Annotated in this window: 56 protein-coding genes and 1 tRNA gene (2 of these 57 only partly in view); 32 read left to right on the forward strand and 25 right to left on the reverse strand. The window is 65.0% G+C overall.

Annotation, left to right across the window (positions count from 1 at the left end; all coding sequences use genetic code 11):
• From XH85_RS47235 to XH85_RS05920, 4 genes are all read left to right on the forward strand, one after another.
• Positions 1 to 1498, forward strand: partial view of a bifunctional diguanylate cyclase/phosphodiesterase gene (locus XH85_RS47235; protein ID WP_128931134.1) — the 3' portion only. 1073 nt of this gene lie to the left of the window's left edge; 1498 of the gene's 2571 nt are visible here — the last part of the coding sequence; its start codon lies beyond the left edge, outside the window; its stop codon occupies positions 1496 to 1498.
• 212 nt (positions 1499 to 1710) lie between these two features.
• The gene (locus XH85_RS05910; RefSeq protein ID WP_128931135.1) at positions 1711 to 2373 is read left to right on the forward strand and encodes an FABP family protein; all 663 of its coding nucleotides are present in this window, start codon (positions 1711 to 1713) and stop codon (positions 2371 to 2373) included.
• A 14-nt stretch (positions 2374 to 2387) separates the two neighbouring features.
• Positions 2388 to 3098: a RibD family protein gene (locus tag XH85_RS05915; RefSeq protein ID WP_128931136.1), complete on the forward strand. Its 711-nt coding sequence runs from the start codon at positions 2388 to 2390 to the stop codon at positions 3096 to 3098.
• Between the two features lie 9 nt (positions 3099 to 3107).
• The gene (locus tag XH85_RS05920; RefSeq protein WP_128931137.1) at positions 3108 to 4379 is read left to right on the forward strand and encodes a flavin monoamine oxidase family protein; all 1272 of its coding nucleotides are present in this window, start codon (positions 3108 to 3110) and stop codon (positions 4377 to 4379) included.
• Positions 4380 to 4412: 33 nt separating this feature from the next.
• Here XH85_RS05920 and XH85_RS05925 read toward each other — a convergent pair whose 3' ends face one another.
• From XH85_RS05925 to XH85_RS05945, 5 genes are all read right to left on the reverse strand, one after another.
• On the reverse strand, positions 4413 to 4718 hold the full coding sequence (locus tag XH85_RS05925) for a hypothetical protein (RefSeq protein ID WP_164935144.1): 306 nt from the start codon (positions 4716 to 4718) through the stop codon (positions 4413 to 4415).
• A gap of 229 nt (positions 4719 to 4947) precedes the next feature.
• Positions 4948 to 5526: a hypothetical protein gene (locus XH85_RS05930; RefSeq protein WP_128931138.1), complete on the reverse strand. Its 579-nt coding sequence runs from the start codon at positions 5524 to 5526 to the stop codon at positions 4948 to 4950.
• A gap of 194 nt (positions 5527 to 5720) precedes the next feature.
• Positions 5721 to 7034: a tetratricopeptide repeat protein gene (locus tag XH85_RS05935; RefSeq protein WP_128931139.1), complete on the reverse strand. Its 1314-nt coding sequence runs from the start codon at positions 7032 to 7034 to the stop codon at positions 5721 to 5723.
• 15 nt (positions 7035 to 7049) lie between these two features.
• On the reverse strand, positions 7050 to 8072 hold the full coding sequence (locus XH85_RS05940) for an aldo/keto reductase (RefSeq protein ID WP_128931140.1): 1023 nt from the start codon (positions 8070 to 8072) through the stop codon (positions 7050 to 7052).
• Positions 8073 to 8376: 304 nt separating this feature from the next.
• Complete coding sequence (locus XH85_RS05945) at positions 8377 to 8802, reverse strand: PaaI family thioesterase (RefSeq protein ID WP_164935146.1); 426 nt, start codon at positions 8800 to 8802, stop codon at positions 8377 to 8379.
• 67 nt (positions 8803 to 8869) lie between these two features.
• On the opposite strand from XH85_RS05945, the gene XH85_RS05950 reads away from it, so the two are divergent.
• On the forward strand, positions 8870 to 9499 hold the full coding sequence (locus XH85_RS05950; RefSeq protein WP_128931141.1) for an NUDIX hydrolase: 630 nt from the start codon (positions 8870 to 8872) through the stop codon (positions 9497 to 9499).
• A 56-nt stretch (positions 9500 to 9555) separates the two neighbouring features.
• On the forward strand, positions 9556 to 10803 hold the full coding sequence (locus tag XH85_RS05955) for a hypothetical protein (RefSeq protein ID WP_128931142.1): 1248 nt from the start codon (positions 9556 to 9558) through the stop codon (positions 10801 to 10803).
• A gap of 6 nt (positions 10804 to 10809) precedes the next feature.
• Here the strand turns inward: XH85_RS05955 and XH85_RS05960 are convergent, their stop codons facing one another.
• Together XH85_RS05960 and XH85_RS05965 are read right to left on the reverse strand one after the other, a co-directional pair.
• Positions 10810 to 11763: an IS110 family RNA-guided transposase gene (locus tag XH85_RS05960; RefSeq protein WP_128930305.1), complete on the reverse strand. Its 954-nt coding sequence runs from the start codon at positions 11761 to 11763 to the stop codon at positions 10810 to 10812.
• A 349-nt stretch (positions 11764 to 12112) separates the two neighbouring features.
• A complete protein-coding gene (locus XH85_RS05965; protein WP_128937121.1) occupies positions 12113 to 12430 on the reverse strand; it encodes a hypothetical protein in 318 nt (105 codons plus the stop codon).
• Positions 12431 to 12623: 193 nt separating this feature from the next.
• Between XH85_RS05965 and XH85_RS05970 the strand changes: the two genes are divergently transcribed.
• The 5 genes from XH85_RS05970 (at position 12624) to XH85_RS05990 (ending at position 17867) form a co-directional block, all read left to right on the forward strand.
• Complete coding sequence (locus XH85_RS05970) at positions 12624 to 13103, forward strand: hypothetical protein (protein WP_164935142.1); 480 nt, start codon at positions 12624 to 12626, stop codon at positions 13101 to 13103.
• A gap of 290 nt (positions 13104 to 13393) precedes the next feature.
• Positions 13394 to 14341 carry a TAXI family TRAP transporter solute-binding subunit gene (locus tag XH85_RS05975; protein ID WP_128931143.1) on the forward strand — a complete coding sequence of 316 codons (948 nt, stop codon included), beginning with the start codon at positions 13394 to 13396 and terminating at the stop codon, positions 14339 to 14341.
• A 213-nt stretch (positions 14342 to 14554) separates the two neighbouring features.
• Complete coding sequence (locus XH85_RS05980) at positions 14555 to 16669, forward strand: TRAP transporter permease (RefSeq protein ID WP_164940112.1); 2115 nt, start codon at positions 14555 to 14557, stop codon at positions 16667 to 16669.
• The gene (locus tag XH85_RS05985) at positions 16630 to 17049 is read left to right on the forward strand and encodes a DUF1850 domain-containing protein (protein ID WP_128931144.1); all 420 of its coding nucleotides are present in this window, start codon (positions 16630 to 16632) and stop codon (positions 17047 to 17049) included. The genes XH85_RS05980 and XH85_RS05985 overlap by 40 nt, the downstream gene beginning before the upstream one ends.
• 11 nt (positions 17050 to 17060) lie before the next feature.
• Entirely contained in the window at positions 17061 to 17867 is an 807-nt protein-coding gene (locus XH85_RS05990) for an SDR family NAD(P)-dependent oxidoreductase (RefSeq protein ID WP_128931145.1), read from the forward strand.
• A gap of 78 nt (positions 17868 to 17945) precedes the next feature.
• Here XH85_RS05990 and XH85_RS05995 read toward each other — a convergent pair whose 3' ends face one another.
• Positions 17946 to 18716: a hypothetical protein gene (locus XH85_RS05995; RefSeq protein WP_128931146.1), complete on the reverse strand. Its 771-nt coding sequence runs from the start codon at positions 18714 to 18716 to the stop codon at positions 17946 to 17948.
• A gap of 258 nt (positions 18717 to 18974) precedes the next feature.
• Positions 18975 to 20552 carry a cation:proton antiporter gene (locus tag XH85_RS06000; RefSeq protein ID WP_128931147.1) on the reverse strand — a complete coding sequence of 526 codons (1578 nt, stop codon included), beginning with the start codon at positions 20550 to 20552 and terminating at the stop codon, positions 18975 to 18977.
• Positions 20553 to 20670: 118 nt separating this feature from the next.
• Here XH85_RS06000 and XH85_RS06005 point away from each other — a divergent pair, with 118 nt between their 5' ends.
• From XH85_RS06005 to XH85_RS06025, 5 genes are all read left to right on the forward strand, one after another.
• Positions 20671 to 21432 (forward strand): tetratricopeptide repeat protein, encoded by a 762-nt coding sequence (locus XH85_RS06005; RefSeq protein ID WP_128931148.1) that lies wholly within the window; start codon positions 20671 to 20673, stop codon positions 21430 to 21432.
• A 128-nt stretch (positions 21433 to 21560) separates the two neighbouring features.
• Positions 21561 to 22943 carry a tetratricopeptide repeat protein gene (locus XH85_RS06010; protein ID WP_128931149.1) on the forward strand — a complete coding sequence of 461 codons (1383 nt, stop codon included), beginning with the start codon at positions 21561 to 21563 and terminating at the stop codon, positions 22941 to 22943.
• Between the two features lie 290 nt (positions 22944 to 23233).
• Positions 23234 to 25144, forward strand: coding sequence for a propionyl-CoA synthetase (locus XH85_RS06015; protein WP_128931150.1), 1911 nt, complete (start codon positions 23234 to 23236; stop codon positions 25142 to 25144).
• A 294-nt stretch (positions 25145 to 25438) separates the two neighbouring features.
• Positions 25439 to 25708 carry a hypothetical protein gene (locus XH85_RS06020; RefSeq protein WP_128931151.1) on the forward strand — a complete coding sequence of 90 codons (270 nt, stop codon included), beginning with the start codon at positions 25439 to 25441 and terminating at the stop codon, positions 25706 to 25708.
• Positions 25709 to 25899: 191 nt separating this feature from the next.
• Complete coding sequence (locus tag XH85_RS06025; RefSeq protein ID WP_128931152.1) at positions 25900 to 26646, forward strand: OmpW/AlkL family protein; 747 nt, start codon at positions 25900 to 25902, stop codon at positions 26644 to 26646.
• A gap of 147 nt (positions 26647 to 26793) precedes the next feature.
• Here the strand turns inward: XH85_RS06025 and XH85_RS06030 are convergent, their stop codons facing one another.
• Positions 26794 to 26976 carry a hypothetical protein gene (locus XH85_RS06030; protein WP_091895111.1) on the reverse strand — a complete coding sequence of 61 codons (183 nt, stop codon included), beginning with the start codon at positions 26974 to 26976 and terminating at the stop codon, positions 26794 to 26796.
• 140 nt (positions 26977 to 27116) lie between these two features.
• Positions 27117 to 27812 (reverse strand): DUF1013 domain-containing protein, encoded by a 696-nt coding sequence (locus XH85_RS06035; RefSeq protein WP_164935139.1) that lies wholly within the window; start codon positions 27810 to 27812, stop codon positions 27117 to 27119.
• Positions 27813 to 28076: 264 nt separating this feature from the next.
• Here XH85_RS06035 and ispH point away from each other — a divergent pair, with 264 nt between their 5' ends.
• The 3 genes from ispH to rnhA are packed head-to-tail and all read left to right on the forward strand — an operon-like array spanning position 28077 to position 30496.
• The gene (gene ispH, locus XH85_RS06040; RefSeq protein ID WP_091895109.1) at positions 28077 to 29045 is read left to right on the forward strand and encodes a 4-hydroxy-3-methylbut-2-enyl diphosphate reductase; all 969 of its coding nucleotides are present in this window, start codon (positions 28077 to 28079) and stop codon (positions 29043 to 29045) included.
• A gap of 6 nt (positions 29046 to 29051) precedes the next feature.
• A complete protein-coding gene (locus XH85_RS06045; RefSeq protein WP_128931153.1) occupies positions 29052 to 30035 on the forward strand; it encodes a homoserine kinase in 984 nt (327 codons plus the stop codon).
• The gene (gene rnhA / locus XH85_RS06050; RefSeq protein WP_128931154.1) at positions 30032 to 30496 is read left to right on the forward strand and encodes a ribonuclease HI; all 465 of its coding nucleotides are present in this window, start codon (positions 30032 to 30034) and stop codon (positions 30494 to 30496) included. Before XH85_RS06045 ends, rnhA begins: the two co-directional genes overlap by 4 nt.
• 164 nt (positions 30497 to 30660) lie before the next feature.
• Here rnhA and XH85_RS06055 read toward each other — a convergent pair whose 3' ends face one another.
• The 6 genes from XH85_RS06055 to XH85_RS06080 form a co-directional block, all read right to left on the reverse strand.
• Complete coding sequence (locus tag XH85_RS06055; protein ID WP_091895200.1) at positions 30661 to 31146, reverse strand: peroxiredoxin; 486 nt, start codon at positions 31144 to 31146, stop codon at positions 30661 to 30663.
• A gap of 108 nt (positions 31147 to 31254) precedes the next feature.
• On the reverse strand, positions 31255 to 31809 hold the full coding sequence (locus tag XH85_RS06060; RefSeq protein ID WP_128931155.1) for a DUF924 family protein: 555 nt from the start codon (positions 31807 to 31809) through the stop codon (positions 31255 to 31257).
• Positions 31810 to 31824: 15 nt separating this feature from the next.
• Complete coding sequence (locus XH85_RS06065) at positions 31825 to 33510, reverse strand: long-chain fatty acid--CoA ligase (RefSeq protein WP_128931156.1); 1686 nt, start codon at positions 33508 to 33510, stop codon at positions 31825 to 31827.
• A gap of 189 nt (positions 33511 to 33699) precedes the next feature.
• Positions 33700 to 35193 (reverse strand): D-alanyl-D-alanine carboxypeptidase family protein, encoded by a 1494-nt coding sequence (locus tag XH85_RS06070; protein WP_128931157.1) that lies wholly within the window; start codon positions 35191 to 35193, stop codon positions 33700 to 33702.
• A 189-nt stretch (positions 35194 to 35382) separates the two neighbouring features.
• A complete protein-coding gene (locus tag XH85_RS06075; protein WP_128931158.1) occupies positions 35383 to 37179 on the reverse strand; it encodes a glucan ABC transporter ATP-binding protein/ permease in 1797 nt (598 codons plus the stop codon).
• Positions 37180 to 37262: 83 nt separating this feature from the next.
• On the reverse strand, positions 37263 to 38312 hold the full coding sequence (locus XH85_RS06080; protein ID WP_164940110.1) for an ABC transporter substrate-binding protein: 1050 nt from the start codon (positions 38310 to 38312) through the stop codon (positions 37263 to 37265).
• A gap of 224 nt (positions 38313 to 38536) precedes the next feature.
• Between XH85_RS06080 and XH85_RS06085 the strand changes: the two genes are divergently transcribed.
• The 7 genes from XH85_RS06085 (at position 38537) to XH85_RS06115 (ending at position 44301) form a co-directional block, all read left to right on the forward strand.
• Positions 38537 to 38905 (forward strand): hypothetical protein, encoded by a 369-nt coding sequence (locus XH85_RS06085; protein ID WP_128931160.1) that lies wholly within the window; start codon positions 38537 to 38539, stop codon positions 38903 to 38905.
• A gap of 118 nt (positions 38906 to 39023) precedes the next feature.
• Positions 39024 to 39428, forward strand: coding sequence for a phosphoribosyl-ATP diphosphatase (hisE, locus tag XH85_RS06090; protein WP_091895100.1), 405 nt, complete (start codon positions 39024 to 39026; stop codon positions 39426 to 39428).
• 45 nt (positions 39429 to 39473) lie between these two features.
• Complete coding sequence (locus XH85_RS06095; RefSeq protein WP_176945964.1) at positions 39474 to 40076, forward strand: YqaA family protein; 603 nt, start codon at positions 39474 to 39476, stop codon at positions 40074 to 40076.
• Between the two features lie 78 nt (positions 40077 to 40154).
• The gene (locus XH85_RS06100) at positions 40155 to 40679 is read left to right on the forward strand and encodes a hypothetical protein (protein ID WP_128931161.1); all 525 of its coding nucleotides are present in this window, start codon (positions 40155 to 40157) and stop codon (positions 40677 to 40679) included.
• A gap of 35 nt (positions 40680 to 40714) precedes the next feature.
• Positions 40715 to 42115 (forward strand): aspartate ammonia-lyase, encoded by a 1401-nt coding sequence (locus XH85_RS06105; protein ID WP_128931162.1) that lies wholly within the window; start codon positions 40715 to 40717, stop codon positions 42113 to 42115.
• A gap of 296 nt (positions 42116 to 42411) precedes the next feature.
• A complete protein-coding gene (locus XH85_RS06110; RefSeq protein ID WP_128931163.1) occupies positions 42412 to 43380 on the forward strand; it encodes an NAD(P)H-dependent flavin oxidoreductase in 969 nt (322 codons plus the stop codon).
• A gap of 147 nt (positions 43381 to 43527) precedes the next feature.
• Positions 43528 to 44301, forward strand: a complete 774-nt coding sequence (locus XH85_RS06115; protein WP_128931164.1) for a thioesterase family protein — start codon at positions 43528 to 43530, stop codon at positions 44299 to 44301.
• 150 nt (positions 44302 to 44451) lie between these two features.
• Here XH85_RS06115 and XH85_RS06120 read toward each other — a convergent pair whose 3' ends face one another.
• Positions 44452 to 46014: an AMP-binding protein gene (locus XH85_RS06120; protein ID WP_128931165.1), complete on the reverse strand. Its 1563-nt coding sequence runs from the start codon at positions 46012 to 46014 to the stop codon at positions 44452 to 44454.
• Positions 46015 to 46138: 124 nt separating this feature from the next.
• Between XH85_RS06120 and XH85_RS06125 the strand changes: the two genes are divergently transcribed.
• The 4 genes from XH85_RS06125 (at position 46139) to XH85_RS06140 (ending at position 49097) form a co-directional block, all read left to right on the forward strand.
• On the forward strand, positions 46139 to 47104 hold the full coding sequence (locus tag XH85_RS06125) for an NAD(P)H-dependent flavin oxidoreductase (protein ID WP_128931166.1): 966 nt from the start codon (positions 46139 to 46141) through the stop codon (positions 47102 to 47104).
• Positions 47105 to 47242: 138 nt separating this feature from the next.
• Positions 47243 to 47491, forward strand: a complete 249-nt coding sequence (locus XH85_RS06130; protein ID WP_128931167.1) for a hypothetical protein — start codon at positions 47243 to 47245, stop codon at positions 47489 to 47491.
• 133 nt (positions 47492 to 47624) lie between these two features.
• The gene (locus tag XH85_RS06135; protein WP_164935137.1) at positions 47625 to 48335 is read left to right on the forward strand and encodes a hypothetical protein; all 711 of its coding nucleotides are present in this window, start codon (positions 47625 to 47627) and stop codon (positions 48333 to 48335) included.
• 81 nt (positions 48336 to 48416) lie between these two features.
• Positions 48417 to 49097, forward strand: coding sequence for a hypothetical protein (locus XH85_RS06140; RefSeq protein WP_128931168.1), 681 nt, complete (start codon positions 48417 to 48419; stop codon positions 49095 to 49097).
• A gap of 65 nt (positions 49098 to 49162) precedes the next feature.
• Here the strand turns inward: XH85_RS06140 and XH85_RS06145 are convergent, their stop codons facing one another.
• Positions 49163 to 49387, reverse strand: a complete 225-nt coding sequence (locus XH85_RS06145) for a hypothetical protein (RefSeq protein ID WP_128931169.1) — start codon at positions 49385 to 49387, stop codon at positions 49163 to 49165.
• 236 nt (positions 49388 to 49623) lie between these two features.
• On the opposite strand from XH85_RS06145, the gene XH85_RS06150 reads away from it, so the two are divergent.
• Positions 49624 to 49914 (forward strand): hypothetical protein, encoded by a 291-nt coding sequence (locus XH85_RS06150; protein WP_060737488.1) that lies wholly within the window; start codon positions 49624 to 49626, stop codon positions 49912 to 49914.
• A gap of 134 nt (positions 49915 to 50048) precedes the next feature.
• Here the strand turns inward: XH85_RS06150 and XH85_RS06155 are convergent, their stop codons facing one another.
• Both XH85_RS06155 and XH85_RS06160 read right to left on the reverse strand, forming a co-directional pair.
• Positions 50049 to 51965: a sensor histidine kinase gene (locus XH85_RS06155; protein WP_128931170.1), complete on the reverse strand. Its 1917-nt coding sequence runs from the start codon at positions 51963 to 51965 to the stop codon at positions 50049 to 50051.
• On the reverse strand, positions 51962 to 52633 hold the full coding sequence (locus XH85_RS06160) for a response regulator (protein WP_164935136.1): 672 nt from the start codon (positions 52631 to 52633) through the stop codon (positions 51962 to 51964). The genes XH85_RS06155 and XH85_RS06160 overlap by 4 nt, the downstream gene beginning before the upstream one ends.
• A 504-nt stretch (positions 52634 to 53137) precedes the next feature.
• Between XH85_RS06160 and XH85_RS06165 the strand changes: the two genes are divergently transcribed.
• A complete protein-coding gene (locus XH85_RS06165; protein WP_128931172.1) occupies positions 53138 to 53545 on the forward strand; it encodes a hypothetical protein in 408 nt (135 codons plus the stop codon).
• 57 nt (positions 53546 to 53602) lie between these two features.
• On the opposite strand, the gene XH85_RS06170 is transcribed toward XH85_RS06165, so the two are convergent.
• From XH85_RS06170 to XH85_RS06185, 4 genes are all read right to left on the reverse strand, one after another.
• Positions 53603 to 54007, reverse strand: coding sequence for an EF-hand domain-containing protein (locus tag XH85_RS06170; RefSeq protein ID WP_128931173.1), 405 nt, complete (start codon positions 54005 to 54007; stop codon positions 53603 to 53605).
• 205 nt (positions 54008 to 54212) lie between these two features.
• Positions 54213 to 54446, reverse strand: a complete 234-nt coding sequence (locus XH85_RS06175) for a hypothetical protein (protein WP_128931174.1) — start codon at positions 54444 to 54446, stop codon at positions 54213 to 54215.
• An 877-nt stretch (positions 54447 to 55323) separates the two neighbouring features.
• A complete protein-coding gene (locus XH85_RS06180) occupies positions 55324 to 55626 on the reverse strand; it encodes a hypothetical protein (protein WP_128931175.1) in 303 nt (100 codons plus the stop codon).
• A 192-nt stretch (positions 55627 to 55818) separates the two neighbouring features.
• Positions 55819 to 55869: transfer RNA gene (locus XH85_RS06185), tRNA-Leu, on the reverse strand (it continues 34 nt past the right edge of the window).

Below are 55869 nucleotides of genomic sequence, written 5' to 3' on the forward strand. Positions count from 1 at the left end.
GACCGCCGTTCTCGACGTCGAGGCTTACCTGGTCGATCTGAAGAATCGGCTCGCCAAGTCGGAGCACACCTCGAACACCGTGCAGTTTCCGGATGGGCGGGTTGTCTATGTCTCCTACGGACGGCGCGAGGGCGGTGGCTGGGTCGCCACCCATGAGGACATCACCGAACGCAAGGCATCCGAGGACCGGATCGAAAGGCTCGCGCATTACGACAGTCTGACCGGATTGGCCAATCGCAATCTGTTCAAGGAGCGCATCGACGAGGCACTCGCGACGTCCGGTGCCTCGGGAGCTCCCTTCGCCGTACTCCTGCTGGATCTCGACAAGTTCAAGTCCGTCAACGACGTGCTTGGTCACCAATGTGGCGATGCCTTGCTGAAGCAGGTCGCGGGCCGGATCAAGGCGCAGATCCGTGACGCCGACACGGCGGCGCGGATCGGCGGCGACGAGTTTGCCGTGATCGTTGCGCCGGGCCGGGGCGCGATGCACGACGGCGCCGCCAGCCTCGCCGCGCGGCTGGTTCAGGCCATTGCCGAGCCCTATCAGATCGACGATCATCCCATCGTGATCGGCTGCAGCATCGGCATCGCCGTGGCTCCCGAGCATGGCAGCCGCGTCGATGAGATCCTTCGTAACGCCGACCTTGCACTCTACAAGTCGAAGAACGCCGGCCGGAACTGCTTCCATACCTACTCGGTGGAGCTCAAGGCCGAAGCGGATCAGCGCAACGTGCTCGAGATCGAGCTTCGTGAGGCGATCTGGCGCGAGGAAATCGAAGTGTTCTATCAGCCTGTGACCGAGCTCGGCACCGGCCGTGTGAAATCGGTCGAGGCTCTCGCGCGTTGGCATCACGGCACCAGGGGCTTCATTTCCCCCGCCGAGTTCATTGCGGTTGCAGAGGCGGGTGGATTGATCGTTGAACTCGGCAATCAGGTGCTGACCAAGGCGTGCCGGGATGCGATGACCATGCCGGACGACGTCAAGGTCGCGATCAACCTGTCCGCCCTGCAGTTCGCCAGCACCAACCTCGTCGACACCGTGACGTTCGCACTGGCGCAGAGTGGACTTCCGCAAACCCGGCTCGAGCTCGAGATCACCGAGAGCGTTTTCCTCGCCGATACCCAGGAAAATCTCAAGACGCTCCAGCGCCTCAAGGCGCTCGGCGTCTCCATTGCGCTTGACGACTTCGGTGTCGGTTACTCGTCATTGTCCTATCTGACGGCTTTTCCGTTCGACAAGGTCAAGATCGACAAATCCTTCATCGACAGGATTGACCGGCGCGAGACCGTCGCCGTGCTGAAATCCATCGTACAGCTTGCCGAGACCCTGAAGCTCTCGATCGTCGCCGAGGGTGTCGAGACCTCCGAACAGCTCAGACAGCTCCATTCGCTCGGAATTCCGCTAGGACAAGGCTACTACTTCAGCAAGCCCGTGCCGCTCGCCGGCTTGTCGTGGCAAGCTCCCGCCACGCGGCGGAGGCGGCGGGCGGCGGCGTGAGGAGAAGGGCAGGGCGCGGATCTTAAATTCGCGCGTGCTATCCTCCTCGTCGGGGATGGAATTGACCGTCCCGGCTTCGCTCCCTTGGCAAGCTCCTTCCCACAACCGTCTGCGCGTGGCGCCTATGTCCATTCGCAATTGTGAGACTTGAGCACGAGCCGCGTTCTCGCCTCCGTGCTATTGCTGCCCTCGCAATCTGCGCGAGGACAACCATGCTTCCCCTTCCTGCCGACATCTTCACCGAGCCCGAGGACGTCTCGCCCGACGGTCTTGCCAATCTCGGTCCGCTCCGCCGTCTCGCCGGCAGCTGGCAGGCGGACAAGGGCATCGACGTCAATCCGAAGGCGGAGGGGCCGGAGCGGCGCACCTTCATCGAGCGCATCCGCATGGATCCCATCGATCCGCAGGCCAACGGGCCGCAGCTGTTCTACGGGCTGCGCTATCACATCCACATCAACACGCCCGAGGAGGACATCACCTTCCACGACCAGGTCGGCTACTGGCTGTGGGAGCCCGCGACCGGGTTGATCATGCAGACGCTGGCGATCCCGCGCGGGCAGGTGCTGCTCGCCTCAGGCAAGGCCGGGCCGGACGACAGCAAGATCTCCGTCACGGCAAAGCGCGGCGATACCGCTTACGGGATCTGCTCGACCGACTTCCTGGAGCAGGCCTTCCGCACCGATTCCTATCGCTGCGACATCAGCTTCAACGACGACGGCAGCTGGACCTATCTGATCCAGACCGAGTTGTTCGTGCGCGGCGCGCCGTTCAATCACCACGACACCAACACGCTCAAGCTCGTCGCGCCGCCAAAGCTCAATCCGCTTGCGGTGATCGTGAACGATCGCGCCAAGGGCGGTGGATCGGCGGCCTGAGACCGGAGAATCACATGAAGCCTTATGTCATCTGCCTGATGCACGCCAGCCTGGATGGCCGCACGCATCCCAGCCGCTGGCGCCCGAAGGGCGCGGGCACGGACTGGTTCGAGAAAATCCATGACGAGCTCGGCGGCGATGCCTGGGTGATCGGCCGCGTCACCGGCTCGGAATTCGCCAAGGGCAAGTCGTACCCGACCGGGACGAGCGAGAAATTTCCGCGCGAGAACTGGTTCGCACGACGCGATGCAAAAACCTACGGTGTCGTGCTCGACGCGCAGGGCAAGATCGGCTGGGGCCGCTCCGATATCGGCGGCGATCCAATTGTCGTCGTGCTGACCGAGAGCGTGCCGGATTCGCATCTCGCAGGGCTGCGCGGCGAAGGCGTGTCCTACATCTTCGCCGGCAAGTCCGAGATCGATCTGGCGCTGACGCTGGACATTCTCAGCCGTGAGCTCGGCGTGAAGCGTCTGCTGGTTGAGGGCGGCGGCGTTGCCAATGGCGCGTTCCTGCGCGCCGGCCTCATCGACGAATTCAACCTGATCCTTAGCCCCGCGGTGGATGGCGCGAGCGGCGCACCGTTCGTATTCGATTCGACGGCAGCGGACAGCGACAAGCGCGCGCCGATCACGGCGATGACGCTGGAGAGCACGCGGGAACTCGGCGGCGGCGTCCTGCTGCTGCGCTATCTGATCAAGAACGATCCGCAGGCCGCGGTAAAGTAGCGCGCCGGCATGTCGGGACCATCGGAGCACATCGTCATCGTCGGTGCCGGCGCCGCCGGCCTGATGGCGGCGCGGGAGCTGGCGCGTGCGGGTAGACGCGTGACCATCCTGGAGGCGCGCGAGCGCTGCGGCGGGCGCATCCATCCGCTGCCGGCGGCGCAGTTCGGCTACCCCGCCGATGGCGGCGCCGAGTTCGTCCATGGTGAGGCGCCGGTCACGCGGGCTTTGCTGCGCGAGGCCGGTCTGTCGCTTCAGGCGATCGGAGGCACGCAATGGAGCTTTGACGGCGCAATCCTCTCGCGCGAGGACCGCCACGATGCGCACGAGGCGAAGCTGCAAGCCGCGCTGCGGGACTTGAAGGACGATCTCGCTGTCGCCGACTTCCTGCGCCGTCATTTTGCCGGAGAGGACTATGCGCGGCTGCGCCATTCCATCGAGCGAATGGTCGAGGGCTATGATGCGGCGGACCCCGCGCGCGCCTCGACGCTGGCGTTGCGTGAGGAGTGGATGGACGGCGGTCACTTTCCGCAGACGCGGATCAACGGTGGCTATGGCGCGCTGATCGATTGTCTAGCGGCCGAGTGCCGCGCCCGCGGCGTTGCGATCCGGCTCGGTTGCGCTGTATCGGCGATCGAGGAGGAGGGCGGCGCCGTGGTGGTTCGCTGCGCCAGCGGCGATGGACTTGCCTGCGACCGGGCGATCCTCACCGTGCCGCTGCCGCTGCTGCGCAAGATCGCGCTGCCAGCACACGTCGGCGCGAGGCTTGCTGCCGCCGACGACATCGGCTTCGGCAACGTCATCAAGATCCTGCTCCGCTTCGCGCGGCCCTGGTGGCGCGACCGACAGGACGACCTCGCCGACATGATCTTCCTGCTGTCGAACGAAGTGATTCCGGTGTGGTGGACGCGATATCCGGACCAGCATCCGCTGCTCACCGGCTGGTTCGGCGGCCCGCGGACAGCGGAGCTGTCGCATCTCGAGCCGCAAGGACTGATCGAGGCCGGGCTCGATTCGCTCGCCGCCATCTTCAAGCGGTCGCGCGATGATATCGCGCGCGATCTTGTGGCGGCGGCTGCAACCAATTGGGCGCAGGATCCCTTCGCCCGCGGCGCCTATTCCTGGGCGACGCCGCGGACGCGAGAGGCGCAAGCGATTCTCGCCCGCGCCGATGGCTTGGTGCTGTTGTCCGGCGAAGCGCTCTATCGTGGCCGCGACATGGGCACGGTCGAGGCGGCACTGGCTAGCGGCCTGGAGACGGCAGAGATGATCTTGCGGAGCTAAGAAGAAGGCCCGCATCTCTGCGGGCCTTTTGTCTCACCAGCGGCCGCCGCCGAAGCTGAATGTCACGCCGGGACCGCCGCCGTAATATCCGTAGGGGCTACCACCATAATAGCTGTGCCGGGGGTAATAGCCGTAGCTTCTATAGTAGGGCCGATAGTAGCCGTGATGCCGCCAATGATGGTGACCATGCCAGCGGTGGTACCTGCGGTGCGCGCTAATGTCGGTGGACTGGCTTTCGTGCGCGGTCTGCCCCGCGCTTGAACCACCGGCCGCGTTCGCCGCCGATCCGCCGGCAAGTGCCGCAGCACTAACGGCCATCGCGACAATGAGATACTTCATGTCATCACTCCAGTTGAACGTCGTGTGACAACAGATGAGCATCCGGCGCGTTCCGGCCAGCGCAGGCGTCGAAACGACGCAGCATGCGACGTCCGGTTCGCGCGAAGGATTGCGTGTCGTGGGATCTATCGCCGCAGCACCGACGTCGATCGCGATGCTGCCATCACCTCGCCTCGATTGACGCATTGGCGACATCTTTGATGACGATGCGCGGGCGGCAAGGCTGCCGCTACTTGAACGGATCCTGGATCGACGGCGCTGACTGCCGGATGCGGCGCACGCTGACCGGCGTGCCGTCGGAGACGAACAGGAGCTCGTATTTGCGGCCTTCGCTGTCGGTGGCGGAGCAGGTGACGTCGTTCACCTTCCTGGCGGCGAAATTGCCGGTCTGGCGGCAGACCCCGGTGGAGGTCTGCTCGGCCGGCACCGGCAGGCCATCGACCTTCGGACGGTCCTTGGAGTTGAGCAGCATGCGATCGATCGGCAATTCGTAGGAATTGTCGTCGGCGCGCTTGCCGTTCTCGCCGGAGAACGACACCACGTGATTTGCGTCGGCGGGATCGTCGACCGCGACCGCGAAATTGACCCGGCCCTTGTCGCCATGGGCGTAGGCCACCGTCTTGCAGGCATAGGTGCGCCCGGCGACCTTGAGCGTCTTGCACTTGCCCGACATCAGCGCCAGCAGGTCGATAAAGGAATTCTGCTGCTCCAGCGGATTGTTGACCGGGACGGGGGCGGAAGTCTCAGCAAAACAAGGGCTTGCCAGGGCAATGAGAGCGGCACCGAGGGCAGGTCGGCGGAGGCGCATCGGAAGGCTCACATGCCAGGGAACCACGGAGAAGTTCCGTCCGATAACCATCGAACCGCAAATTGGTTGCGATCCCGTTTGTCTTGCCGAACCCGACCGGAATACCACCGCGCCACCCTAACGGCGATTCGCGAGATCGCCCCAAATCCATCCTGCGCACTTGCCGTCAGGCCGGTGTTTTTTTCGTGGCAGCGCTAGCCCATCGCCGCCTGCCAGGCCCTGTCGCGCAGGGACGGGCGGCGGTGCAGGCGAGCCTCGAGCAGGGCGCGGGCACGCGGCAGCTCTCCGCTGCGCATGAGCGCGACAATATAGGTGTCCTCGATCAATTCGCGCTGGGCGTGACTGCCGCCGATGCGCACGACGTCGGCGAGAACCGGCGCGAGCGTTTGCACGCAGGTCCTGTAATTCTCATCCGCAAAGGCCAGAAGCGCGCGGCAGATCGCGGGCACCACCGGGCCGGCCGGCAGCTTGCCGTCCGCGAGCCGCTGCTCGATCACCGCAAGGCGCGCGGCAAGCGCCTCGCGGTTCTGCGTTGCGGCGGCGAACAGCGCCATGTGGACGTCGGCGAACGGCAGGCCGGATTTCGGGAATAGTTTTTGCGCGGCCGCGTCGGCATCGCGCCAGAGCGCCTCGGGCACGGCATGGCCGTAGGCCGACAGGCGCCACAGCAACGAGGCGCCGTCGGTGACGGCGTTGAGCGGAGGCGCCTGCGCGACTGACGGCTGAAGCACGTCGGCATAGATCGACAGCGCCCGCGCTGCATCGCCGTGCTCGAGCGCGCCGAGGGCCTGGTGCCAGCGGATGTGGCCGTGCAAAATTCCGGCGCGGTCGTAAGCGGGGATCCAGTCGTCGACGAGGCGATCGGCGTCGTCGATCGAGCCGTCCTCGAACATCGCATGCAGCACGGCGTGCGCGGCATGGGCGTTGGCGCGGCGCAGATTGAAGCCGCGCTCGGTGACGCCGCGGCCGTGGGCGACATCGCCGTTCTCCGTCATCGCCCAGCCATACATGGTGAGGAACCACCAATCCTCGCCATAGTGCTGCGCGACGCGCTCGCAGAGCTCATGCCGGGCGCGATCGTGATCGGCCATGCCGGAGAAGGCGAACAGACCGAACGCGCCGAGCGGCAGCGACAGCACCAATGCATCGCGCGGCCATGTCTCGACGTGCTTGCGCATCGCCGCGATCGCCTCGGGCAGCCGGCCCTCGATCGCCAGCGCCAGCGTCTCGACATGGGAGCGCTCGCGCTCCGTGCCGCGCTTCGCAACGCGTTCGCGCGCGACCGCCGCCTTGCTGCGCGCGAGATCGCCCTGCTGATAGAAGGCATGCACACGAGCGCGGGCGATATGGGCCAGCGCAAAATCCGGGTCGGCCGCAATCGCGCGCTCCAGCGCCTCCGCCGTGCCGGTCCACCCCGCGAGCATGAGGTCGACGCCCTCGCGATAAGCGGATGCTGCCGCATCGGATGTGGTGGAGAGCGGCAGGCCGTAGCGGTCTTCAAGCGCCATGGTCGTCTCCGGAGTTCAAGCCGTCCGCGCGCGGCGTCCTTCGATCGGATAGGCCGGATCGTTGTATCCGGGCGTCGAGGGATGGCCCGGCACGACCAGCCGGTCGATCAGCGCCTCGTCCTCCGCGGTGAAGCGATAGTCGAGTGCGCGGATATAGTCGTCCCATTGCTGCTCGGTGCGGGGGCCGGCGATGATGGAGGTCACGAAAGCGGAGTTCAGCACCCAGGCGACCGCGAACTGGCCGGCGGTGATGCCTTTCTTCTCGGCATGGGCTTTGATCTCCTGCGCGAGCTGGAGTGATTCCGGCCGCCATTCGGTCTGCATCATGCGGGTGTCGTTGCGGCCCGCGCGCGTCTCCTTGTCCGGCGCAGCATCGGGCTGGTACTTGCCGGTGAGGACGCCGCGCGCGAGCGGGCTGTAGGGCACGATGCCGAGGCCGTAATAGGCGCAGGCCGGAAAATGCTCGACCTCCGGCATGCGGTTCATGGCGTTGTAATAGGGCTGGCTCACCGCGGGCCGGTCGATGCCAAGCCGGTCGCAGATGTTGCAGATCTCGGCGACGCGCCAGGCGCGGTAGTTCGAGACGCCGAAATAGCGCACCTTGCCCGCGCGGATCAGGTCGCCCATCGCGCGTACCGTCTCCTCCAGCGGCGTCGCATGATCTTCCTTGTGCAGGTAGTAGATGTCGATGTGGTCGGTGCCGAGCCGCGTCAAGCTTTCGTCGGCGGCCTGCAGCACCCAGCGCCGCGACAGGCCGCCGCGATTGGGATCGTCGCCCATTTCGTTGTTCATGGGGTTAGCGAGCTTCGTGGCGAGCACCCAGGCGTGACGATTGCCGGCGATGGCGCGGCCAACGACCTCTTCGGACGCGCCCTTCGAATAGGCATCCGCCGTGTCGATGAAGTTGATCCCGGCATCGAACGCTTTCGCGATGATCCGTTCGGATGCGGCTTCATCCGTCGGCCCGCCGAACATCATGGTGCCGAGACAAATCGGCGACACTTTCAGGCCGCTGCGGCCGAGCTGGCGGTATTGCATGGTTGCTTCCTCAACGCTTGCGTTCGTGCCAGCATAGCCAGCTACGTCAGTCATTGCGAGCGCAGCGAAGCAATCCAGAACTGCGTCCGCGGAAACATGCTGGATTGCTTCGCTGCGCTCGCAATGACGGTGTGGGGTACGCTCATGCCTCACAATCGGTGTCATCGCCCGACTTGATCGGGCGATCCAGTACTCCGAGACGCCTGCAATTGATCGAGACGCCGCGGCGTACTGGATTCCCCCGCCTTCGCGGGGAATGACAGCGGTGGGTGTGGTGCGCAGCGGCGGTCCGACGAGACGCGCCCTACCCCGGTCCCTTCAAGATCTTGAACACGCCATTGGCCATCACGATGCAGCGATCATCCACCGTCACCTCGGTGCTCATGAAGATGAGGCTGCGGGTCGAACGCACCACGCGCGGGCGGGAGATCAGGATGTCGCCGATCTGGCCGGCCTCGACGAAATGAGTGTCGAGCTGCACCGTCGCCATGAACTCCTTGCCGGAGAGGTAGCGGGCGGTCATGCCGCAAGTGCGGTCGGCGAAGGTCATCATCACGCCGCCCTGGACCATGCCGCGGCGGTTGTGGTGCTTGTCTTCGGTCGCGAGGGCGAACTCGTAATGGCCGTCGATCTTGCGCTCCCACAACGGGCCGATCAGGTGCATGAAGCCCGTGGTCTCGAGGATGGTCCAGCCGTCTGATTTCAGCCTTGCGGCGGCCTTGTTGGTCATGTCGTCGTCCATTCCTGTGCGGACCTTCGATCTCATTTCATCGAGGCCGGACGTGGTGTAGTCAAGCATCATGAGACCGTTCGACGATGCCACACGGCGGAATATCGCGGATGCCTGTGCGGCCTTCGCGCGGCTGCCTGAGGAAGAAGCGCATCCGGCATTGAAGCGTGCCGCGGTGGCGGTTGCGCTGACCGCAGCAGGCGAGGGCGACGAGACTGCGCTGCTGCTCACGATGCGCGCATCGCACTTGCGCGCCCATCGCGGCCAATGGGCCTTGCCGGGCGGACGATGCGACGCCGGCGAGACGCCGGTCGAGGCGGCGCTGCGCGAGCTCGACGAGGAGCTTGGCCTCCGCCTCACCGGCGCGGACGTGCTCGGCACACTCGACGACTATCCGACACGCTCCGGCTATCTGATCACGCCGGTCGTGGTCTGGGCCGCCGAGAGCGCCGCGATCAGGCCGAACCCGGACGAGGTCGCGTCCGTCCATCGCATCGCGCTCGCCACGATCGAGCGCGATGACGCCTTCGACTTCATCGCGATCCCCGAAAGCGCGCGCCGCGTGATCCGCTTCCATCATCAGATGAGCCTGATCCACGCGCCGACGGCGGCGCTGATCTACCAGTTCCGAGAGGTGCTGGCGGGGCGGCACACCCGCGTGACCGAGCTGGAACAGCCGGTGTTCGCCTGGAAGTGACGATGGTAAACGGCGCGTTAACGTGACGGTTACCGGATGCCTGCTAAGAGGGCAGCATGCATCACACACCGATTCGACGCGCCCTGACGCTGGTTCCATTCGCGCTCGTGCTGCTCGCGCCCGCCGCGCGCGGCGGTGAGGCCGACGCGCTGCCGCCCGCCGTCAGCAACGCCAATGCTCAGCTGTTGTCGCAGTTTGCGCAAGGCGGGGCCTCGCCGGCCGTGCTCGAATATCGCCGCAAGCTCGCGGAATACCAGGCGGCGCGCGCCGCCTTCGACGCCGAGGCGGGCGCCTATTGGAGCCAGATCTCCGAGAAGCGGAAAACCCGCAACGCCAAGCGGCGCAGCGGACAGCAGGTGACCCTCGATGATTACGTGCTGGAGCATCCGCCGCTTTATACCGGTCCGAAGCGGCCGGTGAACCCGGAGCCGGAGGAAGCGCCGGAGCGTCCGCCCCGAAAACCCATCCCGGTGGTCGCTGATTTCCTGCGCGCGGCGCAGGAGCTCTATCAGTTCACGCCGCAGCGCCCGGCCAGTGAGGTCGAGTTCAAGCGCGCCTATGCACGCTACGCGCTCGCCTCGGGGCTCACGCGCGAGCAGGCGGTGCGGGTCTATTCGTTCGAGACCGGCGGCACCGGCAGTTACGACGTGCAGGCGGGCATCGAGCACGGCGGCAACCGCGCGATCTCGACTGCGATGGGCTACAACCAGCTCCTGACCACCAACAGCGTCGAGCTGCTGGCCGAGCAGGGCCATGAATTCGTCCGCGCGCTTTCGGACAAGGTGGCGCGCAGCTCAGGGCCGGCGCGCCAGTCGCTCGAGCACAAGCTCGCTGTTCTGAAGAAAATGGTCGCGCATGCGAAGTCGGTGCCCGACACCTGGTCGGAGCACGAGAAGATCGCCAATACCGCGCAGGGCTGGGCCATGCATGCGATGGTGCTCGACGTCGACGTCGGCCCGATGCTGCAGACCCACAAGCTGCTGACCTCGGTGCTGTTCGCGCGCGCCAAGGGCTATACACGGCCGCTCACCGCAGCCGAGCTCGAGATGATGAACCTCACCGGCGACGGCACCGGCCTCGACATGGTGACGATGCCGCAGGCGATGCGCGAGCAGGTGCCGACTTCGAACTTCTTCCAGCGCGGCGGCTACGAGCGCAACCCGGTCGCGATCCGCCACAACACGGTGGCGAAGCTGCTGGCCGTGACGGATGAGCGGATGGATTCGAACGGCGGCAAAGCCGGCGCGCGGGAGCTGGCAGGGGTGTTTTGGATATCAGATGTCGTCCCGGCGAAGCTGCCGTAGCAACCATTAAACGCCGAGGAGTTTTTCAGTCCACGGCGTTCCGCGTTGCACGACGGTGTTGGCATAGATGAGCAGCTTGCGCGCGCATGCGATGAGAGCGGCATTGTGAGCCTTTCCGGCCGCAGTCAGGCGGGCATAGAGGGCCATGACGGCCTTGTTCCAGCGGAAGGCCGCAGGCAGGGCTGCCGCAAACAGAGAGCGACGCAGGCGAGCGCGGCCGCCGGCGATACGGCGTTGGCCCTTGTACTGCCCGCTATCGTTGTCGAAGGGAGCCAGCCCGGCAAGGGCTGCGACTTCCTCCCGGCTGACACGGCCGAGTTCAGGCATGCGGACCAGGAGGGCCAGTGCCGTGCGCTCACCGATCCCGGGAATGCTCATCACGAGGTCAAGGCGGACAGCGAGATCGTGGTGAGCGCGTAGTTGCTTGGCGAGGTGACGGATTTGGGAGAGCCGCCTTGCCTTCAACCGGGCAATGTCATCCAGCACGATGCGGCGTAGCCGAGGCTTCTCGAGATGCTCGAGCCGGGTCTTGAAGCGCTTGATGTCGTCCTCGATCTGCTCGAGGAAGGTGAGCTGCTCGGCGAGCTCCGCCAAGCGCGGATCCGGCGCACTCCTCACCTCTTCGAGCGATGCCGCGCAGGCAGCAATCAGCGCGGCATCCAGCGTATCGTTCTTGGCGCGACGCAATCGGGAGCGGCCGAACGCCTTGACCTGGATCGGCTGCAGCACCAGCACGATGACGCCGGCCGCACGCAAATGCTCCACTACCCCACGCTCGTAACCGCCGGTCGCTTCGATCCCGACTCGCTTGACGCCAGCTTTGGTCAGCAGCTGCACCAGCTTCCGCCAACCGGGAAGGTCGTTGGCGACCTCCCAACCCTCGTCTCGACCATGAACTACAATGTCGAGCTTCGCCTTGGACGTATCGATTCCCGCTGTCGTCGTGCTAGTCTGTGCCATCTTCGTCGACCCTGCCTTGTGAAGCGAACCTGATTGTTCCGGCAACCATCCGGGTCCGATGAAGGTGCTGGCGCGATCCTGCTACGGGGCAGCCACAAACTGCTCAGGGTGGGCGCGATCCGATCGCCAGCGGCCTGCCGCGGGTTGCAGCCGCGGCAGGCCATTCCTCACGGAACACGCCGACAATATCTGATTGCGCTATTACAAGGGTGGGCAAAGCGACTTGTCCGCCGTAGCTCGAAGGGCGAAGGCGGAAGCGTGCCCACCATTCTCGATCGGAATGCGCTGACCGATGGTGGGCACGGCGCTGCCGCGCCTTTGCCCACCCTACAGTTTCTCGGCTCTGCGCCTACTGATCCGGCCCGAACTTGAACTTGCCGTCGCTTTCGAGATACGGCCCGGTGCGCATGTAGAGCTGGCCGTTGTGGCCGATGAAGAACAGCGTGCCCTTCGGCACTTTCTTGGCGCCCTTGAGCAGCTCGCCGGCATTGCTGGTACCCATCTTGTAGGAATAGGTCTTGCCGTCCCTGTCATAGGCGTAGCCCATGTCGGGCTTGAGCTCCCACGGCGTTGCCGGGACTTGCGCCAATGCGGGCACGGCAAACGCGCCGAGCACCGTGACGAGTGCTGCTGAAGCAAGTGCAAATGTCTTCGTTGAAAATGCCATCATCCATCCTCCCCGTCGCTGGGGTGCCGGCTTGAACAAATCACGAACGGCATTTCCGGGTCAATTTGCGAAAGCGCCGCAGCGCATCACGTCCTGCCCAGCAGTTTGTGATTTTCCCTTCGTCCCCTCGCGACTATGTTCCGCTTTCCGTCTAGAACGCAACTCGACAAAATTATTGGTGGGGATGATTCGGATGCGCCATGTGATCAAACTTTGCTGGGCTGCTGCATTGTCGTTGACGGCGGTGGCGCCGGCCGCGCGGGCAGATGACTACCAGCTCAGCCACAACCAGCGCATTTCGTGCAGCCGCGGCCTTGCCCCCGGTAAGCTGAACACGGCCACCTGCAAGTCCTACACCTATCTCTTCAACACCAAGACCTCGGAATATTTCCGCTGCCAGGTCTCGCTGGCGCTGACCCGCGACAACAAGGAAGTCATCAACGTGCAGACCGACGGCGGCTGCACCAAGAAGCCGCGCATCTTCGAGACCGACGGCAAATACGATTTCGACGCCACCGAGACCGAGCCGCCGAACACCAACTCGTTCTTCGGCCCCGGCGGCTACTCGGTCTGGGCCACCGACGTCAGCGCGCAAAAGGTGCGCGGCTGCATCATCATCTCCTCCGGCCTCGGCTCCGACATCTCCAAATGCCTGGACATGACGTTTCAGTGAGGGCTTGCCAGTGATGGTGCGCTCCCTCCCCCGCCTGCGGGGGAGGGTTGGGGAGAGGGTGTTTCCACAACGGGACAATCCCCTAGAGGAGAAAGCCCTCACCCGCGCCTTCGGCGCGACCTCTTCCGCAAGCGGGAGAGGTGAGCGCTGCGCCACCTCGCCGCACCGCCGGGTTCCCAAAAATCCAGCCGGAACGGCCATTTACCGCAGTCCTGTTTTGCCTTTTGGATGGGTTGACCCGCTGCCCTCATCCGGCCAATTTCGCCGCCGGTTTGGGGAGTACAACAACCATGAAACGGACGTTCTTCGGCGTGGCCGCGGCTCTTGCTCTGGCGGCGTCGGCGCCTTGCGCACATGCGCAATCCTTCATCAACGTGCTGACCGGCGGCACCTCCGGCGTCTACTATCCGCTCGGGGTCGCGATCGGGAAGATCTACGGCGACAAGATTCCGAACGTGAAGACGCAGGTGCAGGCCACCAAGGCGTCGGTCGAGAACCTCATCCTGCTGCAGCAGGGCCGCGGCGAACTGGCGTTCACGCTGGGTGACTCGCTGAAAGCGGCCTGGAATGGCGAGGAGGAGGCGGGCTTCAAGACCAAGCTCGACAAGCTCCGCACGATCGGTGCGATCTACCCGAACTACATCCAGATCGTCGCGACCGCTGAGTCCGGCATCAAGACGCTCGCCGACCTCAAGGGCAAGAGCCTGTCGGTCGGGGCGCCGAAGTCGGGCACCGAGCTGAATTCCCGCGCGATCCTCGCGGCGGCCGGCATGAGCTACAAGGATCTCGGCAAGGTCGAATATCTGCCCTTCGCCGAATCCGTCGATCTCATGAAGAACCGCCAGCTCGCCGCGACGCTGCAATCGGCCGGCCTCGGTGTCGCTTCGCTGAAGGACCTGTCGACCTCGAGCCCGATCACAGTGGTGTCGGTGCCGAAGGAGACCGTCGACAAGATCGGCCCGCCCTTCATCTCCGCGATCATTCCAGCCAACACCTATACTGGGCAGGACAAGGACGTGCCGACGGCTGCCGTGGTCAATTATCTCGTCACGAGTTCCGCTGTATCTGACGATCTCGCCTATCAGATGACAAAACTGGTCTACGAGTCGCTCCCCGAGCTCGCCAACGCGCATGCGGCCGGCAAGGAGATCAAGCTCGAGACTGCGGCCGCCGGGAGCCCGGTTCCGCTGCACCCCGGCGCGATCCGCTATTACAAGGAAAAGGGGCTGATCAAGTAGCCTCCCTCCGTTGTCACTCCGGGTTCGATGCTCCGGGCCGCGCTACGCGGTCCCGTCACATCGCCCCGGAATGACGGAGAGGATTATCGCGAATGCCCGGGCCTTCGCCCCGCCGAAGGGGCTTCGGCCCCGCAGGCGGGACAATCCCGGGCATGACGTTTTTGGAGCCACGTGCCAATGCTATCCGGCATGGACAGGCTGAGGACGAATGAGATGCTGGAAAAGGCAGAGGGCACCGAAGCTGCGCCCATCAAGGTCGAGTTCGACAATTTCGAGCACGGCTTTCCGGAAGGCTTTGGTCCGGGCTGGTGGGGCCATCTCGCCTACTGGATCGGCATCGCGTTTGCGACCTTCCAGCTCTATGTCGCCGCCTTCAACTATTTGCCGAGCCAGGTGGTGCGCGGCGTCCATGTCGGCTTCCTGGTTCTGCTCACCTTCGGCCTGATCGCCAATTTCACGGCGAAGAGCAATTTCGGCCGTGCGCTCGGATGGGTGATCGGCGGCGCGGGTTTCTTCTGCGGCCTCTATCAGTGGATCTTCTATGCCGATCTGATTGCCCGCGACGGCGATCCGACCCGGCTCGACCTCGTGGTCGGCACGCTGCTCGCCGTGCTGATCTTCGAGGGCACGCGGCGGCTGATGGGCGCGGCACTGCCGCTGATGTGCGGCGCGTGTCTCGTCTACTGGTTCTTCGGCCAATACCTGCCGTCGCCGCTCAACCATCGCGGCTATGATTTCGATCAGATCGTCACGCATCTGTCGTTCGGCACCGAGGGCTTCTACGGCGTGCCGATCTACGTCTCGGCGACGTACATCTTCCTGTTCATCCTGTTCGGCTCGTTCCTGGAGCGCGCCGGCATGATCCAGCTGTTCACCGACGTCTCGCTCGGCCTGTTCGGCCGCACCCGTGGCGGTCCTGCCAAGGTCGCGGTGTTCGCCTCGGGCATGATGGGCACGATTTCCGGCTCGGGCGTTGCCAACGTCGTCACCGTCGGCCAGTTCACCATTCCCTTGATGATCAGGTTCGGTTACCGCCGCGCGTTTGCCGCCGGCGTCGAGGCGACGGCCTCGATGGGTGGACAGATCATGCCGCCGGTGATGGGCGCGGTCGCCTTCATCATGGCCGAGACGCTCGGCGTGCAATATTCGGAGATCGTCAAGGCTGCGGCGATTCCTGCGATCCTCTATTTCGCATCAGCTTTCTGGATGGTGCACCTCGAAGCCGGCAAGCATGGCCTCGTCGGCATGAAGCGCTCCGAGATCCCGAGCGCCTGGAAGGCGCTGGTGACGCGCTGGTACCTCGTACTGCCGCTCGCCGCCCTCGTCTACATGCTGTTCGAAGGCTTTACGCCGCTCTATGCCGGCAGCATGGGCCTTGCGCTGACGGTGGCGCTGATCCTTGGCACCAGCATCACGGCCGGCGTGTCCGCGACGGTCATCCGCTACATCTTCTGGATCGGCCTCGCGCTCGTCGTCGCCGCGCTCTCGCGGGACGGGCTTCAGATCGTGCCGGTTGCTTGTGTCGTGGTCGGGCTGATCGTGATCACCGCCTTCGTGCGCGGCGGTTTTGCGGCGTTGCGCGCCTGCCGCGATGCGCTCGCTGAGAGCGCCAAATCCGCCATCACCGTCGGCATGGCCTGCGCCATCGTCGGCGTCATCATCGGCATGATGTCGCAGACCGGTGTCGGCACCATCTTCGGCGGTTGGGTGATCGGTCTCGGCGAAAAGAGCCTGTTTTTGGCGCTGATCATGACCATGTTGCTGTCGATCCTGCTCGGCACCGGCATCCCGACCATCCCGACCTACATCATCACCGCCGCGCTCGCCGCGCCGGCGCTTGCCAAGCTCGGCGTGCCCCTGATCGCGAGCCACATGTTCGCGTTCTACTACGGCATCATGGCCGACCTCTCGCCGCCGGTGGCGCTGGCTGCGCTTGCGGCGGCGCCGATCGCGAAGGAGAACCCGGACAAGATCGGCTGGGAGGCGATGCGCATCGCGCTCGCCGGCTACGTCATCCCCTTCATCTTCGTCTATTCGCCGGCCCTGATGCTGCAAGCCGGCGATCCCATGGCAGCCAAGCTCGGCTTTTACGGCGCGGTCGCGCTCGCGAGCCTGAAGGCGCTGGTGGCGATCGCGCTGTTCGGCATGGTCGCGATCGGCTTCCTGTTTACGCGGTTGACGCTGATCGAGCGGCTAGTCGCGCTCGGCGCCGCGTTCTGCCTGCTCGGCGACTTCCCGTTCAGCGACACTGCCGGCTTCGTGCTCTCCGCGGCGCTCGTGCTGTGGCAATGGCGGCAGCGTCCGCCTGTAACGGTCGAGGCGATGTGAGCCTCTGCTTCGCAACGGCAGGCGGTGTGAAGGCGCTGGCGCTGTCCGCCTTCACGCTGGTGTGGACCCATTCGATCGCGAAGGTCGATTGGCAGGAAGATTGGCGGGTCACGCCCGCCGGCCTCGAATTGGTGCAGGCCCGCGTCAAGGGCACCGGCCCCGGCATGGAGCCTCCACCCGAGGCGCGGCTGATTGGCGGCTGGTTTCAGTGGCGGCCGGACCGCGCGCCGATGCAGGAGGTGGTGCTCGGCAATTCCGGCGCGGCGGGGGAGTGGCGGTTGTGCGATGACGGGCGGTGCCGGACGTTGTCGGAGATTGTGGGGCATCCGATCGGTGATAACGTCACCAAAATGAGCATCTGCAAACAACAAGAGAAATAAGGGAGATCACGATGGATCGGCTCAAGGGCAAGGTTGCGATGGTGGTGGGGGCCGGCTCGATTGGACCCGGCTGGGGCAACGGCAAGGCGACCGCAGTGACCTTTGCGCGCGAGGGCGCGCAGGTGTTTTGCGTCGATCGCAACGGCGCGGCCGCCGAGGAGACTGCGAAGATCATCAATGACGAAGGCGGCAAGGCGACGGCGTTCACGGCCGACGTCTCGCGGTCTGCCGAGATCGAGGCGATGGTGGCGGCGTGCCTGAAGGCCCATGGCCGCATCGACGTGCTCGACAACAATGTCGGCATCGCCGAGATGGGCAGCGTGGTCGAGGTGACCGAGGAGAGCTGGGATCGCGTCTTCAGCGTCAACCTCAAGAGCGCCTATTTCGCCATGAAGCACGTCATTCCCGTCATGGTGAAACAGGGCGGCGGCTCGATCATCAACATCTCCTCGATCGCCTCGATCCGCCACATGGGCATCTCCTACGTCACCTACGGTACCTCGAAGGCGGCAATGAACCAGATGACGCGCACCACTGCGATCGAGTTCGCGCGCCACCATGTGCGGGTCAATGCGATCCTGCCGGGCCTGATGAAGACGCCGATGGTCGAGCACTCTGCCGGCCTCGCCGCGAGCTATGCCAAGGGTGACGTCGAGGCGATGTGGCGCGCGCGTGACGCGCAAGTGCCGATGGGCCACATGGGCGACGCCTTCGACGTCGCCAACGCCGCACTGTTCCTGGCGTCGGACGAGTCGAAATACGTGACGGGGATCGAACTCGTGGTGGACGGCGGGATCACCTGCAAGGCGGGGGCGTAGCCTCAACCTCCGCCGTCGTCCCGGCCTAGTGCGCAATTGCGCACTAGGCCGGGACGACGCTGAATATTTGGCTGCCGTCTACTGCGCCAGCGCTAATATCCCGCCGGCAAATGCATGCCAGGCCGCCGTCTCGCTGACCGGCCAGTTCAGCACCTTCACCACCAGCAGCGCGAGCGTGCCGTAGATGTAGACCGGGTGGACGCGGCCCTCGGTGCGCCAGTCGCGCACCATGGCGACGACGAGCAGAAGCGAGGCGACGACAGCCGGCGCGATGGTGACGGGCACCGGCGGCGGGCCCGGCGGTCCGGGAGGGGCAAGGAAGGTGAGGAACCAGCGCGCGATCGCGGCATCCAGAATCGAGACCGCCGCGAGCAGCATCAAGCGCTTGTGAATCTCGGGCCTGCGCGTGTTCATGATCGCGAGCACGAACACCACCGCGAAGAACGCGATCCCGCTCATCGGCACGATCGAGAACGCGATGCCGGCCTCCTTCTGCCCGAGCGCCGCGGAATGCTGCATCACATGCACGGAGGCGAGGAAGCCGAAGATCGTCATCGCGGTCGCCAGCGACACACCGGCGATGCCGAGCGAGCGGTGATTGACCACGCGGCCGGACGCTGCGAGCCAGGTCTGGAGCACGAAATAGAGCGACCAGGTGAAGAACAAGAGTCCGTGAAAATGGATGACCGGGCTTGCGGAAAACGTCCGGTTGGCGAGTGGCACCCAATAGGTCGGTGCAAAGCCCAGAAACGCGGTGGCGGCGCAAGCCAGCGCCATGTGGAGATAAAAATATCGTGCAGGCGACGCATCTCGCGCGCGGACACGACGGTCGTCGATCAGGGTCGTCATCTGGAATGAGTCTGGGAAGGAGCGGTTTGGTTCAAACGCCTGCCGTTCACCCTCCGCTGTCGTCCCGGACAAGCGCGCCCTCAAGCGCGCGCAGATCCGGGACCCATAACCATAGGGTTGAGTTACCGCACGAGCTGGCAACTCCAAGTCTTCGTCAAACCACATCCTGTGGTTATGGGTCCCGGATCGGCGCTCCGCTCCCGTCAACGCTGCGCGTTGTCTGGAGCTTCGCTTGTCCGGGACGACGGCCGATTTGGCCTATCCCCCCGCGCTCAATTCGGCGCGATCGAGCTCTTCCTCGAGTTTGTGGAAGGCGTCGTCGCCGATCACTTCGGTGGCGCGCAGATCGAAGATCGATTTGCGCGCGGCCTCGATGGCGCGGCGGCGCAGGGGATCGGCGGGCAATTCGCCATTGGCGATGCCGCCGTTCGGATCGGTCTCGGCCTGCATCAGGATGGCGCGATATTCGAGCCTGAGGATTTCCGCTTCCTCCGACGGATCGCTCTCGATGGCGTCGAGCGCGGCGCGATAGGCGATGGCGCGTCCACGCGCGACCTCGACGCCGACGGGATCGTCGTCCTTGAGGCCGAAGGCGAGGATCAGCGGCCGCAGCGTCAAGCCCTGGATCACCAGCGAACCCAGCACCACAGCAAAGGCGATGAAGACGATGAAGTCGCGGTAGGGAAAGTTCTCCGGCAGGGCAAAAGCGGTGGCGAGCGTGACGAGGCCGCGCATGCCGCACCAGGAGATGATGAGACCGCCCTTGGCCGAGGCGACCTGTTTTGGATCCTTCGGATGATAGATGCCGTGGGCGACCAGCACGCGCAGCGTCGTGCGGTAGAACGTCACCCATAGCAGCCGGACCAGCACCACGGTGAGCAGGATCCAGGCGGCGGCGACGCAATATTCCCAACGCACGTCGGCATCGAGCCGCGTCCAGATCGGCCGCATCTGCATGCCGATCAGCATGAAGGCGAGCACGTTGAGCACGAACACTGTCGTCTCCCAGACCGCATAGGACGGCACCCGCAGCCGCGCCGGGATGCGCGCCGGCGCCGTGCGCGCGACGGTGATGGCGTAAACCACGATGGTAAGGATGCCGGAGAGGCCGAGATGCTCGGCGGCGATCCACACCAGGAAGGTGGTGGCGAACTGCACGATGATGGCGCTCGGCGCCTCTGTCACCCGCTCCATGAACAGCGGAATGATGCGTCCTGCGAGCAGGCCGGCAATGACGCTGCCGACCAGCGCCAGTGCCATGGTCGGCGCGACCTGGCTCCACGTCAGGTGCTCGGTGGCGACCGCGCCGACCGCGATGCGATAGATCAGTAGCGCGGTCGCGTCGTTGAGCAGGCTCTCGCCCTCCAAGACCTTGACCATGCGGTGGGGCAGCTTCACCTGGCTCAGGATCGCGACCGCGGCGGCGGCGTCCGGCGGTGCCACGATGGCTCCAAGCGCGACCGCTGCGGCCCAGGGCATGTCGGGCATCAGCCGGTGCGCGACATAGGCCACGCCAACCGTGGTGAGGCCGACCGCGGCGACGACCAGGGTCGAGACCGGAACCCAATTGTTGCGCAGATCGCGCAGCGAGGTGTCGAAGGCGGCATCGAGCAGCACCGGTGCGACAAAAAGCGCCAAAGCCAGGTCCGGCTCCAGCGTCCAGGACGGGCTCGACGGCACGAAGGCGATCAGCGCGCCGCCGATGGCGAGGAAGGTCGGGTAGGGGACCTTGATCCGCCGCGCCAGCGCCGATAAGCCAACGGCGCCGAGCAGAAGCACGATGATCCATTCGAATGTCGGCACGATGATCCCCGAAACCGATTTGAGCGACACCACAAGCTAGCACCAATCCGGCCGTAATGATGGATAGTGGGGCGGCAAGGCAAGATTGAAGGCAAGGCCGACTACAAGGCTGAGGACAAGCCTCAGGGCAAGACTTCCGACTGTAACGAGCATGCGTTCTTTTCTCATTCAATTGTCAGGCGCCGGGCTGCTCTGCGCGCTCTCGCTCGCCGCGGCCCATGCCGCGACGGGCGGCGAGCCGGTCGCGGTGCCGCAGGTCGACGTCGCACCATGCCTTGCGGCGACCGCGGCCGATGACATGGACAAGGCCGTCACGGCCTGCGCGGCAGTGATCGACAATGAGAAGACCGCGAAGGAAGATCTGATCAAGGCGTTGATCGCGCGCGGCGCGCTCTATGCGCGTCACGACCAGGTCGACCGCGCGATCGCCGACGACAGCCGTGCACTTCTGCTCGATCCCACCCTCGCGGACATCTTCAACGCGCGCGGCGAGCTCTGGCTGAAGAAGGGCGACAAGCCCAAGGCGGTGCAGGATTTCGGCGCGGCGCTCAGAATCGATCCCAACCACGAGAAGGCCAAGGCCAATCACAAGGCGATGGCGCGCGAGCTCGAGCGGATCGGGGCGCAGATGGCGGTCGCCGGCAAGCCCAGCTTCAACTGCGCGCGGGCGCGTCTTGCCGTGGAAAGGGCGATCTGCGGCAATCGCGAGCTCGCCGATCTCGACCGGGAGATCTTTGCATCGAATGCCCGCGCGATCCGCGAGGCGCGCAATGCGGGCGAAGCCAAGGCGCTCCAGCGCGAGCAGGACGACTTCATTGCCCGCCGAAATGCCGGGTACGGCCGGCCTGGGTACGACCTGAAGAAGGCGATGCAGGAGCGGTTGCAGCGGCTGAACGGGGTGGACGGATATTGAGCCCTTCGCCTCTCCCCGCAAGCGGGGCGAGGGAGAGAAGCGCCAGTGCTCCCCTGACGGCCCTCATTGAACCCATCCCTCGCCAGCCGCGACAACGGTGAGAACCCGACGTCACGGAGCCCTATGCCATGTGCGGCACGCCTTATCCCGCGCAAACGCCCTCGTTTGCCAAAATTTCGCTGCGCGCGTCCTTCCTCGGCGCGGCAATGAGCCTAGCCCTCGTCGCTCCAGCCGCCGCCGGCATCGATTGCGTGCCGGGCAGCAAGGCTATTCCCGCGGACCTGATCCCCGCGTGCAGCGCCATCATCGACCAGAGCGCAAATCCGGCGTCTGAACGCTCCATGGCGCTCGTCGCTCGCGCCGAAGCGAATGCGCGAACCTCCGGAGGCCAGTCGCAGGCGCTGCGCGATCTGGACCGCGCCATCGCGCTCGACGGCAAGAACGCAAAGGCCTGGCGCGTGCGCGGCAACCTCTTGCGCGAGGCCGGCGGTGACCTCAATCGGGCCGGGACGGATCTCACCAAGGCGATCGAGCTCGATCCGCAGGATGCGGAGGCTTACGAGTCGCGCGGCGTCGTCTACACCAACCAGCATCGCCTCGACCGCGCCATTGCAGACTACGATCAGGCCATCAAGCTGAAGACGGATTTCGCCCAGGCCTGGTCCGACCGCGGCGCGACCTTCTATCTGCGCGGCGACTACGACAAGGCCGTCGCTGACCTCAACGAGGCGCTGCGCCTCGATCCGAGCCGGGCGCGCAGTTACACCAACCGCGGCGCCGCCTACAAGAAGCTCGGCGAGCTCGACAAGGCGATCGCAGACGACAGCGAGGCGATCCGGCTCGATCCAAAGGTGCCGGAGTATTTCGACAACCGCGGTCTCACCTATGCCGCGATGAAGGAGTACGACAAGGCGATCGCCGATTACGATCAGGCGATCCGTCTCGAGCAGCGGGTGAACTTCCTGACCAACCGCGGTGACTCCTACCAGTTCAAGGGCGAGCTCGGTGCTGCGCTGTCGGACTACAACGACGCGCTGAAACTCGATCCGAATTTTGCCAAGACCTACAACAACCGCGCCGTGCTCTACAAGAAGATGGGCGAGCGCAAGAAGGCGCTGGCCGACTACGAGGCGGCGTTGCGGCTCGATCCCGCCAATGAGAACGCGCTCAACGGCCGCCGCGCGATGATCGCAGAGATCGCAAAATTCGGCGGCGAGCCGCGCAGTGTGCTGAACGCCGCTCCCAGCGAACCGTCGTTCGACTGCGCCTCCGCCAAGCGCGAGGTCGAGAAGGTGATCTGCGCCGATCCGCAGCTCGGCGTGCTCGACCGCCAGATCGCCGAGGCCTACGAGCGGGTGCTGAAATCCGCGAGCAAGCGCTCGGCGGATGGCCTGCGCAAGTCCCAGCGTGATTTCCTCGCCACGCGCGATGCGAGCTTCCGCCGCCCCGGCTATGATCTGAAAAAGGTCATGCAGGAGAGATTGCAGAAGCTGAATGCGATGGAGGGGTAGTCGGGTTCTCGCCTCTCCCCGCCTGCGGGGAGAGGCCGGAATGCGCGCTGAAAGCGCGGATTCCGGGTGAGGGGGGACTCTCCGCGAGTCCAACTGCCGCCGTCCCCACCCCGACCCTCTCCCCGCAAGCGGGGAGAGGGGGAAGGACGTCATCCTTTTCGGCTTGAACCGCGGCCCGTTCCCGGGAAAATAGCCCTCAAACAAGGCCGGTACTTGATCCTGGTCATGGCGGGACGCCTGTCCTGCCACAAGGGTCAGGGCCAGGCCATAAAGGGAGCGGGAGCGCGGGAATGAACGTCCAGGGCAAGAGTCTCTATCACGAGGTCCACGCGCGCTCGCTGGCGGACCCCGAGGGCTTCTGGGCCGAGGCGGCCAAGGAGATCGACTGGATCGAGCCGCCGAAGGCCATCTTCGATTCCACGCAAGGAACCTACGGCCGCTGGTTCGCCGGCGGCGTGGTCAACACCTGCTACAATGCGCTCGACCGCCATGTCGAACGCGGCCGCGCCGACCAGGTCGCGCTGATCCATGATTCGCCGCTGACGGGCAGCGTCACCAAATTCACCTACGCCGAGCTCTTGAGCGAGGTGCAGGCGCTTGCCGCGATCATGCGGGATTTTGGTGTCGCCAAGGGCGAACGCGTCATCCTCTATATGCCGATGGTGCCGGAGGCGGTGGTCGCAATGCTCGCCTGCGCGCGCATCGGCGCGGTGCATTCCGTGGTGTTCGGCGGCTTTGCCGCCAAGGAGCTCGCCACCCGCATCGACGACGCCCAGCCGAAACTCATTCTCTCCGCGAGCTGCGGCATCGAACCCGGCCGCATCGTGCAGTACAAGCCGCTGCTCGACGAGGCAATCAAGCTCGCGAGCACGAAGCCGAAGGCCTGTATCGTGCTGCAACGTCCGCAGCACACCTGCGACCTCACGCCCGGCCGTGACTATGATTGGGCGAGCCTGCGCCGCAAGGCGATGAACGACGGCAAGAAAGCCCCTTGTGTGCCGGTCGCGGCCACCGATCCGCTGTACATCCTTTATACGTCAGGCACCACAGGCATCCCCAAGGGCGTGGTGCGCGACAATGGCGGTCACCTCGTCGCGGTGAATTGGTCGATGTTCAATCTTTATGGGGTCAAGCCGGGCGAGGTCTGGTGGTGCGGCTCGGACATCGGCTGGGTGGTCGGCCACAGCTACATCGTCTACGGGCCGCTGATCCACGGCGCGACCTCGATCATGTATGAGGGCAAGCCGGTCGGCACGCCCGATGCCGGCGCATTCTGGCGCGTGATCTCTGAGCACAAGGCGGTCGCCTTCTTCACGGCGCCAACCGCGTTCCGCGCGATCCGCAAGGAGGATCCCGAAGGAAAATTCATCCGGCAATATGACCTTTCGAAATTCCGCACGCTGTTCCTCGCCGGCGAGCGCGCCGATCCGCCGACGGTGGAATGGGCGGAGCAGCAGCTGAAGGTGCCGGTGATCGATCATTGGTGGCAGACCGAGACCGGCTGGTGCATCGCCGGCAATCCGGTCGGCCTCGGCATGCTGCCGGTGAAGCACGGCTCGCCGACGGTGCCGATGCCAGGCTACCAAGTCGACATCGTCGACGAAGCGGCAAAGCCAGTCGGCCCCAACACCATGGGCTCGATCGTCATCAAGCTGCCGATGCCGCCGGGCTGCCTGCCGACGCTGTGGAATCAGGACGAGCGCTTCAAGGAATCCTACTTGAGCGAATTTCCCGGCTATTACAAAACCTCGGACGCCGGCTACAAGGACGAGGACGGCTATGTCTTCGTCATGGGGCGCACCGACGACATCATCAACGTCGCCGGCCATCGCCTCTCCACCGGCGGCATGGAGGAGATCCTGGCCTCGCATCCGGATGTGGCCGAATGTGCGGTGCTCGGCGTCAAGGACGCGATCAAGGGCGAGGTGCCCTGCGGCTTCCTGGTGCTGAAAGCGGGCGTGACGCGTGCGCCCGCCGAGATCGAGAAGGAGATCATCGCGCTGGTGCGCGACAAGCTCGGCCCGGTCGCCGCCTTCAAGCTCGCGGTCACCGTCGGCCGCCTGCCCAAGACGCGCTCCGGAAAGATCCTGCGCGGCACCATCAAGAAGATCGCCGACGGCGAAGCTTGGACCATGCCGGCGACGATCGAGGATCCCAAGGTGCTCGACGAGATCGGCGCGGCGCTGAAGGGGAGGGTGTGAGGCGAGCTATCCTGCCAGTGGGTGCGTACCGCTTCACCAAACTTCCGCTGTCATCACCCGCGAAAGCGGGTGATCCAGTATTCCAGAGGCGGCGATGCCAGAGCCGAGATGCCGCGGCGTACTGGATTCCCCGCCTGCCGCCTACGCTAAAGCTTCGGCGCCCCCTGGACCTCAACCCCGGCGAAGCCTTGGCGTAGCCGGATCGCGGGGAATGACAGCGAGATGGGACGCTATCCAAGGACTTACATTCTCCGCATTCCGCGCTAAACAGTGCCGGCCAATAGGGGACCTCGTATGCCACTTGCCGCCACGTCGCGTCTGCTTGCAGCCTTAGCTCTCGCCATCGCTCTCTCCGCCTGCTCTGCGCGTTACCAGACGCCGGTGGCGGTGGGCGGCGACGACGACGACGCGGTCTGTCAGAGCCGCGGCTATGCGCAGGGCTCGCCGGAATACGTGGCCTGCCGCAAGGACCGCGACGTCCAGCGCAATGCGGCCACCGCGCGCGCCGACCGCCGTCAGCGCGATCTCGGCGAATATATGCTGAACCATCCGGAACGGCCGTGAACGCTGGCGCGGAATTATCATGCCGCGCCGCTTGCCCGCATTCACGTTTCCCGTGACACATCTGCCACGCCGCGACCAAATCGCAGGCGGCCTGTCCTGATTTGATCGGCGTCAAATCCTTCATCATCTCCTTTCTGCTCTGACGCTCGTATCGCGCAACGACGCGCGAGAGATACTGAAGGGGAATGAAGATGGACGGAACGATAAGAAACTTGGCACGGCTCGCAGCGATTGGCGCGATGCTCGCGGTGACTTCTGCCTCAGTGCAGGCCGCCGATCTGCCGGTCTACAAGAAGGCGCCGCCACAGGTAGAAAGCTTCAATCCCTGGATGGTGCGCCTGCGCGTGCTTGGCGTGTTGCCGGACGCCGGCGGCAGCACTGTCAATGTTGCGGGCGTGCCGTCGCTGTCGTCGCCGAATTCGGGCCTCTCGATCAGCGACCAGGCCGTGCCAGAGCTCGACATCAGCTATTTCTTCACCAGCAACATCGCGGCCGAGCTGATTCTCGGTGTGACCAGGCATTCGATCAGCGGCACCGGCTCGCTCGCGAACCTGCCGATCGGCAAGACCACGCTGCTGCCGCCGACGCTGACGCTGCAATATCACTTCGACAATTTCGGCGCGTTCAAGCCGTATATCGGCGCCGGTATGAACTACACCGTGTTCTTCAACAATTCGGCCGCCAACACGCCGGCCGCGATCGTCGGGCCGCCCGCGATCGTCGCCACCACCACACGCCTGCACGTCAGCAATGCCTGGGGTGGGGCGGTGCAGTTCGGCTTCGACTACATGCTCGACCGGCACTGGGGTCTCAACGTCGACGTGAAGAAGCTCTGGCTGCGGCCGGACTACTCGGCGACCGTCTCTGGCCTGCCCGTCACCGGCACTGCGCATATCGACCCGTGGCTGGTCGGCGCGGGCGTCACCTACAAGTTCTGACGGCGTTTCGCGGCGCCGGGTAGGGCCCCGGCGCCGCGGTGTAGTTTCCGTTTGATTGTTATGGGATCGTCATCGCCGGGGCCTGACATTGACGGTGCTTGGCATCGTCTCACCAGCGAATGCGATAAGATGAGGGGTGAGAAGCGGCTATCCCGCGTGCGCCGTCCGCGGATGCCGCTCATGCAGCAGCTTCGCCAAATCGTCGCGATCGCCAGGGCGGTCCGTCAGGGCAATCTCGAACAGGGCTTCCTGGATATCCCGGGGCATGTCGCCCCACGCTGCCAGGACAGCGCGCCCCAGCATCAACGCAAAATGGTTTTCGTCCCGCATCGCTCATCCTCCGCGCTGGAAACAATGCGACGTCAGCCGCATCGTTCCGGGAGCGGTGTCGCGAAAGTTCCCGGCCGCAAACAAAAACGCGGCGGAGCGATCCGCCGCGTTCGAACCGGATGCGGTGCAGGGAAGCAAGCCTACTCCTCCTCGTCCTCCTGCTTCTTGCCGCCGAGCGTCTTCAGCTTGGCGAATACGGCGTCGACATTGAGGTCGTCGCTGGACTTCTCCGCGGGCTCGTACTCGTCCTTCTTGGTGGTCTCGGAGGCCGGCAGCAGGGTGGCGCCGCCATAGGCTGCGTCGATCGGCTTTTCCTTGGCGGCGCGCTGCACCTCGAAATCGAGTTCGATCTGCGAGCAGAGGCCGAGGGTGACGGGGTCGATCGGGGTCAGGGACGACGTGTTCCAGTGGGTGCGGTCGCGCACGCTCGCGATCGTGCTCTTGGTGGTGCCGACCAGGCGCATGATCTGGGCGTCCTTCAGCTCCGGATGGTTGCGCAGCAGCCAGAGGATGGCGCTCGGGCGCTCGTGGCGGCGTGAGACCGGGGTGTAGCGCGGGCCTTTGCGCTTGGGCTGGGGCGGCAGCACCACCTTGCTCTCCTGGAGGCGAAGCCGGTAGTCCGGGTTCTTCTCGCCTTTCTCGATCTCCTCGCGGGTCAACTGACCGTTGGAGAGGGGATCCATACCCTTAATGCCCTGGGCAGCGTCGCCGTCGGCGATCGCGCGCACTTCGAGGGGATGCATTTTGGTGAAATCGGCGACCTGGTCGAAGGTCAGCGCGGTGTTGTCGAGCAGCCAGACGGCGGTCGCCTTGGGCATCAGAGGTGCGTTGCTCATGGCAAATCTCCTTTGTGCTTCGCCCACCCCTCTGGAGGCGAAACCGGTGGTCATCAGCGATGACAGGGAATTCGCGCTATATAAGCCCGGAGGGGGTAGCCACGCAATGGTTCTGCTATAGATAGTGCCTTGACAGCGCCCGAAAGGGGGCCCAATTCCTTTTAAAGTCGCTGTAAGGTCCAAGCAGCTGTTTTAAGCCCAATTCCATCCATCGACCGCCCCCGCCGGAAGGCGAAACGGGTGATTCGGTCCCGAGATCGCTCAATGTCAGCCAAACCAGACCTCAAGATCGTGCTTTGTTCTCCCCGCGGCTTCTGCGCCGGGGTGGTCCGGGCGATCGACACCGTGGAACGGGCGCTCGATAAATACGGCGCCCCCGTCTATGTTCGCCACGAGATTGTGCACAACAAGTATGTCGTCGATGGGTTGAAGAAGAAGGGCGCCATCTTCGTCGAGGAGCTCGCCGAGATCCCTGACAACACCACTGCGCCGGTGGTGTTCTCGGCCCATGGCGTGCCGAAGTCGGTTCCGGCCGATGCCCAGTCCCGCAATTTGTTCTCGCTGGATGCGACCTGCCCGCTGGTGACCAAGGTGCACCGCGAGGCCGCGATCCACTTCAAGCGCGGCCGCGAGATCTTCCTGATCGGCCATTCGCATCATCCCGAAGTGGTCGGCACCCTCGGCCAGCTTCCGGTCGGCGCCGTGACCTTGATCGAGACCGCCGAGGACGCCAAGACCATCACGCCGAAGGACCCTGACAATCTCGCCTTCGTGACCCAGACCACACTGTCGATCGACGACACCGCGGAGATCGTGGCGCTGCTCAAGGAGCGCTTCCCGAACATCAACGGGCCGCACAAGGAAGACATCTGCTACGCCACCACCAACCGCCAGCTCGCGGTGAAGAAGGTGGCGCCGGTGGTGGACGCCCTGATCGTGGTCGGCGCGCCGAATTCGTCGAACTCGCAGCGCCTGCGCGAGGTCGCCGAGCGCGAGGGCTGCAGGATCGCGGTGCTGGCGCAGCGCGCCACCGACCTCGATTGGGACAAGTTCGGCAACATCACGAGCCTCGGCATCACTGCGGGCGCGTCGGCGCCGGAAGTGATCGTCGAGGAGATCATGGACGCGTTCGCCGAGCGCTACACGCTGCATGTGGAGACGGTCTCGGCCGCGGAAGAGAACGAGTTCTTCCCGCTGCCGCGCTCGGTGCGCCCCGAAGCCGCCGCAGAGTAAATCTGCATGGCGGTCTACACCGACGTTGCCGCCGACGAGCTTGCGGATTTCCTGAAGCAATACGATCTCGGCGAATTGCTCTCCTACAAGGGCATCGCCGAGGGCGTCGAAAACTCCAACTTCCTGCTGCATACGACGACCGGATCGTTCATCCTCACGCTCTATGAGAAACGCGTGGCGAAGAACGACCTGCCCTACTTCCTCGCGCTGATGACGCATCTCGCCGAGCACGGCGTCAATTGTCCGCTGCCGGTGAAGGGAAGAGACGGCGAGGCGCTGCGCGAGCTGTCGGGCCGCCCCGCCGCAATCATCACCTTTCTCGAAGGCGTGTGGCCGCGCAAGCCGAATGTGGCCCATTGCGCCGGCGTCGGCGAGGGGCTGGCGAAAATGCACCTGGCTGGCGCCAATTTTGCGATCAAGCGCGCCAATGCGCTCTCGGTCGCGGGCTGGCGGCCGCTGTTCGATGCGGCCGCAAGCCGTGCCGACGAGGTGCAGCCGGGCCTGCGCGCCTTTCTCGCCGCCGAGCTCGATCATCTCTCGAGCGGGGTCTGGCCGACCGACCTGCCGGAGGGCGTGATCCACGCCGACCTCTTCAACGACAACGTCTTCTTTCTCGGCGACCGGCTCTCGGGGATCATCGACTTCACCTTCGCCTGCAACGACATGCTGGCCTATGACATCGCGATCTGCCTCAACGCCTGGTGCTTCGAGCCGGATCATTCCTTCAACGTCACCAAGGCGCGCGCCTTCCTCAATGCCTATGGCCGGGTACGAAAGCTCTCCGAGGCGGAAGAGGCTGCGCTGCCGCTGCTGGCGCGCGGCGCTGCGATCCGTTTCCTGCTGACGCGGCTGGTCGACTGGCTCAACGTGCCACCGGGCGCACTGGTGAAGCCGAAGGATCCGCTGGAATATGTCCGCAAGCTGCGCTTCCATCAGAGCGTGACGAGCGTTCGCGACTATGGGCTGATGCCCTCAGGAATGGTGGCGTGAGCGAGCTTCCCAATGTCACGATCTATACCGACGGCGCCTGCTCGGGAAATCCCGGGCCGGGCGGCTGGGGCGCGATCCTGAAGTTCGGCGACAAGGAGAAGGAGCTGAACGGCGGCGAGCGCCACACCACCAACAACCAGATGGAGTTGATGGCGGCGATCTCCGCGCTCGAAGCGCTGAAGAAGCCGTGCACGGTCGATCTCTACACCGACAGCCAATATGTCCGTCAGGGCATCACGGGGTGGATTTTCGGTTGGAAGCGCAACGGCTGGCGCACCGCCGACAAGAAGCCGGTGAAGAATGTCGAGCTATGGCAGCGCCTGGATGCCGCGCTGAAGCAGCACGAGGTCCGCTGGCACTGGATCAAGGGCCATGCTGGGCACCCGGAGAACGAGCGCGCCGATCAGCTCGCGCGAGACGGGATCGCGATGGCGCGGTTGCAGCAGAGGGTGAGGGAGTAGACGACGCCGTCGTCTCGGACGTCGCCAAGCTCTCCGGTGTCATCGCCCGGCTTGACCGGGGTATTCCAGAGACGGCTGTGATTGAGCCGAGAAGCCTCGGCGTACTGGATCGCCCGCCTTCGCGGGCGATGACAGTTGTGCAAGTGGCGCGAGAGTGTCGTGCCTTACAGCTGCCCCAGCAGCGTATCGCCGCCGGAGACCTCGACCTTGCCGGGCATCGCCTCGAGGTTCAGCTTCTTGACCACGCCGTCCTCGACCAGCATCGAATAGCGCTTGGAGCGGATGCCGAGGCCGTTGGCGGAGGCGTCCAGCTCCATGCCGATCGCCTTGGTGAAATCGGCATTGCCGTCGGCGAGGAAGATGGCCTCGTCGCGCTGGTCGGTGTCGCGCTTCCAGGCGTTCATGACGAAGGCGTCGTTGACGGAGACGATGGCGATGGTGTCGACGCCCTTGTCCTTCATGGCGTAGGCGTTGAGGAAGATGCTCGGCAGATGCATCTTGTGGCAGGTGCCGGTATAGGCGCCGGGCACCGCGAACAGCGCCACCTTCTTGCCCTTGAAGATATCGTCGGTGGTCTTCACCTGCGGACCTTCCGCCGTCATCACGCGGAATTTCGCCTCGGGCAGCTTGTCGCCAGTCTGGATCGCCATCATCAGTCTCCCTGAATATCGGTCCCGCTTTTTAGACCGTGGCGCCGGCCTGCACAATATTGCCGGCGGCGGAAGCGGCGAAGGCAGCGGCCGTTCACCGTGATGTCATCAGCCCGTAAAACCGCCGCCGTCGAGGAAGGCCTGCTCTTCCTCAGTCGTGTCACGGCCGAGCAGGCGATTGCGGTGGGGAAAGCGGCCGAACCGTCGGATGATGTCGGCGTGCTCGCGAGCGTATTTCAGGTTCACGGCATTGTCGGTGTTTTGAAACAGCGCAACGCAATGCAGCTGGTCAGCCAGGTGCTCGGAATGCATGAAGGGCAGATAGAGGAATTCGAGCAGGATGGGATCGACCCTGCGATCTGTGCCGCTTTCGATGGCGCGGCGGGCAACATCGCGCGCCTGCGCGTCGCTGGCAAAAGCCTCCGGCGTGTCGCGGAACATGTTGCGGGGGAACTGATCGAGCACGATGACGAGCGCGAGCGCGCCGTCGTCGCTCGTCTCCCATGATGCAAGCTCGCCGGCGGCCGCCTTCTGCCACAGGGCGAGAAAGCGGCGCCTGACCTCTGCGTCGAAAGCGTCGTCGCGCTTGTACCAGCACTCGCGGCCGGCCTCGCGCCAGAAGGCGAGAATGTCCGATGGCGTGATGTCGCCGACTTCCAGCATGAATGGAAAGCGGCCTTACGCCGCCGCCGCCTTCTTCTCGTCGCGAAGCTGCCGGCGCAGGATCTTGCCGACATTGGTCTTCGGCAGGTCGTTGCGGAATTCGATGTGCTTGGGCACCTTGTAGCCGGTGAGCTGCTCCTGGCAGAACTTGATCACGGCTTCCGCCGTGAGGTTGGGGTCCTTCTTGACCACGAAGGCCTTCACCGCCTCGCCCGATTTGGAATCGGGGATGCCGATCACGGCGCATTCGAGCACGCCGGGATGGCTCGCGATCACTTCCTCGATCTCGTTGGGATAAACGTTGAAGCCCGAGACCAGGATCATGTCCTTCTTGCGGTCGACGATCTTGGTGTAGCCCTTCTCGTCCATCACGCCGATGTCGCCGGTGCGGAAATATCCGTCAGCGGTCATCACCTTCGCGGTCTCCTCCGGCCTGTTCCAGTAGCCGGACATGACCTGCGGGCCCTTGGCGCAGATCTCGCCCGCCTGGCCGAGCGGCACCTCGTTGCCGTCGTCGTCGCGGATCGAGATCCAGGTCGAAGGCACGGGGATGCCGATCGTACCCGTGAACTCCGTTGCCGTCGCGGGATTGCAGGTCAGCGTCGGCGAGGTCTCCGACAGGCCGTAACCTTCGGCGATGAAGCAGCCGGTGATCGCTTTCCATTGATCGGCCACGGAGCGCTGCACCGCCATGCCGCCGCCGTTCGAGATCTTCAGCTTGGAGAAGTCGAGCTTCTTGAAGTCGGGATGATGCATCAGGCCGTTGTAGAGCGTGTTCACGGCGGGGAAGCTGTTGACCTGGTATTTCGCCAGCTCCTTGACGAAGCCGGCGATGTCGCGCGGATTGGGGATCAACAGATTGCAGCCGCCGGCGCGCACCGCGAGCAGGTAGCAGGCCGTCAGTGCGAAGATGTGATAGAGCGGCAGCGCACAGACGATCATGAGCTGATCGACATGCGGCGGCGCGGCGAGCGCCGGCTGGAGCCAGGCGTCGTTCTGCAAGACGTTGGCGACGATGTTGCGGTGGAGCAGGGTGGCGCCCTTGGAGACGCCGGTGGTGCCGCCGGTATATTGCAGGAAGGCGACGTCGCCCGGCGAGAGCTTTGGCTTGTTGAAGGTCATGCCGCGGCCGGCGGAGAGCGCGTCGTTGAACGGCACCGCGCCCGGCAGCGACCATGCCGGTACCATCTTCTTGACGCGACGGACGACGAGATTGACGATCACGCCCTTGAAGCCGAGCAGGTCGCCCATGCTGGCGACGATGACGTGCTTCACCGGCGTCTTCGCGATCACCTGCTCGACCGTGTGGGCGAAATTCTCCAGCACGATGATGGCCTCGGCGCCGGAATCCTTGAGCTGGTGTTCGAGCTCGCGCGGGGTATAGAGCGGATTGACGTTGACCACCGCGAAACCGGCGCGCAGCACGGCAGCGGTCGCGACCGGATATTGCAGCACGTTCGGCATCATGATGGCGACACGAGCGCCGCGCTGCAGCCCGCGGCCCTGCAAATAGGCGGCGAGCGCGACCGACATCTGGTCGAGGTCGCGATAGCTGATCGACTTGTCCATGCAAATGAACGCCTTGCGGTCGGCGAACTTGGTGAAGCTCTCCTCCAGCAGGTCGACCAGCGAGGCGTATTGCGTCGGCTCGATATCGGCGGGCACGCCGGGCGGATATTGCTTGAGCCAGATGCGCTCCATGGAAACTCCCCTCATCTAACTGAGCCCGTTGTGTCTCGGGCTTGCCTCATTGCCGCCAGTATCGAGCCTGCCGGAACGGGTGGCAAGCCGTCGAGGCTTAGGGCAAAGGTCCGGGAGTAGCTACTGGAATCATCACAGACCGCGCTGCCGCAGGTGCGAAGTGCGGGCGCGGTCCAGCCTGAGGGGCCGTTAACTGTTGTTGGCCGGCTTGGTGGCGGCGGGCTTGGTCGCGGCCTTGGGCTTGGCGGGCTTGGGAGCCTGATCGCCGGTTGCCGCCGGTTTCTCGGCGGGTTTTGCCGCCGCATCGTGCTTGGCCGCGGCATGCTTGGTCCCGGCCGGCTTGGCTGCGGTCTTGGTATCGCTCTTGGTGTCGGTCTTGGCGTCAGGCTTGGCAGCCGGCTTCGCTGCCGCCGTCTTGGATTCCTTGCCCGCGTCCTTATTCCCGTCCTTCGGCTTGTCGGCGGCGTCAGGCTTCTTGGCGACGCGCGACTTCTTGCCACGCGGCTTTGCCACCGTCTGTTGGTCGGCATCGGCCGCGACCGCCGCGATCAGGGCCGGGCCGGTGCGGGTCGGGCCGGTATAGACCAGCACGGGCTCGGCAGCGGCCGGAGCAGAGGCCATCAGCTCGGAGGCCTTCATCAGCGGCGGCTGCAGGCCGGCCGTGAAGAAGGTGACCTGGGCTTCGCCGCCGGTGGCCGAGGCCGATCCGGTCGTGCTGCCATTGGCCGCGATCAGCGCATCGTCATCGTCGCTGGCCGGACGCTTGCGGTTGGGCCCGCACATCTCGTCGCGCAAGTTCGGCGGCGAGGCGTCGACCGGCACGAGATTGTCGACGGTGCCGAGCGAGGGTCGCAGCCATGTCAGATTGTCCTGGCTGAAGCCGCGCTCGAGCAGCTGCGCCGCCTTCACCGCGCGCGCGGTGCCGGAATTGGCGCCCAGCACCACCGCGATCAGCCGGCGGCCGTTGCGCGTGGCCGATGCCACGAGATTGTAGCCGGAGGCGCAGATGAAGCCGGTCTTGAAGCCGTCGGCGCCGGGATAGCGGCCGATCAGCTTGTTGAAATTGCCGGTGATGCGCTTGCCGAAGCGGATCGCCGGGATGTGCACGAAGTACTCGTATTCCGGCAGGTCGCGCAGGAACGCGCGCGCCAGGATTCCGAGATCACGCGCGGACGTGATCTGGCCGTCGGCGGGCAGGCCGTTCGGATTGACGTAGCTCGTCTGCGTCATGCCGAGCTTCTTCGCGGTGTCGTTCATCATCGCGGAGAAGCCGTCGATCGAGCCGCCGACGCCTTCGGCAAGCACCACGGCCATGTCGTTCGCCGACTTGACCATCATCATCTTCAGCGCGTTGTCGACGGTGAGCTGCGTTCCCGGACGGAAGCCCATCTTCGATGGCGACTGCGAGGCTGCCGTCGGCGACACCGTGAGCAGCGTGTCGAGCGTGAGCCTGCCGTCCTTGACCGCCTTCAGCGTCACATAGGCGGTCATGATCTTGGTGACGGAGGCGGGGTACCAGGGGATGGTCGCATTATCGGCCTGCAACACCTTGCCGCTGTCGGCTTCGATCAGCAGCAGCGCTTCGGCGCGCGCTGCGCCCGGCGCGAGCAATGCGGCGCATGCGAGGCCCGCAGCGAACAGGTTGAACAGCGATTTGCGAAGCAGCGGGCGAAGGGCGTGCACTATCCGATTCCGGTCCTTGGAGACCCGCCGATTCCCTGCGGTTCTCGTGATCTGATGGTCGGTTTTGAAATCCAGCGCCGCCGCTTGCGGCGTCGCAAACCTATACCGGCTGATGCGTCGAGAATAGGGGGATCGGTGCGGTATTCCGCAATGAAATAGGCCGAATTTCGACGGGCCTATGGGGACTTGCTACTGGGATTTGACCGGAGTCGCGGCAGTCTCGGCCGCCGTCACGCTGGCCCGTGCGTTTTCCTGGACCATGAACTGGGCCCTGGCGAGCTCGGCGAAATGGCCGCCTTTGGCCACGAGTTCATCGAAAGTTCCGCTTTCGGTCACCTGGCCGTTCTCGAACACCAGGATCCGCGTGGCGTTGCGGATGGTGGAGAGGCGGTGCGCGATCACGAACGTGGTCCTGCCCTTCATCACTTCGTCGAGAGCGGCATTCACCTTGGCCTCGGTGACGGCGTCGAGCGCGCTGGTCGCCTCGTCCAAGATCAGGATCGGCGGATCCTTCAGCAGCGCGCGGGCGATCGACAGCCGTTGCCGCTCGCCGCCGGAGAGCATGCGGCCGCGTTCGCCGGCGTTGGTCTCGAAGCCCCCGCTGCGCTCGATGAACTCGAGCGCCTGCGCGCGCGCGGCCGCCTTGCGCATCTCGTCCTCGGTCGCATCCGGCTTGCCGACCTGCAGATTCTCCGCGATCGAGCGGTTGAACAGCAGCGCCTCCTGGAACACCACGCCGATGTTCCGCCGCAGCGACGTCAGCGTGATCCCGCGCACGTCCATGCCGTCGATCCTGATGAAGCCGGACTGCGGGTCGAAGGCGCGGTGCAAAAGCGCGATCGCGGTCGACTTGCCGGCGCCGGTCGGACCGACCAGCGCGATGGTCTGGCCGGGCAGCGCCGTGAACGAGAGGTCCTCGACCGCAGGGCGCTTGCCGTCATAGGAGAAGGTGACGTCGTGGAACTCGACGAGGCCGGACAACCTGCCGGCATCGATCGCGTCGGGCCTGTCGTGCACTGCGGGCACGGCGTCGAGCACGTTGAAGAATTCGCGCAGCCGCGGCGCTTCCATGAACACGTTGTTGATGAAGCTCACGACCTGCTCGAGCCTCTGAATCAGCATCGTCGCGAAGCTCACGAACATCACGATCTCGCCGACGGATGTCAGCCCCTGGTCGTGCAGCGCGATACCGACGGTGAAGATCGTGAGCACGGTGATGGTGGTCGAGGCGCGCGTGATGACGGTGACGAGCGCCCACCATGACAGCACCGGCATCTGCGCGGCCAGCAGCTCGTCGGCGACGGAGCGCAGCCCCTTGACCTCGGATTCGACGCGGACGAAGCTCTGCACCAGCGCGACGTTGCCGAGCGCATCGGAGGCGCGCGCAGAGAGCTCGCTGTAGTGCTCCTCGACCTCCATCTGCATGCCGAAGGTCTTGCGCACCACGAAGGTCGTCAGCGCGGTGAAGACGATGCAGAGCACGAACAGCAGGATCGCGAGCCGCCAGTTGAGGTAGAGCGACAGCGGCAGCAGCACCACGACCGAGAGGATCGCGGCAAAATGCTCGCGGAAGAAGCCGAGCCATAGCCGCCACAGCGCGTCGGTGCCGTTGAGCATCACCTTCATCAGCCGGCCCGAATGGGTGCCGGAGTGGAAGGTCAGCGGCAGTTGCAGGATGTGCTCGAAATAATCGGTCAGCACCGCCTGGCGCTGGCGGTGCGAGAGCCGATCGGCCTGCAAGGCCACAAGCGCGCTGCATGCGATGGTGAACAGCCCGAAGGCGACCCAGGCGGCCAGGAATGGCCAGGCCGAGTTCGAGCCGGCTACGGTCTTGCCCGAGAGCACGTCGACGATCCGGCCGAACAGCACGGGCTCGGCGAATTGCGAGCCCGCCAGCAGCAGATTGGCGACCGCGAGCAGCCAGCCCAGCCGCGCCTCCTTGCCGAGCAGCTCGAGAACACGGGTGTAGAGACGGAGGATGGACATGCGGGCGAGGAACTCGGCGACGACGGAGCCCGTATTCTAAGCAGGGATCGTACGCGAGATACAGCGGAAGCTTTCGGTTTTGTTCAGTTGATCAGCCGCCCCGCCAGCGGCGGCAGGAATTGGTCGTCGAAGATCTCGGTCGCTGTCGGTCGTTTGCGGAATTTGAAGTCCTGCGCGACCTGGCCGATCGAGCGATCGAGCCGCGCCGGGTCGATGCCGCCGAGGCCGTTGCGCCTGACCTCGTCGGTCAGGATGTTGTCGGCGAGGGCGGTGCGCAGGCGCTCCAGCTCCAGGTTGCGGTCGCCGTCCTCGATGCGGCTCGCGGCCTCCTCCGCCGCGCGCCCCGGCTCCATGACGGTCGCGTTGATGCCCGCGATCAAGGCGCGGACGAAGCCCTTGACGGCGTCTGGCTTTGCTGCGGCGAAGGCGGGATTGACCACCACGGCAAAGCCGTAGGCTTCGCAGCCGTAATCCGCATAGCGCAGGACGACGAGATCGGCTTCGGGCACGCCGCGGTCGCGCAGGTTCACCGCCGACAGATAGCTGAAGCCGGCGACTGCATCGACCTGGCCCGCGGAGAGGATCGGCTCGCGCACCGCCGCGCTGATCTTGTGAAATTTGACGTGCGATGCATTGATGCCGTTCTGCTGCACCAGCGCCGGCCACAGCCGCATCGACAGGTCGCTGTCGGCAACGCCGACGGTCTTGCCGTCGAGATCGGACAGAAGGTGGATGCCGCGGCTCCTGCGCGCGACGATCGCGTAGGGTGCGCGGTTGAACAGCACGAACACTGCCTTGACCGGCGCGGCCTGCTCCTTGTCGCGAAAGCGGATCAATTCGTTGATGTCGACCAGCGCGAGCTCGCTGTCGCCCTTGGCGACACGCGCGAGCGCTTCCGACGATCCGGCTGCGGTGTTGAAGGACACGCTGAGATGCTCGGCGCCGAACCTGCCGTCCTTTGCGGCCAGGAAGAACGGCGCCATGCTCGCATCCAATGGCCGGTCGAAGGTGAAGTGAATCGCAACGGATGGGGCGGCGGTTTCGGCCACGCTGACATCGCGTGCAATCAGTGTCGCAAGCGAGATCACGAGAGCCAGCAGACAACGAAGGACGATCGTCTTGAATTCCGACATCGGGTGCGCCGGTCCCGCATTGTTATGGTTTCGTGACGCTCGCAGCGCCGGCTGGCGGTCAGTCTGTCCGCGCCAACATGAACGGCGGATGAGCGGAGGTTGCGTCACGATTACGCAACCCCGTTCAGCTTGTGTTGGGGTTGGGGAACCCAACATGGGATGCGGGTGTTTGAGAGACACGAGCCTGTCTATAGACACCATTCGAGGTCCCAAGGAGGGTCCACATGTTTGACAGTTTTTCGAAATTTGCCGGCCGCAAGGCCGTTCTTGCCACCGCCGCGGTGCTGGCACTGACCGCAATTGCCCCGACCGCGTCATACGCCGGCGGCCGCCACTGGCATGGCGGTGGAGGCGGCGCGGCCGCAGCTGCGGCTTTCGCAGCCATCGGCACCGGCCTCGCCATCGCCGCAAGCCGTGACGCCTACGCCTATGACTACGGTCCGGGCTACGGCTATTATGGCGGACCTGCCTATTACAGCGGTCCTGCTTATGGGCCCTATTATGGTCCGGGCCCGAATTACCAGTATCAGCGCTATGGCGGTACGGCTCCGTCCGAGTACTGCGGCCAGGGCTACTACACCAACTGCTACTAGCTCCGGCTACCAAAGGTTGACTACAACGGGCCGTCGCGCTTGCCGCGCCGGCCTGTTTTTCGCTTTTATTGTCGCGCGTTAACGCGCTCGCCATGGGTTTAGAGTAGTTTTGGGTACCATGAGTGATTCGCTTGAGCGGCTATATCTGGCTGTGCTCGCGGCCAGAGATCTTGATCCGGCAACATCGCGCACGGCCCGGCTGTTTCAGCGCGGGCCTTCCAAAATGGCGAAGAAACTGGCCGAAGAGGCCATCGAAGTCGTGATCGACGCGGTCAACGGCGATAGCGAGGCCGTGATCCGGGAGAGCGCCGACCTGCTCTACAATCTCACCGTGCTGTGGGCCTCGGCCGGGGTCCGTCCCGAGGACGTCTGGCGGGAGATGACGCGGCGTGAAGATATGCTCGGCATCGCCGAGAAGCTGCCGAAATCGCGGATGAAGCTGCCCAAGGTCGCGTCACCGCGCATTGCCTCAAGGCGGCCAATTGTCGCGCTCGAGGGCCGTGCCGCGCGCAAGCGCCACTAGAAACGTCATAATTCGCCTCAATCTCGGCATGGACAAATCCGTCCCATGGTGCTTCATCGCGGCGCCATGCTGAAACGTATCTACGACTGGTGCATCGACGCCGCCCACAAGCCCTACGCGCTCTGGATCATGGGAGCCGTGGCCTTCGCAGAAAGCTCGTTCTTTCCGGTGCCGCCGGACGTGATGCTGATCCCGATGTCGCTGGCGCGCCCGCAGCGCGCCTGGGTCTATGCGGCGATCTGCACCGTGACCTCGGTGGTCGGCGGCATGGTTGGCTACGCCATCGGAGCGCTGCTGTTCGATTCGGTCGGCCAGTGGCTGATCCAGGTCTACGGCCTCGGCGACAAGGTCGATGCCTTCCGCGCCTCCTATGCGGAATGGGGTGCGATCATCATCCTGCTGAAGGGGCTGACGCCGATCCCCTACAAGCTCGTCACCATCACCTCAGGCTTTGCCGGCTACAATATTCTTCTGTTCATCCTGTGCTCGATCGTTGCGCGGGGCGGACGCTTCTTCGTCGTCGCGATCCTGCTCAACCGCTATGGCGACTGGATCCGGGTCAGGATCGAGAAGCATCTCGGCCTCTGGGTGGCGATCGGCGCCGCCGTGCTGGTGCTCGGCTTCGTGGTGGCGATCAAGCTGATCTAGCGTTTGCGCGAGGACCATGCTCGCTCAATAACCTCGCGGCGCTTTGCCGCCGCGCCGGCATCGGCTACGCTTGCCGTCATGATGGTTCGATCCGGCAAACCGGCCATGCGGTTCGGGACGCTGATGTCAGCAGTGCTGCTCCTGGTTTTCGCCGGCAGGACGGCATGGCCGCAAGCCGCGCCGCCCGTGCTCGGCTTCCAGGAGCAGGGGACGCAGGCCGCGCCGCCGCCGCCGACACCCGCTCCTTCCGCGCCGCCGGCGCGCGAGGAAAATCCCGGGCTGATCAACGAAATGGGCAAGCTGTTCGACAAGCTGCCGGCGATCAAAAGCCCGAGCGAGACCATGAACGATTTGTCGCGGCTGGCGAAGCCGTCCACCATGGTCTCGGGGCGCGTGGCCTGTCCGGCCTCCGCGAACGGCGCGCCCGACTGCAAGCAGGCCGCCGACCAGCTCTGCCAGAGCAAGGGCTATCGCGAAGGCAAGAGCCTGAACGCCGACTCCGCCGAGAAATGCTCGGCCAAGGTCCTGATACCGGGCCGGCAACGCAAGCCGGACGATTGCCGCACCGACACTTTCGTGACCAGCGCGCTGTGCCAGAACTGACGTGATGGCCTGCGCGCATGCAACAAGGAGCGCCCATGAGCCGTACGGAGCAGGACTTCCTCGGACAGCGTGAGATCGCCGACGACATCTATTACGGCGTCCAGACCATCCGCGGGAAGGAGAACTTCCACATCACCGGCATTCCGATGAGCCAGGAGCCTTACTTCGTGAAGGCGCTTGGTTACGTGAAGAAAGCGGCCGCTATGGCCAACCGCGATCTCGGCGCGATCGACGCCAAGGTCGCGGACGCGATCATTCTGGGCTGTGACCGCGTCATTGCCGGCGACATGATGGATCAGTTCGTCACCGACTTCATTCAGGGCGGTGCCGGCACATCGACCAACATGAACGCCAACGAGGTGATCGCCAACCTCGCGCTGGAATCGCTCGGCTTTGCGAAGGGCGATTACCAGCACGTCAGCCCCAACGATCACGTCAATTACGGCCAGTCCACCAACGACACCTATCCGACCGCCTTTCGCCTGGCGCTGATCCTGCGGCTCGAGAGCTACATGACGGCGCTGCGCCAGCTCCAGGAAGCTTTCTTCGCCAAGGGCCGCGAGTTCGACCGTGTGCTGAAAATGGGCCGCACGCATCTTCAGGACGCGGTGCCGATGTCGCTCGGCGCGGAATTCCGGGGATGGGGCACCACGATCGGCGAGGAGGTGGATCGCATCTCGGAGGCCCGTGCGCTGCTGCGCGAGATCAATCTCGGCGCTACCGCGATCGGCACCTCCGTGACCGCGGCCGTCGGCTATCCCAAGCTCGCGGTCCGGCATCTGAGCGCGCTGACCGGCGTCGAGTTCGTTCTCGCCGGCGATCTCGTCGAGGCGACCTCCGACACCGGTGCCTATGTGCAGCTCTCGGGCATCCTCAAGCGCACCGCCAGCAAGTTGACGAAGATCTGTAACGACATCCGCCTGCTCGCCTCCGGCCCGCGTGCCGGCTTCAACGAGATCAACTTGCCGCAGCTTCAGCCGGGCTCCTCGATCATGCCCGGCAAGGTGAATCCCGTCATTCCTGAGGTGGTGAACCAGACCAGCTTCCTCGTCATCGGTCTCGACACCACGGTGACGCTGGCCGCCAGCGCCGGCCAGCTCCAGCTCAACGTGATGGAGCCGGTGATCTCGTTCGCGCTGTTCTTCTCGATCCGCACCATGGAGCGCGCGGTCAACAGCCTGCGCGAGCATTGCGTCGTCGGCATCACCGCCAACGAGGAGCACACCCGCAACATGGTGCTGAACTCGCTCGGGATCGTCACGGTGCTGAAGCCGCTGCTCGGCTACAAGCAATGCGCCGAGATCGCGCGCGAGGGCTACAAGAGCGGCAAGTCGCTGCACCAGATCGTGGTGGTCGAGCGCAAGCTGCTGACGCAGGAGAAGTGGGACGAGATGTTCTCGTTCGAGCGGCTGATCAACCCGGATTTGATCGGGTGAAGTCATCGCGTCGACTTCCGGTGCGCATGGGAGATCGATGCTTTTCCTGCACGTCATTGCGAGGAGCCCTTGCGACGAAGCAATCCAGAATCCTTCCGCGGAGAGAGTCTGGATTGCTTCGCTGCGCTCGTAATGACGAAGAAGACGGTTAGATTGTACGGGTAAGAATTCCGCGCGTTGGAATTGCGGTAGCCGCATCCGCCGCGGCGTCACAACGCAATACTTGACAGTGGAAAGATTGCCTTGTTGGTATGATCACAGCCTTCGTTTGACCGCCAAGAGAGGACCGTTCCGCAATGTCCATGCCTGCTTTATTCAAGGGGCGCCTTTCGATCCCCGTGATCGGTTCGCCGCTCTTCATCATCTCGGTGCCCGATCTCGTGATCGCGCAGTGCAAGGCGGGTGTGGTCGGCTCGTTTCCGGCGCTGAACGCGCGGCCGCCGGAATTGCTCGACGAATGGCTGGCGCGGATCACCGAGGAGCTCGCGGCCCATGACCGCGCGCATCCCGATAAGCCGTCGGCGCCGTTCGCGGTCAACCAGATCGTGCACAAGTCGAACAACCGGCTCGATCACGACATGCAGCTTTGCGCCAAGTACAAGGTGCCGATGATCATCTCCTCGCTCGGGGCACGCGAGGAGCTGAACCAGGCCGTGCACGGCTGGGGGGGCATCGTCTTCCATGACGTGATCAACCAGAAGTTCGCCCACAAGGCGATCGAGAAGGGCGCCGACGGCCTGATCCTGGTCGCCGCCGGCGCCGGCGGCCATGCCGGCACCATCTCGCCGCTCGCCTTCGTCGCCGAGACGCGGAAGTGGTTCGACGGCCCGATCGCGCTGTCGGGTGCGATCGGCAACGGCAAGGCGATCCGCGCCGCGCGCATTCTCGGCGCCGACTTCGCCTATATCGGCTCGGCCTTCATCGCGACCAAGGAGGCTAACGCGGTCGAGAAGTACAAGGAGATGATCGCCGGCTCGAGCGCCGACGACATCGTCTATTCCAACCTCTTCACCGGCGTGCACGGCAATTATCTGAAGCCCTCGATCCTCGCCGCCGGCATGGATCCGGAAAACCTGCCGACCTCCGATCCCTCCAAGATGAACTTCGGCACCGACGCCTCCGGCGAGCGCGCCAAGCCGAAGGCCTGGAAGGAGATCTGGGGCTCGGGCCAGGGCATCGGCAGCGTCGAGGGCATCCTGCCCGCCGCCGACCTGATCGCGCGCTTCAAGAAGGAATACGACGAAGCGATCGATCCGCCGTTGTAGTTCTCGTGTTCCGGACGCGGTGCAATGCGTAGCATTGCTCCGCAGAGCCGGGACCCATCGCCGCACACCGCATGGACCCCGGATCAGCAGCGCACCGCTACGCGCTGCGCAGCGTCCGGGGAACGTCAACTGAGACTGATTGAAACGATGCCCCCCATCTACCGCGTCGACGGCAACAGCGTCGTCACCAGCCCGGACGCCGCGGGGCCGTGGGACCGCCGCATGCAGCACGGCTCGGCGCCGGCGTCGCTGGTGACGTGGGCAGCCGAACGCATTCCGACGCCTGTTCCGATGGAGATCGCGCGGGTCACGATCGATCTGATGCGTCCGGTGCCGGTGGCGCCACTGACGATCGCGACCGAGGTCTTGCGTGAGGGCCGCAAGATCCAGCTCTGCGAAATCAAGCTGCTCGCCGACGGCGTGCAGGTGGTCGGTGCCACCGTGCTCAAGATCAGGCGCCAGGCGCTGAGCCTGCCCGACGACGTCAAGGAGCTGCCGGTTACGCTGCCTTCGCCCGAGGACTCGCTGGTCGAAGATGGTCACGCCGCCACCAGTCCGTTCGTGCGCTCGGTCTCGATGCGTGCCGCGCGCGGTCGCTTCGGCCAGGCCGGTGCCGGCGCGATCTGGTTTCGCGTCGATCATCCCTTGATTGCAGGCGAGGCGATCTCGCAGGCGATGCGCGCCGTGGTCGCCGCCGACTTCTCCAACGGCACCGCCTCGACGCTCGACTTCCGCGCCTGGACCTACATCAACGCCGATCTCACCGTGAGCTTTGCGCGGCAGCCGGTGGGCGAGTGGATCCTGCTCGACGGCGACTCCTGGATCGGCCCCGACGGCGCGGGGCTGGCAATGTCGCGGCTGGCTGATCGGCAAGGCTATTTCGGCCGGGCGGTGCAGAGCCTGGTGATCGAGAAAAGGTAGGGCGGCCTTCGTGCCCCGGACGCCGTGCAACGCGAAGCATTGCGCGGCCGCGCCGAGGCCCATGTCTCGGCCGGGGCATGCAGCAGTGGGTCCCGGCTCTGCGCCGCATCACTTGCGTGCTGCGCCGCGTCCGGGACACGAGAGCTGCACTCACCCCACCATCCGGTCGCGCCCGCTCCAGAAGCCCGCGCGCAGCACCTTCTTGTCGACCTTGCCGACGCCGGTCATCGGCAGCTGCTTGACGAACTGGATCTGCTTGGGCGCGTGCGCCGAGCCCTTTCGTATCTTCACCAGGTTGATCAGCTCGTCCGGATCGGGCCTTGCGCCCTCGCGCGGCACGACGATGGCGGTGACGGCCTCGCCCCATTTCTCGTCGGGAACGCCGACGACAGCCACCATGGCGACGTCGGCATGCTGCGACAGCACGTCCTCGACCTCGCGCGGGAAGATGTTGAAGCCGCCGGAGACGATCATGTCCTTCTTGCGGTCGAGGATGAACATGTAGCCGCGCTCGTCCTTGCGCGCGATGTCGCCGGTGTGGACCCAGCCGTTCTTCAGCGTCTCGGCGGTGATGTCGGGCCGCTTCCAGTACTCCGCCATCACGTGCGGCGCGCGCACGCAGATCTCGCCGGGCTCCCCCGTCTTCACCTCCTGGTCGTCGTCGTCGAGGATCTTGACCTCGCAGGCCGCGATCGGGAAGCCGCAGGACAGGAATAGCTCCGGTGTCTTGGGATCGTGATCCGCCTTGCGCAGCACCGAGACGGGATAGCATTCGGTCTGTCCGTAAAGCTGCGAGAAAACCGGCCCGATGCGCTCGATGCCCTCGGCCAGCCGGCTCGGCGACATCGCGGAGGCGCCATAGAGCACCAGCTCGAGCGAGGACAGGTCGGTCCTGCCGAGCGCGGGATGATCGAGCAGCACATAGATCATGGTCGGCACGAGCAGCGTGAAATTGATGCGCTCGCGCGCGATCGTCGCCAGCATCGCCTCGGGGTCGAAACTCTTGAGCATGTGCACGGTGCCGCCGCGCATCAAGGTCGGCAGCACCTTCGTGCCGGCGACATGGCTGATCGGCGCGACCGTGAGATAGCGCGCGGCCTCGGGGATCTCGAAGTCGGCGAGGATCGCGGCGGCGGCCCCGGCATTCTCGCGGTGATAGCGCAGCGCGCCCTTGGATTTACCGGTCGTGCCGCCGGTGTAGTTCAGCGTGGCGAGATCGTCGGGGCCGGCGAGGCACTGCGCGCTGGCGTGTCCCGCAGTCTCGATCGCCGCCAGCAGATCGACGCCATAGCTGGCTGGTCCCATGGTGAAGACCGCCTTGAGCCGGCCGGCCCTCGCGGCGAGTTCGCCGCCACGATCGCGGAAGGCGGCCACGTCGACCACCAGCATCTCTGCGTCGGAATCCTCGAGTTGAAACAGCTGGTCCTCCAGCGATCCCAAAGGATGCAGCCAGGTGATGCAGAGCCGCGACAACTGCGCCGCGACGCCGGCGCACCAGGTGTCGGCGCGGTTGGCGGTGAGGAAGGCGACGCGCGCGCCGGGCTGCAATCCAAGCCGCATGAACACGCCCTGGATGCGTCCGATCAGGTCGATGGTGCCATGATAGCTCAGCGATCCCTCAGGCCAGGCGAAAGCGGTGCGGCCGGGATAGCGCGACAGCGCCCGTAGCGTCTGCGCACAAGCCGGGGACGATGCGTGGAGCGGATCGGACATATGTTTCCTCGTTGCTTTGTCATCGGCTTCTGGCGTGCCAATGTTGCTGACGACGCTAGCACAGCGAATGCGGGATGGAACGACAAAGCCCGCGCAGGGCGGCAGGAATGACAGGGAGATTGGCGTGCCATCAGACCGACTGCAGCGCTTCCGCGATCGTCTTGATCTGCCGCTGATCGCGGCGCCGATGTTTCTGGTGTCGGGCGTCGAGCTCGTGGTCGCGGCCTGCCGCAACGGCGTGATCGGCAGCTTCCCAACCGCGAATTGCCGTAGCGCCGAACAGCTCGACGAATGGCTCACCGCGATCGAAACCCGGTTGCGGCAGCACGAAGAGCAAACCGGACGCAAGGCGGCGCCGCTTTGTCCGAACCTGATCGTGCACCACTCCAACGCGCGGCTGGAGCAGGATCTCGCCGTGCTGCTGCGGCACAGGCCGGAGATCGTCATCACCTCGGTCGGCTCGCCCGCGCCTGTAGCGAAGCCGCTGCATGACGCCGGCGCGTTGGTGCTGGCGGATGTCGCCTCGATCCGCCATGCCGAACGCGCGGCGGAAGCCGGTGCGGATGGGCTGGTGCTGCTGACCGCGGGCGCCGGCGGCCAGACCGGCTGGCTCAATCCGTTCGCCTTCGTCCGCGCGGTGCGTGCATTCTACGACGGCATCATCGTGCTCGCCGGCGGCATCAGCGACGGCCGCGCGCTGCATGCCGCCGAAGTGCTCGGCTGCGATCTCGCCTACATGGGCACGAAGTTCATTGCGACGCGCGAGAGCATGGCGGATGATCGTTACAAGCGGATGCTGGTCGAGAGCAGCGCCGACGACGTCCTGCTCACCACCGCCTTCACGGGACTGCAGACCAGCATGCTGAGGCCGTCGATCGTGGCCGCGGGTCTCGATCCCGACGACCTGCCGGCGCGCGGGGCGATCGACATCGCCAAGGACATCGACGTCGCCGCGCGCGCGAGCCGGCCGAAACGCTGGCGCGACATCTGGAGCGGTGGGCACTCGACATCGGGGGTGACGGACGTGCTCACTGTCGACGATCTCGTTGCGCGGACGGTTACCGAATATCGCGAGGCGGGCGGACAGTAGAGCCCGGCCATGACGCTGGGAGACGCCCCGCTCACGGTTAATCCCGCGCTCTTCCGCCCCGCTCACTTAACGGCAGATTAACCATCGCCCGCCAAGAATCCCTTCAAGGCCGCCAATCAGGACCGAGAGGGACAGGCGATGGACTTCAACTATCTCAACGGCAAAACAGCCGCGACGTTGGACGAAATCCGCGTTCGCGTGGCCCACGCGCTGGCCCGACACCCGCTGTGCCGCAACGTGCGCTTCGACATCGTCAGCGTCGCTCGCACCCGCCGCGGCGGCAATTGGACGGTGACGCTGCAATCGGTCGAGCCGCGCGCGGTCTGGGAGGCCTCCGAGATCGTGGCCGACATCCAGGATGCCTACGAACTTGCGGCAGCTGCCTGATTTCGTTGAACATTTCAGGCGATGTCGCCGCAGTCCGCGCGATTGCCGCCGCAATTGCACGGTTAAGCCTTAATTATCGCCCAGTTTCCGGGCAGTGATCACGTGGACTTGAAAGTTGGGCGCGGAGAGACGTTTGTCCAAAGCCATCACCATCGTCGCGCTGACCTGTTTCCTCGTCCTCGGCGCTGCGACGACCGCCATTCTCGGCCGTGACAGCGTGCCCAGTGTCAGCGCGGAGATGATCACGCAGGCGCCTCCGGCCAAGCCGCTCGCCACCAATCGCGCCGCCAAGGCCGACCGTCTGGTTCCGACGCTGGCGCTGGCCTCGGCCGCAATCGAGCCGGTGCAGGTCGCCGCCGACAAGCTCGCCCAGACGCCTGTGCTGACCGAGCCGCTGCGCCAGGCCTTTGCCGCCGCCACGCCTTCCGATTTCCCGATGCCGAAGGCAAGTTCGCACGAGGCGCCCGCCGCAGCGGAGGTCCCCGCCGTCGAAGTCCCGGCCAAGCCGAAGGTGGTGGCCAAGCCGCAGCCGCAGAAATCCTATGCGCTGCTGTCCGACGCACAGATCGCGGGTATCAGGGATCGCCTGAAACTCTCGTCGTCGCAGGAATATTATTGGCCCTCGGTCGAGACGGCGCTCCGCAACGTCGTCCGCAAGATCTCGGCAAACAAGCTCTCCAATCCGAACGCGCCGGGCGTGCCGATCGATCCGAATTGCGACGAGGTTCAGCAGTTGAAGTCGGCGGCGATGCCGCTGCTGTTCCAGCTGCGTGACGACCAGAAAGAGGAAGTGCGCAAGCTCGCCCGCATCATCGGGCTGGAGAAGGTCGCGCAGCAGATCTGACAGTTCCTTTGGGAACTGCTGCGGCATCAGGAACATCCGGCAATCAACGTGCGTTGCTCGCCCCAAAGAGGGAGTGGATCAATGCGCGCCTCGACCGCCTATTTCGTCGGTGCCGGAACCATTGTCGCGGCCATCGCCATTGGTCTCGGCGGCGGCATCCTCGCCGGCAACATCATGAATCCGATCGCGCCCAAGCAGGGATCGGACGCCAGCAAGCGCGCCGATGCCGTTGCCACAGCGGCGGCGATGAACGCACCATCCGAGCGCGTGAATTATCTCACCGGTTCGCAGGCTTTTGGCGCGATCATTGCCGCACCGGCGCAGGCCGAGGCAAAGTCTGAACCCGCCAAGCCCGATACGCAGACCACTCAAGCGACCGCTGAACCGCCAGTACCGCGGCCGTCGCAAGCAGCCGCGGTCGAGCCGTCCAAGGAACAGTCCAAGCCGGCATCAGCCGCGCCCAGGCCTGCGGAGCAGCAGGCAGCGACAGAGCCGGCCGCTTCGCCGGACAACGCCTATGCCAAGGCGCGGGATTCCGACGTGAAGCGCGCCGCGTCCGAACGGCGCCGGATGGAGCGCCGCGAACGCTGGGCCGCGCGCCGCCACTATTACGAGACCCGCGAGATGCGCGGCCCGCGCGACCGCACCGATTGGGACGACGTCGCGCGCAACATCCGCGAAGATTCCGATGCCCGCGATATCGCAAGCCGCCCACGCAGCGGCTTCCCGCAGATCAGGCTGTTCGGGCCTGACGACGACTAAAGCAAGATCCGCAAAACAGAGTCCGGGCTCGCTCGGCTGGAGCGCTCCCGGACTTGAGGGCCGGCTCAGCCGCCGTGCGATTCCACGACCTTGCGGCAGGAGTCGGAGAGCTTGGTCTTGTTCTGGCGCAGGCAGGCATTCATCTCCGGCGGCTTGCCGATATGTTCGGCGCAGAATTTGCTGGCATCGCCGCGGCAGGCCATCTGCTCCTGCGGCGTCGGACCGGATTGCGCAGCGGCGGACACGGCGGTGGCGGCGAGCAGCAGCGCGGCAAGAACCGAAATCTTCATAAAGCACCTCTTTGGGATTGTCGTTGGTCCCGCCTGGGATCAAGCGGGGCGGACGATCTCGCGAAGTCCGGGCGCCGGTCCATGCCATGTTCATGGCACCGGGTGCGCCCTCTCGGGCTTGGCACCCCCATCTTCATGGCATGTATCCGTGCTCGGTCTTTTGCCATTCAGGCTGCACCTCGGCTGCGAAACCCGGTGATTGCACCGGGACGCCGGACGGGAAGCAGGAGAGCAAGATGTCGAAAAGAGCGGGAGCGCTGAGCGCCGGGCTGACGATCATGGCGCTGGCGGGTGCGGCGATGGTGTCGCTGGGCACGAGCCCGGCGCAGGCCGTGGTCTATTGCAAGACGGTCGGCGTGCCCAAGGGCTGCGTGGTGCGGCCGACTGCGGCCGTGGTGGTCGCGCCGGGAGCTCCGGTTGCGCGGGCCGCGGTCGCGACACCCGGTGTCGGCGCGCCCGGTGTCGGCGTGCGCGCCGGTACGCCGATGAACCGCGGCGGCCCGGTCAATCGCGTCGGCGTGCGCTGATATTCCATTCGATTGATTTGATTGCATTGCTTCGGGCCAACAGAGCCCCTGCGGACGAACACCCCCCGTCCTCCGCAGAGGACCCGGCCCGTCCCCTCTCTCCGTGCGCCCCACACGTTCGGGGAGGGGGCTTTTCAGCCCGCAGCCGCATCGCTGTCGGGAAAACGCTGCGGCAATTGCAGCCGCACGCGCGTGCCTGAGGCATCCGAGCTCAGATCGAGCACCGCGCCGCAGCGGGCGGCGCGGCTCCTCATGTTGCGCAAGCCCCGCGCGGTCTGGCCGGCGCTCGCGCCATTGCCGGCGAGCGCAAAGCCCTTGCCGTCGTCCGTCACGCTGATCACGCCATACGGCCCGTGATCGTCGTCGAGCGTCTCGATGCTGACCGCGATGTGGCGCGCCTCTGCGTGCTTGACGGCGTTGGTCACGGCCTCGTCGAGGATGCGCACGATCTGGATAACGTGCCAAGGCCGCAATTCGGGATGCAGCGGCAGGCCCTGCGGCGTCGCCACGCGCCAGTCGAGCGCGATGTCGTGCGGCCGCAATTGCGCCGTCGCGCGCTCGCGCCAAGAGCCGAGCGCGAGCATCAGGTCGCCGCCGATGTCGTCCATGGAATCGATGACGAGGCGCAGATCTTTCAGTGCTGCGCGAGCGGCCTCCGTGATGGTCGCGCCCTCATGGCCGCGCTCGGAGAGCGCGACGATGCTGACGAGCTGGCCGCCGAGGCCGTCATGCAGGTCCCGCATCAGCCGCGTGCGCTCATTGGCGAGCGCAGCGGCGCGGGCGCGCGCCTCCTCGCGGGCAAAGCTTGCCTTCAGCCGTTCCTCGGCCTCGCCGACCCGTGCAACGAGCTGGCCGGCAAAGCTGTCGACCTGGTTCAGCGCGCGGGCGAAGCGCCAGGTCAGCCCGGCGCCGATCGCGACCAGCATCGCCGAATAGGACAGGCGCGAAACGAAGATGCGATCGTTGGTCGCGATCTCCAACACCGTGAGCATGTCCTGGACCCAGCAGACCAACACGATGGTCACGGCGCAGCCGATCGTGAAGCTTGCCGCGTCCTGCCGCCGGACCACTGCGGCTGCGGTCACGCAGGCCATCAGGAACAAGCACAGTCCGACCGTGGGAATGCCGAGCACCAGAAAGAGAATGCGTGGCAGCGGCGGGCCCCCGATCAGCCCGACCACGAACACGACGAGGCCTGGCACGAACAGCAGCGTGCCATACCGCGGCCAGCGCCAACCGAAGAACAGCATGCCGAACACGACGATCAGCGCGCTCTCGATCGGTGCGGATGCCAGCAGCACGGCGGCGAGCCGCGACGTCGTGGCCGGCGGCACCGGCGGCGGCACGAACGCCTGCACCACGCCGAGCACCATCGCCACCGCCAGCACGCCGTAAACCGGCTCGTGACGCCGCATCAGCCACATGATCGCAAGGATGACCGCGAGGATCGATTGCCAGGCGGAGAACACGACGGGCAGCGTGACGAACAGCAGCGTGCGCGTCTCATAGGCGGGACGCAAGCCGGCGTCCGGCCCGACATAGACGGTGTCGAGAAAGCCCTTCAGCGGCCCCCAGACGAACAGCCGCACCGTGAGATCGTTGGCGCCGTCGCGCAGCAGCGAGGACGGAATCGCCGCGATCTGCGGCGTGTTGCGGTCCGGCCGGTTGGCATTGGCGTCACGCCGGGAATCCAGCACCACGACGCCGTTGACTGCGACCTCTACCGCGTTGCTGAAGCGCGGCAGATACACCGACCATCCCGATCCCGCATCGCCCGGCCAGAATGTGAAGGCGGCGGTGTAGAGCGGCGGGTCGGCCAGCGAATAGCGCGATGCGGTGAAGTGCGGCAGCCTCACCGCGCGCATCGTGCCGTCCTCGCGCGCCGAAAAATCGCTCACGGCGAAGTCTTCGGGATCGCCGGGTTGCAGCAGCCGGAGCCCAAGCACGGTGACGATGACGATCAGGGCCTGGAGCAGTAGATAAGGCACGAGGCGCGACACAATCAGCCGGCGCCGCGGGCGCGTGAGTATCTTCGCCGCGATCTCGCTCACAGCTTGATCAGGCCCTGCTGCACGGCTTCGAACACGGCCTCGCTGCGGGTGTGCACCTCGAGCTTGCGATAGATGTTCTTGATGTGGCCGGGCACGGTCTGCCTGGACAGGCCGAGATGGCTCGCGATCTCGGCATAGCTGAAGCCTTTGGCGATGCCCCAGAGGATGTCGATCTCCCGCGGGGTCAGCTTGGCCGTGTTGAGCGCGGGGCCGGGCGAGGGCTCCGCCGAACTCTGCGTTCGCCGCACGATGAAGCGGGCGATCGAGGCCGAGATCGGCGAATGGCCGGCGACCAGATCGCGTACAGTGGTGGCGATATCGGTCGGGAAGGCATCCTTCAGGAGATAGCCTGTCGCACCCACGGTGATCGCCGAGATCACGCTTTCCTCGTCGCCGAGCGCCGATATCACCATGATCTCGGTCTCGGGAAAGCGCTGCCGGGTTTCGCGAATCAGCTCGATGCCGTGGCCGTCGGGCAGCCTGAGATCGGTGAGCAGCACGCGAGGCGTCCCCTCGCCGAGCGCAGACCGGGCTTCTCCGAGCGTGCCGGCGCTACGCACCTCGTAACCGGCCTTGACCAGCGCGTCCTGCAGCCGCCAGCAGGTCGGCGCGTCGTCCTCGACGAGGAGGATGGTGATGGCCTCACCCGTCTCGCCCTGTTCGCTCATGTTCATCGTCCCGCGACCCGCGTGTCTCCCGCGGCGCGAGGCAAGTCTAACCGCAGTGCGGATGCCGTGACACCCATAATCATGGGGGCGACGATGACACGGTCTCGCGCCAGGCGCGGACAGACGGTCGTGGCTTGCGCCCAGGCTGGAGCGCGTGCTCAATCGGCGCTGCACTCAGGGCGCGGATGAGGTCCGCTCCGCCTTCCGACACTGGTCCGTTACGGCAGCACACTAGACGTTCGAGTTGGGCCAATTCCGGACATTCGGCCGCAGTGTCTTCGTGCGTCGCCACCTGTTCCCCGGATGCCTCAGGTGACGTAGAATATTACTGCCCTTGAGGCGGGACGTGCCGAAATCTCCGTCCGGGTAAATGAGCCGCACTGGTGCTATCGGCAGGCACGCTCTCTTAGAGACCGTCCTTTTTTCGGTTTCGCTCCACCGTTCACCACGAACTTTGCGCGCTGCTTATGCAACGGCTCGTTCGGTAATGTCGGGAGAAAAGCGATGAGCAAGGTCGATCGAAGGTCTGCACTGGGATTCGGGTTGGCAGCGGCTTCAGCTGCCGTGATCAAGCCAGCCGCCGCGCAAACCACAGGCTACAAGGATACGGCGCCTTGGCCAGGTGTCGTGGTGCGTGAATATGAAGGCGAGACACCATCCCTGATCCCAGGTTTTAAGACCGTCTCAATGCGCGATATCATTATGCAGCCGGGGTCGAAGACCATGGGGCCCCCGATGATGAATGCCATGGTCTGCCATATCACCGAAGGGGAGCTTCGACTTGACCAGGAGGGAAAGACCTTTACGGGCAAGAAGAATTTTGTCTGGACCTGCAACAAGGACACGAAAGAACAGGCGTACAACGATGGGAGTGTGGTCGCGATTATGCGGATCACGGACCTGAAGGCTTAAGGCTCATTTCTTCGGGGGCGGATGGCGCACGCGACGCGCGCCATCCGCCGGAGACGATCACCTCGTGCCGTGTATGAACACTTGCATCTCCTCCAGGGTCAGCTTGCCATCTTTATTGCTGTCCATTGCCTTGAAGATCCGTTCGTGAGCTGCCTGAAACTCCTGCAGTGAGATGGTCCCATCGCCGTCGGCGTCCATCAGAGCGAACATCATGCGCATCATAAAGGGTGATCCCATCGCGCTCCCACCCATCATGCCGCGCCCCATCATACGTCCTCCCATCATTCCGTGCCCCAACATGCCGCCTTGCCCCATCGTGCTCGCGCCTTCCTGGCCCGTGGGATGGAATTGCATTTGTTGCTGATCTGGCTGGGGTATCATTCGGTCTTGTGCGATCGCACCGACCGGGCCGTACGTCAGCATGAGAGCAGATATCGTGAGTCCCAGAACGCGCGTGTACATTTCGAACCTCCTCCGAAATGTGTAGCCTGTCTCATTAATTCGGCACGAGTAGTATTGATCCTCTGGTCCCAGCCTTCGCCTACGCACCCCGCACACAATACGACCGCGTGCACGAGCAGCCTTGGGTCACAAGCCGCCGATCACGCTCAAGCGGGGTGACCTCCGCTTCGCCTTGCGGAGCCGACGTTACACACCCTAGCCCGGCTCACGAAAGATCATCCCGCGGCGGTGGATAGCGCCGGGCCAGCACCGACAAGGACAGATGCCGTTCGTCTTCCGGCAGCTCCAGATAGGCCAGCACGAGCGGCCGCTTCCAGTCGCCGACGCCGAAATCCATCGTCATCCATTTCTGAGGTTCGGGCCCTTCGAGGCCCCGGACCCAGACGAAGAAGCGGGGGAGGTCGTCGGCGTCCGCTTCCGTCGCACGTCTTCTCGCCATCAGAGCTGTCCGCTGCATCAGATCGGTTGCCACAGGATATAGGGAATTGCGCGGCGAAGTCGAATGCCTCCGGCAGTACCGGACGCGTAATCTCTCCTCCTCGTCATTGCGAGGAGCGCTTGCGACGAAGCAATCCAGACTATCTCCGCGGATGCATTCCTGGATTGCTTCGCTGCGCTCGCAATGACGATGTGGATAGAGCCGGGACAAGAATGAGGCCATCGATCTGCAGAAGATGATTCCCTATCGGAACAAGGTCTGTCAGAACTCTCGCCCCTTCGGAAGCCGAAAGATTCCGATTGACCGAAATTCGGAAATATCGTATGTATCGTTCATCCCGGCCCATGGATAAGGGGCGTTTCGCGATCGTCACGATACGCGGGCCGGGTGGCGGTGGGCGTGGAGCGCATCGGCGCGCTGGGCAATCGCAGGGCGGGTTTGGCCCGTGAGCGGTTGAGCGGTGCGCAAACGACAGGTGCGGTTCGCGTACGGCAAAAGCGTGTGGTCCTGGCGCCCGGGGTCTGTGCGTCAAGGCTTGCGGTGGTACGTGCTGCCCGACCGGGCGCGCGCATCAGCCATCCGCAAGGCGACGGGGGCAATAGTGCATCGCTCCCCGGGGAGAGCGCGCCATAAGCCGTCAAACCACTGCGCAGGGAAAGGCCGGGATGTCCAGGCTGCCCTGTATGCCGCTGTGCATTTGTCTTCGCGCAATTTGCGCACAGCGGACCGCGGGTGCCAGCCAGCACCCGGTCTTCCCTGCGCCCTTTCCAACGAAGGGGCGTCAAGCGAAGCACAAGACTCGGGCGTCATGCGTCGCGAGGCTGTACAGGCGCGTCTCGCTGTTTGAAAATTGAAGTGTGCACGCTCATGCTGCCGATCACCGCCACAATTCGCAGGTCGCCACGCGGTTGATGTCGGCGAGCCGCCTCGTGGCGTCTCCGTGGAGATCGAGGCTGGCGAGCAGCGTCAGCAGGCGACGATAGGCGCCGTCGGCGACCTCGACCGGCAGCGGGGCTTCGTCAAAGGCCTCGACATAGCTGCCGACGACACCGCTGAGCAGACGGCACAGGCCACGCTGGGCGGGATCGTCCCGGCCGAGCGTCTCGAGCTTTTGCTGGAAGATTTGGAAGGTCCGCAAACCGTGGTGCTGCTGCGAAAGCCACGCGTGCAGATCGTTCATGTGAGCTCCTTCGGTTCAGTGAAGAAGCTGAGGGCTTATACAGTGGGGATGGGAGAATGGCTAGGGGAGGGGGGTGGAGCAACGTTGAGCCAGTCCGCCTTCGCCAAGGCCCCGGCGGGACAGCCTTCGCTCCTTCGCATTGGATAGACTTGCGCCTGGCTCGCCCAGCCGTAGCTGCGAAGCAGCGAAGGCTGGTGCCCCTGGCCGGAATCGAACCAGCACTCCTTGCGGAACTCGATTTTG

Origin of the sequence: Bradyrhizobium zhanjiangense, from assembly GCF_004114935.1 — a bacterium.
In the GTDB taxonomy this organism is placed as follows: domain Bacteria; phylum Pseudomonadota; class Alphaproteobacteria; order Rhizobiales; family Xanthobacteraceae; genus Bradyrhizobium; species Bradyrhizobium zhanjiangense.

Excerpts from the sequence above, each read along its gene's own strand:
- XH85_RS05910 (WP_128931135.1), top strand. The coding sequence starts at position 1,711 with ATGCTTCCCCTTCCTGCCGACATCTTCACCGAGCCCGAGGACGTCTCG.
- XH85_RS05915 (WP_128931136.1), top strand. The coding sequence starts at position 2,388 with ATGAAGCCTTATGTCATCTGCCTGATGCACGCCAGCCTGGATGGCCGC.
- XH85_RS05920 (WP_128931137.1), top strand. The coding sequence starts at position 3,108 with ATGTCGGGACCATCGGAGCACATCGTCATCGTCGGTGCCGGCGCCGCC.
- XH85_RS05925 (WP_164935144.1), bottom strand. The coding sequence starts at position 4,718 with ATGAAGTATCTCATTGTCGCGATGGCCGTTAGTGCTGCGGCACTTGCC.
- XH85_RS05930 (WP_128931138.1), bottom strand. The coding sequence starts at position 5,526 with ATGCGCCTCCGCCGACCTGCCCTCGGTGCCGCTCTCATTGCCCTGGCA.
- XH85_RS05935 (WP_128931139.1), bottom strand. The coding sequence starts at position 7,034 with ATGGCGCTTGAAGACCGCTACGGCCTGCCGCTCTCCACCACATCCGAT.
- XH85_RS05940 (WP_128931140.1), bottom strand. The coding sequence starts at position 8,072 with ATGCAATACCGCCAGCTCGGCCGCAGCGGCCTGAAAGTGTCGCCGATT.
- XH85_RS05945 (WP_164935146.1), bottom strand. The coding sequence starts at position 8,802 with ATGACCAACAAGGCCGCCGCAAGGCTGAAATCAGACGGCTGGACCATC.
- XH85_RS05955 (WP_128931142.1), top strand. The coding sequence starts at position 9,556 with ATGCATCACACACCGATTCGACGCGCCCTGACGCTGGTTCCATTCGCG.
- XH85_RS05960 (WP_128930305.1), bottom strand. The coding sequence starts at position 11,763 with ATGGCACAGACTAGCACGACGACAGCGGGAATCGATACGTCCAAGGCG.
- XH85_RS05965 (WP_128937121.1), bottom strand. The coding sequence starts at position 12,430 with ATGGCATTTTCAACGAAGACATTTGCACTTGCTTCAGCAGCACTCGTC.
- XH85_RS05970 (WP_164935142.1), top strand. The coding sequence starts at position 12,624 with ATGCGCCATGTGATCAAACTTTGCTGGGCTGCTGCATTGTCGTTGACG.
- XH85_RS05975 (WP_128931143.1), top strand. The coding sequence starts at position 13,394 with ATGAAACGGACGTTCTTCGGCGTGGCCGCGGCTCTTGCTCTGGCGGCG.
- XH85_RS05980 (WP_164940112.1), top strand. The coding sequence starts at position 14,555 with ATGCTGGAAAAGGCAGAGGGCACCGAAGCTGCGCCCATCAAGGTCGAG.
- XH85_RS05985 (WP_128931144.1), top strand. The coding sequence starts at position 16,630 with ATGGCGGCAGCGTCCGCCTGTAACGGTCGAGGCGATGTGAGCCTCTGC.
- XH85_RS05990 (WP_128931145.1), top strand. The coding sequence starts at position 17,061 with ATGGATCGGCTCAAGGGCAAGGTTGCGATGGTGGTGGGGGCCGGCTCG.
- XH85_RS05995 (WP_128931146.1), bottom strand. The coding sequence starts at position 18,716 with ATGACGACCCTGATCGACGACCGTCGTGTCCGCGCGCGAGATGCGTCG.
- XH85_RS06005 (WP_128931148.1), top strand. The coding sequence starts at position 20,671 with ATGCGTTCTTTTCTCATTCAATTGTCAGGCGCCGGGCTGCTCTGCGCG.
- XH85_RS06010 (WP_128931149.1), top strand. The coding sequence starts at position 21,561 with ATGTGCGGCACGCCTTATCCCGCGCAAACGCCCTCGTTTGCCAAAATT.
- XH85_RS06015 (WP_128931150.1), top strand. The coding sequence starts at position 23,234 with ATGAACGTCCAGGGCAAGAGTCTCTATCACGAGGTCCACGCGCGCTCG.
- XH85_RS06020 (WP_128931151.1), top strand. The coding sequence starts at position 25,439 with ATGCCACTTGCCGCCACGTCGCGTCTGCTTGCAGCCTTAGCTCTCGCC.
- XH85_RS06025 (WP_128931152.1), top strand. The coding sequence starts at position 25,900 with ATGGACGGAACGATAAGAAACTTGGCACGGCTCGCAGCGATTGGCGCG.
- XH85_RS06030 (WP_091895111.1), bottom strand. The coding sequence starts at position 26,976 with ATGCGGGACGAAAACCATTTTGCGTTGATGCTGGGGCGCGCTGTCCTG.
- XH85_RS06035 (WP_164935139.1), bottom strand. The coding sequence starts at position 27,812 with ATGAGCAACGCACCTCTGATGCCCAAGGCGACCGCCGTCTGGCTGCTC.
- ispH (WP_091895109.1), top strand. The coding sequence starts at position 28,077 with ATGTCAGCCAAACCAGACCTCAAGATCGTGCTTTGTTCTCCCCGCGGC.
- XH85_RS06045 (WP_128931153.1), top strand. The coding sequence starts at position 29,052 with ATGGCGGTCTACACCGACGTTGCCGCCGACGAGCTTGCGGATTTCCTG.
- XH85_RS06055 (WP_091895200.1), bottom strand. The coding sequence starts at position 31,146 with ATGGCGATCCAGACTGGCGACAAGCTGCCCGAGGCGAAATTCCGCGTG.
- XH85_RS06060 (WP_128931155.1), bottom strand. The coding sequence starts at position 31,809 with ATGCTGGAAGTCGGCGACATCACGCCATCGGACATTCTCGCCTTCTGG.
- XH85_RS06065 (WP_128931156.1), bottom strand. The coding sequence starts at position 33,510 with ATGGAGCGCATCTGGCTCAAGCAATATCCGCCCGGCGTGCCCGCCGAT.
- XH85_RS06075 (WP_128931158.1), bottom strand. The coding sequence starts at position 37,179 with ATGTCCATCCTCCGTCTCTACACCCGTGTTCTCGAGCTGCTCGGCAAG.
- XH85_RS06080 (WP_164940110.1), bottom strand. The coding sequence starts at position 38,312 with ATGTCGGAATTCAAGACGATCGTCCTTCGTTGTCTGCTGGCTCTCGTG.
- XH85_RS06085 (WP_128931160.1), top strand. The coding sequence starts at position 38,537 with ATGTTTGACAGTTTTTCGAAATTTGCCGGCCGCAAGGCCGTTCTTGCC.
- hisE (WP_091895100.1), top strand. The coding sequence starts at position 39,024 with ATGAGTGATTCGCTTGAGCGGCTATATCTGGCTGTGCTCGCGGCCAGA.
- XH85_RS06095 (WP_176945964.1), top strand. The coding sequence starts at position 39,474 with ATGGTGCTTCATCGCGGCGCCATGCTGAAACGTATCTACGACTGGTGC.
- XH85_RS06100 (WP_128931161.1), top strand. The coding sequence starts at position 40,155 with ATGATGGTTCGATCCGGCAAACCGGCCATGCGGTTCGGGACGCTGATG.
- XH85_RS06105 (WP_128931162.1), top strand. The coding sequence starts at position 40,715 with ATGAGCCGTACGGAGCAGGACTTCCTCGGACAGCGTGAGATCGCCGAC.
- XH85_RS06110 (WP_128931163.1), top strand. The coding sequence starts at position 42,412 with ATGTCCATGCCTGCTTTATTCAAGGGGCGCCTTTCGATCCCCGTGATC.
- XH85_RS06115 (WP_128931164.1), top strand. The coding sequence starts at position 43,528 with ATGCCCCCCATCTACCGCGTCGACGGCAACAGCGTCGTCACCAGCCCG.
- XH85_RS06120 (WP_128931165.1), bottom strand. The coding sequence starts at position 46,014 with ATGTCCGATCCGCTCCACGCATCGTCCCCGGCTTGTGCGCAGACGCTA.
- XH85_RS06130 (WP_128931167.1), top strand. The coding sequence starts at position 47,243 with ATGGACTTCAACTATCTCAACGGCAAAACAGCCGCGACGTTGGACGAA.
- XH85_RS06140 (WP_128931168.1), top strand. The coding sequence starts at position 48,417 with ATGCGCGCCTCGACCGCCTATTTCGTCGGTGCCGGAACCATTGTCGCG.
- XH85_RS06145 (WP_128931169.1), bottom strand. The coding sequence starts at position 49,387 with ATGAAGATTTCGGTTCTTGCCGCGCTGCTGCTCGCCGCCACCGCCGTG.
- XH85_RS06150 (WP_060737488.1), top strand. The coding sequence starts at position 49,624 with ATGTCGAAAAGAGCGGGAGCGCTGAGCGCCGGGCTGACGATCATGGCG.
- XH85_RS06160 (WP_164935136.1), bottom strand. The coding sequence starts at position 52,633 with ATGAGCGAACAGGGCGAGACGGGTGAGGCCATCACCATCCTCCTCGTC.
- XH85_RS06165 (WP_128931172.1), top strand. The coding sequence starts at position 53,138 with ATGAGCAAGGTCGATCGAAGGTCTGCACTGGGATTCGGGTTGGCAGCG.
- XH85_RS06170 (WP_128931173.1), bottom strand. The coding sequence starts at position 54,007 with ATGTACACGCGCGTTCTGGGACTCACGATATCTGCTCTCATGCTGACG.
- XH85_RS06175 (WP_128931174.1), bottom strand. The coding sequence starts at position 54,446 with ATGGCGAGAAGACGTGCGACGGAAGCGGACGCCGACGACCTCCCCCGC.
- XH85_RS06180 (WP_128931175.1), bottom strand. The coding sequence starts at position 55,626 with ATGAACGATCTGCACGCGTGGCTTTCGCAGCAGCACCACGGTTTGCGG.